The organism is Methylotenera sp. (genome assembly GCF_013141425.1).
In the GTDB taxonomy this organism is placed as follows: Bacteria; Pseudomonadota; Gammaproteobacteria; order Burkholderiales; family Methylophilaceae; genus Methylotenera.
In genome coordinates this window covers 1-57,671 of sequence record NZ_JABFRA010000019.1, presented here as the reverse complement: position 1 = coordinate 57,671, position 57,671 = coordinate 1, and the positions used below count along the sequence as shown (strand labels likewise).

The following is a 57,671-nucleotide window of genomic DNA, read 5'->3' as shown; positions in this document are numbered from 1 at the left end:
AACGATTGATAATCGATTATTTTAACTTAAAAGCTTGGTAAATATACAGTTTATCCAAGTAATCTTTCTGGTAATCTTCATATCAATCTGCATGAAAAAATTCATGCAACTATAAATTCATTGGTGAATATTAGGTATTCACTCTCGTTATATAGGTATAATTACATATACTTTGCCAAGGCTAAAACTTACCATTATATTAAGCGTCCTAGCTTGACTTAGTAAGCCTTTGATTGATTTAGCAAAGACGATGCGCGGTATAATCCAAGGCAATGCTTCAGACATTTACCATGACAATAGATTTCCATCATTACATTATGATTTTAATCGGCACAGTGCTTGTGAATAACATTGTATTGGTCAAAATTTTGGGGCTTTGCCCGTTCATGGGCGTTTCTAAAAAATTAGAAGCCTCTATCGGCATGGCTGGTGCTACTGCGTTCGTCCTAAGTATCGGTTCGATGACCAGTTGGGGTATCAATCAATATCTGCTAGAACCAAATGGTTTGCAATACCTACGCACACTCTCGTTCATAGTGATTATCGCAGGCGTGGTGCAACTAACCGAAATGGTCATGGAAAAAAACTTTCCACCACTCTATCAAGGGCTAGGTATATTTTTGCCGCTTATTACTACCAATTGCGCCGTATTAGGCATCCCCTTATTAAATGCGCAAGCAAGCCATAGCTTTGCTGAATCACTCTTCTTCGGATTAGGTGGGGCAATCGGCTTTTCGCTGGTATTGATTCTATTTGCCTCCATGCGTGAGCGTTTAGAAGCAGCTGATGTGCCTGTTACACTGAGAGGCTCGGCTATTGCCATGGTCACTGCAGCACTCATGAGTCTGGCCTTCATGGGTTTTGCCGGACTCGACAAATACTAGCCAAAACCCTTTAGCTAAATGATAAAAACATGTTAACTGCGCTTTATATCATGCTTGGCCTAGCACTTGTTCTTGGTGTGCTGCTAGGTATTGCTGCTTTACTTTTTAAAGTAGAAGGCGATCCATTAATCGCGCGCATCGACGCTATATTGCCACAAACTCAGTGCGGACAGTGCGGGTATCCGGGTTGCAAACCTTATGCTACCGCAATAGCGGCGGGGGAAGCCGATATCAATCAATGCCCACCTGGTGGCGATGCAGGCGCTCGCGCATTGGCAGATTTAATGGGGGTTGAATATAAACCACTGAACGCTGAACATGGCCTACCAAAACCAAAATCCGTTGCTTTTATCGATGAGCCCGTCTGCATCGGTTGCACATTATGCATACAAGCATGTCCAGTAGATGCCATTTTAGGCGCAGCAAAACACATGCATACCATTATTGCATCGGAGTGCACAGGCTGCGAGCTGTGCGTGGCACCTTGCCCAGTCGATTGTATTTCCATGATTCCCATTGCTGAAAACCCCGATAACTGGAAATGGAAATACCCAGTAATCCCCATCATGGCGGTACCTTTTGCAGCCAATAGTAGCAATTCAAACAAAACCAACTAGATGGTAGAAACAATAATAACGACTCAAACATGAAGGCAATTATCAATTTCGCAAGTAATTTAATTCGTGGCACCTCGCTTAAGGATGTCTACAAGTTCAATGGTGGCGTGCACCCGCACGACCACAAAGCGGAATCTACAGCGCGTCCAATCGCGAAACTTGCCATTCCAAAAAACCTTGTGCTGCCTTTACGTCAACATGTTGGCTACATCCCTAAAATTTTGGTAAAACCAGGTGACCACGTTTTAAAAGGTCAAATGCTTGCTGAGGCTGAGGGTTCCGTTTCCGCGGCGATTCATGCCCCCACTTCTGGCACTATTACGGCTATCAATGAGCAAGTAATTCCTCACCCTTCTGGCTTGCCTGACATGTGCATCACCTTGGTGCCAGACTGCAAAGACACTTGGGGTCAATTGCAGCCGATTGACTGGCGGCATACCGATAAAAAAACATTGGTAGAAAGTTTACGTGCATCGGGGATTGTGGGTCTGGGCGGCGCGACTTTTCCCACACACATTAAGTTAGGCGCTAGTGGCAAATCCAACGTCCACACACTAGTCATTAACGCGGCTGAGTGCGAACCTTATATCACCTGCGATGACATGCTCATGCGTGAACGCGCAGACGAAATCATCAAGGGCATTGAAATTGTAAATTATCTACTCGGTGCAGAAAAATGCGTCATTGGCATTGAAGATAACAAGCCGCAAGCGGCCAGTACAATGACTGCGGCATGCCAAAGCAAGGCCGTTTCAGTAAAAGTTGTCCCTACTCTTTACCCAAGTGGCGATGCCCGCCGTTTGATTCATTTGTTGCTAAATGTAGAAATCCCCAATGACAAGCGTTCGACGGACGTTGGCATACAGGTCTTCAATATCGCGACAGTATTAGCGATTTATCGTTATTTTGAGTTTGGTGAACCTTCTGTAGGCCGCGTGGTAACCATTACGGGCAACGTTGAAACACCGCAGAATTTTGAAGTGCTGTTCGGTACACCATTACAAACACTGATCACAGCCGCTGGCGGTGCGAAAGCGGACACCACGCATTTCATTATGGGCGGTCCGATGATGGGTTTTGATTTACCCAATGCACAAGTCCCCATTACCAAAGCGGCCAACTGCATTATCGCCGCAACGCCTAAATTGTTCCCTGCAGCTCCACCCGCCATGCCTTGCATACGCTGCGCACGCTGCGCAGAGGCTTGTCCTGTCAATTTGCAACCACAAGAACTCTATTGGTTTTCAAAGTCAGATAACTTTGAAAAAGCACGTGACTATAATTTATTTGATTGCATCGAATGCGGTTGTTGTAGCTATGTATGCCCAAGCGACATTCCATTGGTGCAATATTATCGTTATGCTAAAAGTGAGATTATTGCCGCGGATAAAGCCAAAGAAGCGGCTGACCTGGCCCGCGAACGCAACGACTTTAGAATCGCACGTATTGAGCGTGAAAAATTGGAGCGCGCTCAAAAACATGCAGAACGCGCGCAAGCTGGAAAAACAGAAGCTAAACTAGCTGATGGCGCCGCCACTGAAACTGGCGTAGAGATAACAAGCTCTAGGCAAGAAACTGAGTCTAAAGCTGAAACTAATACGGCTACCGCAACAGACAAGCAAGCAGCCATAGCGGCTGCTATTGCCCGCGCAAAAGCGCAAAAATTAGCTTCAGCCAATGCGACAGGCACGCCAGTAGAAAAAGCAACTTCTCCTGAAATTTCTAAAACACCCGAAACAGAAGCCGCAGAATTAAAAGCTAAAGCAGATAAACAGGCGCTCATCGCCGCTGCGATTGAACGCGCAAAAGCCCAGAAACTAGCGGCTACTCAGGCGGGATTAAGTCCAAAAAATGTAGACAATGCCAGCCCAGCCGTTCAAGAGGAAATCTCGAAAATTAACGCTATTCGAGAAGAAGTTGGCATTAAGGACAAATAAATATGTACTTGTTAATAGTAAAAAACTTTAAGCCCAACTTGTCGAATTCTTTTACTACTGGTATTTGGGCAAACATCTGGCCGATGTTGTCCAAAAAGCCAATGACTAAACATTAGGAATCGCCATTGAATCGCTCCCCCTACATTACTGACGCTCCTACCGTAAGCACAATCATGCTTAAAGTGTTGCTGGCGTTGATGCCTGGCATTATTGCTTACACTTGGATTTACGGTGGCGGGATTTTAGTGTCCCTGTCAATTGCCACCACGACGGCTTTAATTGCTGAAGCAGCCTTACTGAAAATTCGTCAACGCCCAATAAAACCATATTTAATGGACATGAGTGCTGTGGTAACTGCATGGTTATTGGCGTTGGCCTTACCGCCTTTAGCTCCTTGGTGGTTGGTTGTGGTTGGCACTTTCTTTGCTATCGTCATCGCCAAGCAACTTTATGGCGGACTAGGTTACAACCCGTTCAACCCCGCAATGGTCGGCTATGCGGTATTGCTGATTTCATTTCCGACTATTATGACCAAATGGCCCGCACCACTAATATTGGCTGAGCATCCGCTTGGCTTTGTTGATCAATTAAATTTCATTTTCAGTCACGCACTTCCGAATGGGATTAAAGTTGATGCCATCACCTCAGCCACGCCCCTAGATTATTTGAAAACACAATTAATGCTCAAACATGAAGTTTCGAGCATTACACAAGCACCCATATTCGGTGCCTATGGTGCAAAAGGCGGCGAAATTGTCACTGGCGCCTACTTACTAGGTGGCTTGTATTTACTGCAACAACGTATTATTAGTTGGCACCTGCCCACAGCCTTTCTAGTAGCGCTAGCAACCATCTCACTTCTGTTTTATGTGGGTGATCCTACACATTTTGCCAACCCACTTTTTCACCTGATGAGTGGAGCATCTTTATTGTGTGCCTTCTTTATCATCACCGACCCAATTAGCGGGCCCACAACGCCCAAAGGCAAGCTTTATTTTGCAACTGGCATTGGCGTACTCACGTATTTAATTCGCGTCTATGGAGGCTATCCAGACGGTGTTGCATTTGCAGTACTGCTGATGAATATGTGCGTACCGCTGATTGATGCCTACACTCAACCACGAGTGTTTGGGCACGAAAAATAAGCTAGACACAAGACTAATTTAAACACTAGACAAACATGCCTGAAACCATACTAAAACACACGGTAAAAACTGCTGTCACGATGATTGCTTTTGCCTTTATCGGTACGCTATTACTGGCTTTCATCTTTAAAATCACACGTGCGCCGATTGAAGCGAGTGAGAAAGAGGCCCGTTTGGCCTTGTTTAAACAAATTTTGCCTGAAAGCACCTACGATAATGATTTATTAAATGAAGCCATTGAAATTGCACCAAATGAATTATTAGGCAATTATTTACCAACAGTGGCTAATGTTGCCAAACTCAACCAAAAAACGGCTGGTGTGATTTTGGAAGCGATTGCTCATGATGGCTATAGCGGTGATATCAAGCTGTTAATTGCAATACGTGCAGATGGCTCAATTAGCGGCGTACGCGTTCTAACACACAAGGAAACCCCTGGCCTAGGTGATTATATTGACATTGCGCACGGCAATTGGATAAAACTATTTAATGATGAATCTGTCCATAAAACACCAACGCAACAATGGCAAGTTAAGAAAGATGGTGGCAAGTTTGACTACATGGTGGGCGCAACCATTACACCGCGCGCGGTAGTTAAGGCTGTGTTAAAAGCTTTGCAGTATTTTGAAACGAATAAACAAACGCTTTTTTCTGTTACTGGCGAAGCCGTTTAAGGAACATTCATGAGCAATTTATATAAGGAAATTACAGTTAATGGACTTTGGAAACAGAATCCAGGTGTAGTTCAGCTATTAGGGCTATGCCCGACACTGGCAGTAACCACAACAGCGGTAAATGGGTTGAGTCTGGGCTTGGCTACAGCATTAGTTATGGCCGCCTCCAATGGCGCGGTTTCGCCAGTGCGTAGATTTATCCCCAGTGAAATTCGCGTACCAGTGTTTATATTAGTGATTGCCGCTCTGGTGACCGTCATTGATTTATCCATTAACGCCTTTGCACATCCATTACATAAGGTCTTGGGGATTTTTATTCCGCTTATTGTAGTGAATTGCATTGTGTTAGCTAGAGTCGAATCATTTGCCGCCAAAAACTCACCCGTGCCATCCATACTGGACGGTTTTATGATGGGTATTGGCCTAACGCTGGTTTTAGGCTTACTCGGCGGCATGCGCGAAATCATAGGCAAAGGCACATTGTTTACTGGATTAGATCTTGCTTTTGGACCTGCCGCCAAACAGTTTGTACTGACGATTATTCCTGATTACCACGGATTTTTATTGGCCGTTTTACCGCCAGGTGCATTTTTAGGCTTAGGTACGTTGATTGCATTACGCAATTGGGTTGAAATTAGAAAGGCATCAAAAACTAATATTTCCACACCCCAATTGAAGCCCGCATTAGATCATTAGTCCTTTGACCTATATTGCACAAACCTTTGCAAGCCTTGGGCGCTTAGCATGAATGCAAAAAAACGCTTTGAAATTTTCAAACGCTTAAGCCTTGCAATTCCGAACCCCACCACCGAGCTCAAGCATCGCAATACCTTTGAACTGCTGATTGCGGTAATATTATCTGCGCAGGCAACGGACAAAAGTGTAAACCTTGCCACCGATCGACTCTTTACCGTCGCAAATACGCCAGAAAGTATATTGGCATTAGGATTAGATGAATTAGAAGAATACATACGTACAATTGGCCTCTACCACTCTAAAGCAAAAAACGTTCTGGCGACTTGTGAAATATTAATTTCCTTGCATCAATCGCAGGTGCCAAACAACCGCAAAGCACTAGAAGCTCTTCCAGGTGTAGGAAGAAAAACGGCCAATGTTATTTTAAATACGGCATTTGGGGAGGCCACCATTGCAGTAGATACCCATTTATTTCGCTTGGGAAATCGCATTAAGCTTGCGACCGGCAAAACTGTTCTAGAGGTGGAAATGAAATATCTAAAATCCATACCAGCAGAATTTCTACAGGACGCGCATCATTTACTGATTTTGCATGGACGCTACACCTGCACAGCACGTAAGCCTAAATGCGCAGAATGTTGCATTGCGGATTTATGTGAATACGGGGCAAAAGAATTTCATACGGTCACGGTTTAAATATAAGAAAAATATGAAAGTCGCCACCAGCATCGCCATTGGTAAGCAAGCAGATTCAGCACTTGCGTCACAAGCCGCCTTGCAAGCCATGGATAAGGCAGGAATCACGATTGCTAACAGCGTATTACTTCTACTCAGTTCAGAATTCGCTAGCGACCCACAGCCCGCCATCCTTGCTGCGGCAAAAGCCGCGAACTGCACGCAAGTATTTGGTTGCTCTGCTAGCGGAATTTTTACCGAAGATGACTGGGTATTGGATAGTCCAGCGGCAGCCGTCATGGTATTTGGAGGTGAGGTAAGCATTCAACAGGCTGATTTAAATCACGCCTCTCAGCCACTTTTAACGCTCACAGCACCAAATGCACTCAATAACGATTGGCTGCAAGATGGACAAGTACGCTATGGAGGCGTATCAGGCGACGCCGTGGGACATGGGCCATTTTCGGTATGGAAAAACGCTAAAGGCGAAAGTACCGGGCACATTGAAGCTTTTATTAAAGGTACTAAATTAGTCTCAAAAGCGTCGCATGGCTTAAAATTTCTGACTAAACCAAAAAAAATCCAGCAAGCCAACGGGTATGATGTTGAATTAGTCGGCAATCAAGCCGCTTATTTAGCCTTAAAAAAAGCTTGGAACACACATGGTAAAGCCTCCGCAAGCAGCAAGGGAAACCGCTCTGGAAAGAATGAAGTACCGCTACCTTCCCATCTGGTCATGGCGACTTATGCTGACAGTGCAGAAGCTATTCTAAACGGTGAATTCGAGCAAACCAGCGTGATAAGCTTTAATGAAGAAAATGACAGCATTACACTTGCACAGGCACTAAAAGCAAATCAGTACTTATGCTGGGGAGTGCGTGATAAAACTGCTGCAGAATCTGATTTACTGCTGACCTCCATACAATTGACCGAGCAATTAAAGGCACTTCCCGATTTTGGCTTGCTTTTTTCCTGCTTGGGCCGCGGACCTTTTTATGATGGTATTGATCATGATTTAAATGTTATTACAAAGCAGTTCCCAGAAATGCCGCTACTTGGATTTTATGGCAATGGCGAGATTGCCTCAGTAGCAGGTAAAAATCAATTATTGTCTTATTCTGCAGTACTTAGCTTATTTTCTAAACTTTCTTGATAATTTTACACTTTGCTAAAAATGCGTACTAAACTAATCCAATGAGTCTTTATAATCCTAGCCGCGACCAAGCCCGTCAATTCTTATTTGACGCATGGGCAAAGTTCAAACAACAACAAGCACTAACGGATTTAGAAAAAATCGCGGTAGAAGTCATTCAGATGCACCCTGAATATAAGGTGGTATTCGACTCGCCTGAACGCTATATGCATCAACAGTACTTTCCTGAGATGGGTGAAACTAATCCATTTTTGCATATCACTTTGCATTTATCGATCATCGAGCAAATCTCCATAAATCAACCCATCGGTATCAGCAAGATTTATGACAAATTACGCATCAAACATCATGATAACCACCTTGCCTATCATGATTTGATTGATTGCCTTGCGGAAACCATTTGGCAGGCACAACGTAATAATCAAGCTCTGGATTCCGAATACTATTTGAATTTACTTAACCAAAAAGCTGGATTTTCTTAATGAATGAAAATATCAATGTTTGGCTGAATGAGCATGGTGATTATCTGTATCGCTTTGCATTGGCAAGGTTACGCGACCCACAGTTGGCAGAAGATGCCGTGCAAGAAACCCTGCTGGCCAGCATTAATAACAACAGTTTTAGTGGTGAATCTTCAGCCAGAACTTGGCTCACAGCTATTCTCAAACATAAAATTATTGATATTCAGCGTAAGCGAATACGCGAACAACCCCTTTCCGATTTAATTGATTTGGATGCCTCGGACACCAGCATGGACGATTTTTTTGATAAAAGTGGTCATTGGCTTGAAAAGCCACAGGCATTGGATATGCCCGAAGATATCCTTAAACAAAAGCAATTTTTGACGATATTGAGCAGCTGCATCGACAAATTGCCAGCTAAGTTGGCTACAATTTTTGTCATGCGTGATGTGCATGAGAGTGATAATGAAAATATTTGTAAGGAACTGGGGATTACGGCGACCAATGCTTGGGTGATGTTGTATCGGGCCCGTATGGGATTAAGAAAATGTCTAGAAATGAATTGGATAGCTGGGTAACAACATGAAATTCATGCTCAATTGCAAACAAGCTAGCCAACTCATCTCACAGTCATTAGAGAATCCATTATCTAGTTCGAAGCGCATAAAATTAAAATTTCATTTACTTTTGTGTGCTGCGTGTACGCGTTTTAGGCAGCAGCTGCGTTTAATTAACAATGCAACTAAACGCATTAGACTTGAAACGGAAAATGACGATACCTTACAACTTCCATTAGAATCAAAAACTAGAATTTTTCAGCAAATTTCCAGTCATATTGAATCTAAAAACCATTAAAACTGTATTTACTTTTAACTTAATTTACCAAAAGGATCTATCATGAACAACACAAAAAAATCAATTGCCCTTGCTGTAAGTAGCGCATTTGCATTGTCAATGGCTACAGCTTCAGTGAGTGCGGCTGAAAACCCATTTGTAGTTAAATCGTTATCTTCCGGCTATCAAGTAGCCGATCATGACGAAAAAGCAAAAGATGGAAAATGTGGCACAGGAAAATGCGGTGCAGATAAGAAAAAAGCAGAAAAAGCCAAAGAAGGTTCTTGCAGTGCCGAAAAATCAAAAGAAGGTAGTTGTTCTGCTGAAAAGGCAGAGACCAGCAAAGCAAAAGAGGGCTCTTGCAGTGCTGAAAAAATGAAAGATGGTGCTTGCTCGGCCACCAAAAAAAAATAATGTCCACGTTGTAATTTTTTTAAATGGCATTATTAAGTAACATTCATGGTGTGGGTTTGGGGCTAAAACGCGAGTTGATACCCCAAATCCAAACGCTTTATGGGCAAGCTATCATCGAAAATATTGATTTTCTTGAAATCGCTCCCGAAAACTGGATTAGTGCAGGAGGTAAATACAAAGATCAATTAGCTTGGTTTGCCGCTCGCTATCCGATTGTTTGCCACGGACTTTGCTTATCACTTGGTGGGCCTGAGCCGCTCAATACGACGTTCATTCATCAGATCAAATCCTTTTTAAAGCAGAATGAAATTCCACTCTACACCGAACACTTAAGTTTTTGTAGCGATGGTGGTTATTTATATGACTTGCTGCCCATCCCCTTTACAGAAGACGCCGTGCATTACGTGGCTCAGCGAATTCAGCAAACGCAGGATATTCTGGGCCAGCGCATTGGCATCGAAAATGCTTCCAGCTACGTTGCCGCACCGATCTCTGAAATGGATGAGCTGACTTTTTTAAAAGCAGTAATTGAAGAATCTGATTGCTGGCTGCATTTAGACATCAATAATATTTATGTGAATAGCGTTAATTTTAACTATAACGCACATCAGCTCTTAAGCGGAATCCCCAGCGAGCGCATCATTTATGCGCACGTAGCAGGCCACTACCAAGAAGCACCCAATTTATTGGTAGATACCCATGGCGAGGCCGTTATTGACCCGGTATGGGAACTATTGCATGCCGCCTACCAGCAATTTGGTGTATTCCCAACCTTATTAGAGCGCGACCTCAATATTCCCCCACTCACCACGCTGATCACTGAAATCGACAAAATAACAGCCATTCAACAGCAATATGTGCAGATAAAAAATGTCGCATCAGCCACCTGTATCGCCTGATAAACTACCTGACTTTCAGGCATATCAGCTGCAATTCACACAGCATATTCGTGACCCGAAAAATCAGCCTCGGCCGGCCGAAGTATCAGCCAAACGTATGGCAATCTATACCGAAATTGTCTATAACAATATCGAAGGCACGCTAGCGAGTTGCTTTCCTGTCACAAAGAAAATTCTTAGCAAACATAAGTGGCAACTATTGGTGCGTGGCTTTTTGGCTGAGCATCAAGCAAGCACGCCTTTTTTTAGAGAAATTCCTGCGCAGTTTTTGCTGCACCTAGTTAACATAAACTTAAAGGAACGCAAATTACCCGCGTTTTTACCGGAATTCATGCACTACGAATGGGTAGAGCTTGCGCTTTCAGTGCAGGATACCTCAGTGAATTTTGAGACTATCGAGGCAAATGCTAACGACTTATTGGATTGGCCAATTGTATTTTCGCCTGCGCTATTTTTGTTGCAATATGACTACCCCGTGCACCTGATTTCGCCAAAATTTATGCCAAAACAAAAACCGAATGTACCTAGTCATTTACTAGTTTTTCGTAACCTTCACCACCAAATCAAGTTTATGGAACTCAACCCTATCACTTTTCATTTGCTGACTCTATTACGAGACGAATCTCTGACAGGCCAACTTGCCCTGGAAAAATTGGCCTCGGTATACCCACAAATTTCTAGTGAGATGATCATACAATTTGGCGCAACAACGCTAACAGAACTAAAAGCGAGCGGAGTAATTTTAGGCGTTAAAAAAGACGCTCTTTAAATAAAGAAAGCATCTTTTTTGTTGCACCAACTTTTTTCGATGCTCTGCGTGCCTTATAAATAAAGGCTCGCAGAGCAGGTGTGTTTTTTAACCCATTTTTAAGAAAGATCTAGCAATTTTTCTAAAAGTATCCAATTAAAAAGTAATCTAGTTCAATCAAAACTTTGCTCAACTCTTAATTCTAAGCTTTTTAGTAATTCGATTTTTTCTGCGTTTGTTTTATCCCACCAAGTTTTAATTTCATCGATGGTGCGATAGCAACCTTGGCATAAACCTGCAGTTTCGTCTACCGCACAGACACCGATACAGGGAGAGGCTACTTCAGACTCAGCTTCATTTGTCATTTAAAAAACTCGCTTAACTCAATTGACCATGGCACTGTTTAAATTTTTTACCTGATCCACAAGGGCATGGGTCATTTCGACCAACTTTCACACCTTCACGCACCACAGGTTGCCCACTAGCTAGCAAAGATGCTTCATCATCTGACTGCGGATTGGCAAGAGCCTCGTCATAATCAGCATGCTGATAATGAACGTTTTCCAATTCAACTGGTTTTTCCACTGCCTCGACATCTTCTTCTGTGCGCACTTGCACCAACATCGTGACCTTAGTAACTTCACTCTTCACGGTATTGAGTAAACGCTCGAACAATTCAAATGCTTCTCGCTTATATTCTTGTTTGGGATTTTTTTGCGCATACGAACGCAAATGTATCCCTTGGCGCAAATGATCTAAACCCGCCAAATGCTCACGCCAATGATTATCTAAACTTTGCAACATTACGGAACGTTCAAACTGGCGCATCACCTCTGCGCTTGCTTGCAGCTCTTTTGCGACATAAGCATTATTGGCTGCATCAATGATACGTTCTCGTAAAGTTTCTTCATGTAAATCTGGATTGTCTTCCAGCATTTGTTGCAATGGAATCTCAATGCCAGCTTCCGATTTTAGCTCGCGCTCTAAGCTAGGCACATCCCATTGTTCTTCCACACTGTTTGGTGGAATATGGGTAGCAATCAGGCTAACCAATACATCTTCGCGCATCGCCTTAATTGTTTCGCCCACATCGGCAGCATCCAGTAATTCATTGCGTTGCTCATAAATCACTTTACGCTGGTCATTGGCAACATCATCATATTCCAGCAATTGCTTACGAATATCAAAGTTACGACCTTCAACCTTACGCTGTGCATTTTCAATGGCGCGTGTCACCCAAGGATGCTCGATGGCTTCACCTTCTGGCATATTGAGTTTTTCCATAATCGCTGAAACACGGTCAGATGCGAAAATGCGTAGCAATTGATCTTCTAATGAAAGGTAAAAACGACTAGAACCAGCGTCACCCTGACGGCCAGAGCGGCCACGTAACTGGTTGTCGATACGACGTGATTCATGGCGCTCAGTCCCTGCAATATGCAAGCCACCAGCCGCCAACACCGCGTTATGGCGTTCTTGCCACTCGGCTTTAAGCGCGGCTATTTTTGCTTCTTTCTCAGCGTCACTTAATTTTTCGTTGTGTTTTACCGCTTCGATATCGGTCTCAGGATTACCACCCAATACAATGTCCGTACCACGGCCTGCCATATTGGTCGCAATGGTAATGACACCAGGACGTCCTGCCTGTGCGATGACATGCGCTTCACGCTCGTGTTGTTTGGCATTTAGAACTTGATGCTCCAACTTTTCTGCATCTAACAACTTAGAAATGAGCTCTGAATTCTCAATGGAAGTTGTACCTACCAATACTGGCTGACCACGGCGTTGACAGTCCTTAATATCCAGAATTACCGCAGTATATTTTTCTTTTGCGGTACGGTAAACCTTATCCATATTATCTTTACGCAACATTGGACGATGCGTTGGAATGACCACGGTTTCCAAGCCATAAATCTGATTAAACTCATAGGCCTCGGTATCGGCAGTACCTGTCATGCCAGAGAGTTTAGCGTACATACGAAAGTAATTTTGGAAGGTAATAGAAGCCAGTGTTTGATTTTCTTTTTGAATCTCTACGCCTTCTTTTGCCTCAACCGCTTGATGCAAGCCATCAGACCAACGACGACCTGGCATCATACGGCCGTTAATCTCATCGACGATCGTCACTTCACCATCACGTACCACATAGTGCTGATCTCGATGGTAAAGATTACGTGCACGTAGTGAGGCATAAAGGTGATGTACTAGGGTAATGTTAGAAGCTTCATATAGGCTTGATCCCACGGCGAGCAGACCAGCCTCAGTTAGTAACCCTTCAGCGTGTTCATGGCCTTGCTCTGATAACACAACATTTTGTGCTTTTTCATCTACCCAAAAATCGCCTTCGCCCTCTTCTTCAGTTTGCGCAACTAATTTAGCCGCTACCGCGTTAATTTGGTTATAAAGCGCAATACTGTCATCCGCCTGCCCTGAAATAATCAATGGCGTACGTGCTTCGTCAATTAAAATCGAATCGACCTCATCAACTAATGCATAGTTTAAGCCACGCTGCACACGACTTTCCTTATCGTGCACCATGTTGTCACGTAGATAATCAAAGCCATATTCATTATTCGTGCCATAAGTAATATCCGCGGCATATGCCAGACGCTTAGCGTCATTTTGCATTTGAGAAAGATTAATGCCTATGCTCAAACCTAAAAAGTTGTAGAGTTTACCCATCCACTCGGCATCACGCTTTGCAAGATAGTCATTCACGGTCACTACATGCACGCCTTTGCCAGTCAAGGCATTCAAATACACAGGTAAAGTCGCCACTAAGGTTTTACCTTCTCCTGTACGCATTTCACCAATCTTGCCTGCATTTAGCACCATGCCGCCGATCATTTGCACATCAAAATGACGCATACCAAGTGCACGCACACCACCTTCACGCACTACCGCAAAGGCTTCTGGTAAAAGTTGTTCTAAAGTTTCACCATTTTTATAGCGCTGTTTGAACTCTTCCGTTTTTGCCCTTAACTCATCGTCAGACAAAGCTTGTATAGCAGGCTCTAATGCATTTATTTGCTGCACTTTTTGCGCGTATTGCTTTACCAACCGCTCATTACGGCTACCAAATATTTTTTTAAACAACGTGGATATCATGAAATGACTGACTTTCGACTGAGTAGATTTTAATTAGTGGAATGGGGTTTAATCACTTGAATTTCAAAACGTGATGTTATTTTGACTATTGAACGTGTTCCGTTATTTTTCATGCAAGATACATGGGGCTTGCTTTCATTAATTCAATTACTGGCATGAAGATATTTTCTTGGGTCAAGCGCATTGCCATTTAGTCTGATTTCATAATGCAAATGCGCCCCTGTAGAGCGTCCTGTACTACCGACCAAAGCAACTACCTGTCCTTTTTCAACCCGATCTCCAGCTTTAACCATCAATTTTGATGCATGTGCATAGCGTGTTTCCAAGCCAGACCCATGGTCAATTTTGACAATATTACCATAATCTGGCGAATGTTCTGAGGCCGTCACAATACCACCTGCTGCGGCACGTATTGGCGTTCCGGTTGGTGCAGAGAAATCTAAGCCTTCGTGAAAGGCTTTATCTCCGTTAAATGGGTCAATGCGCCAGCCATAACTTGAACTATTAAATGCCGCCGTCACCGGGCTACTATTGGGTAGCATGTCTTTTAAAACACTTTGTTGTAACAACTTTGCTTCAATTTCACTTAAATATTCGGTATCAAATTCTATTTTTTCCATTGTTTCTGCGATCTTTTTCTGCAGCTCCAGTTCGGTTATCGGCGCATTTAGCACCAAAGGGCCTCCTCGATTAGCGACGGATGATTTTAATGTGACGAGACCATCACTCTCAGAGCTGATTTTGGTGCTTACTTCAGCATTAGGCTTTGTAGGTGCAGCATTCTCGCGCACGACTTTCTTCTCATCTGCAAGCTTGGCTAGGCGTTCACTTTGCGCATCGAGTCGCATGATGCGCGCTTGCAGTTCACCCAGCTGTAGGGCATAGGCATCTAAATGCTTCTGCGGATTATTCATGCTAAAAGCAAACTTAAGTTTTGAAGGAATTGATGAGCTATGACCTTGTTGTATTGAGGGCTCCTGTGGCACAATCAGCGTAAGTACTAACAGCAAGGGCAGCAAGATTAGTCCAAGTACAATTAAACACACTTGCAACATCGAGAGTGTTCTCGCTTTCGCCATATTATTTGAGACAAAGATGATATTCATAGCAGTCCTAATCACCACTCACATTTTTTTGGTTGGCCATTATGCGTCAGTTTAGTTCATTGCTAAAGCAATCAGAGTTTATTGCGCTAAACGTTCACGCAAATGAAACTCAATCGGCACAAAAAATTTGGGCTACTATTGCGCCTGATAATTTGGCACAATTTAGCCATGCAAGTCGTATTAAAAACAAACAATTTACGGTATTTGCTGACAATAATACCGTGGCAGCAAAACTTAAGCTTTTTATCCCTAGCTTGTTGATTAAGCTAGAAAAGCAAGGGTGTGAAGTTACTTCAATTCGGGTGAAAGTGCAAGTGAAATCTAGCACACTACCCAAACCAAAATCCTTCAAAAAACTCAGTACACATGCCGCAGATGAGATAAATCAACTTTCAAAAAAACTCGCAGGCACCGCACTTGGTGACGCGCTAGCCAGATTAGCTACAAAAGCCAAGTAAAAAAGTATCAATCATAATTGCGCTTTTCTTGCGCCTGTTTTCTGTGCCACGACGCGTTGCATGACGATTTAATCTAGCAGTTGTTCGCCACGCTTATTAGTGCAATAATGCCCTGTCGTTACAAATTATTTACATTCATTTATGTAGTAATGAGCTTCGATTTTGAATATTTTCACACTTGATTTTGATTCAGATTTGCGTGGTAGTTCGCACTAGTTTTATTTTTAAATTTGATTTAATTTTTAAATTCTAAAATTCTTTTTTAGTCACGGTTTATAAAAATTTAGATAGGGAGAAAGTATGCCAGTTGAATTGATAATAGCCATCGGCGCTGCATTTCTAGCGGTGTTATATGGCGTAGTAATGAGCAAGTGGATTAGCAACTTGCCCGCAGGTAATGCGCGTATGCAGGAAATCGCAGAAGCGATTCAACAAGGTGCAGCCGCTTACCTTGCACGACAATATAAGGCGATTACGCTTGTTGGGGTTGTTTTGGCGGTTCTCATCGGCATATTTCTCAACGTGACAACGGCTATTGGCTTTGTCATAGGCGCCGTATTATCTGGGGCTTGTGGTTTTATTGGTATGAATGTTTCAGTGAAAGCAAATGTACGTACAGCACAAGCAGCCACGGGTGGAATTGCACCAGCACTGGATGTGGCCTTCAAAGGTGGAGCAATCACAGGCATGCTGGTCGTTGGTCTAGGTTTATTAGGCGTTGCAGGCTTCTACTGGTTCTTAGGCGGCGTCAATGCCACCGACCTTAATCCGCTCATTGGCTTGGCATTTGGCTCATCACTTATTTCTATCTTTGCCCGTTTAGGTGGCGGTATTTTTACCAAAGGCGCCGACGTTGGTGCGGATTTGGTCGGCAAAGTTGAAGCAGGTATTCCTGAAGATGACCCACGTAACCCTGCGGTAATTGCTGATAACGTGGGCGATAATGTTGGCGACTGTGCTGGCATGGCGGCTGACTTATTTGAAACCTATGCCGTCACCTTGATTGCAACCATGGTACTCGGTGGATTATTAGTTTCAAACTCAAGCGCGATACTTTATCCACTCATGCTGGCAGCTGTTTCGATTGTAGCGTCAATCATTGGCTGTTTCTTCGTTAAGGCCTCGCCTGGCATGAAAAACGTCATGCCAGCGCTGTATAAAGGTTTGGCGGTAGCGGGCACTATTTCATTGGCGGCATTTTACTTTGTCACTACAAAAATGTTTCCGGAGGGTTTGGTAGCTGGCGACTTAACAGTATCAGCCAACCAGCTATTTGGAGCCTGTGCTGTAGGCTTGGTTTTAACAGCCGCTTTGGTATGGATTACGGAATACTACACAGGTACAGATTACGCGCCCGTTCGGCATGTTGCACAGGCCTCTACAACGGGTCATGCGACCAACATCATTGCCGGCATTGGCATTTCGATGAAATCCACAGCATGGCCGGTGCTTTCCGTATGCCTTGCTATTTACTTATCGCATTTCTTAGGCGGCTTATATGGCATCGCCATTGCTGCAACTTCAATGTTGAGTATGGCGGGTATCGTTGTAGCGCTGGATGCTTACGGCCCAATTACTGATAATGCAGGCGGTATTGCAGAAATGGCTGGTCTACCAGCGGAAGTTCGCGACGTGACTGACCCATTAGACGCCGTTGGAAACACCACCAAAGCCGTTACAAAAGGCTATGCGATTGGTTCTGCTGGTTTGGCTGCGTTGGTGTTGTTTGCTGATTACACACACAAACTACAAGGTGCTGGTATTGACGTTAAATTTGACTTAAGCGATCCCATGGTTATTATCGGCTTATTTATCGGCGGCTTAATTCCATTCTTATTCGCTGCCATGGCGATGGAAGCGGTTGGACGTGCAGCGGGCGCTGTGGTTGAAGAAGTGCGTCGTCAGTTCCGCGACATCAAAGGCATTATGGAAGGCACTGCTAAACCAGAATATGGCAAAGCGGTAGACATGCTTACTACAGCCGCAATTAAAGAAATGATGATTCCATCGCTATTGCCAGTTGCTGTGCCAGTTGCTGTTGGTCTGCTACTTGGCCCAGTAGCGTTAGGTGGTTTATTAATGGGGACAATTGTGACAGGGCTATTCGTTGCAATCTCCATGTGTACTGGTGGAGGCGCATGGGATAACGCCAAGAAATACATCGAAGATGGCAACCACGGTGGTAAAGGTTCAGAGGCGCATAAGGCAGCTGTCACTGGCGATACTGTGGGTGACCCCTACAAAGACACTGCAGGCCCAGCAGTGAACCCATTGATTAAAATCATCAATATTGTGGCTTTATTGATTGTGCCGCTATTATCATAAAACACTTTTAGTTGAATTCTGCACTTCGAAAGGGAGCCTAGGCTCCCTTTCGTTATTTTGTTTTTTAAAAATTTACCAAGGAAAGGTGCAAAATTATTTTGAATAAACTGTAGCGCTTTTGACCATTAAGTTCGCTTATAAAACAGGGTTTGGAATTTTACTAAGGTTATAATAGCGTTTGATTTCAATTTTTAAGTTCAACCAAAACTTGGTTCATTAGGATAAATATTTTGAGACACTCGGAATTTCACCGCTCACACCGCATTGGCTGGTTACGTGCGGCCGTCTTAGGCGCAAATGATGGCATCGTATCCACCGCCAGCTTAATTATTGGCGTTGCAGCAGCCCATGCTACGCAAGATACAATTCTGCTTACAGGTGTCGCAGGTTTGGTGTCTGGCGCGATGTCTATGGCGGCGGGCGAATATGTTTCCGTAAGCTCGCAAGCGGATACTGAAAATGCAGATTTAGCGCGTGAGCGCGAAGAGCTTGCCACACAGCCCGAACATGAATTGGACGAACTGACAGGCATCTATATCGGCCGTGGCTTAACCCCAGAACTAGCCAAACAAGTTGCAGTGCAACTGACCGTACATGACGCCCTTGCAGCACACGCTAGAGACGAATTAGGCATTATTGAAGCCATGAATGCACGGCCAGTGCAAGCAGCTCTTGCTTCAGCGGGCACATTTGCACTTGGTGCCGCGCTACCTTTATTGGTTGCATTTGTTGCTTCTTCTGCCAATACCGTGCCTTATGTTGCTGGCATGTCACTCGCTTTTTTAGCTTTATTGGGTGGGTTGGCAGCAAAAGCGGGTGGGGCAAACATTTGGCTGGGAACGGCAAGAGTTGCATTTTGGGGCGCGTTAGCCATGGCAGCAACGGCTGGTGTGGGCAGTTTATTTGGTGTGGTTGCCGCCTAATTTTTAAATGCTTTTCGTTAAAAATCCGTTTAACATTTGTGACCTTAACTCGCGACACAAAAAAGGCAGCTTGCGCTGCCTTTTTTCTAGCTAATTATTTAGAATGCAGGTTTTACCTTAGCATTGTTGTAGTTCGTAACGCCATCTAATATTTCTTTTTTGGCTTGGTCGATATCGCCCCAACCATTGATTTTCACCCATTTACCTTTGTCTAAATCTTTGTAATGCTCAAAAAAGTGAGAAATCATATTTAAGCGCCATTCAGATACATCTGTGTGCGCTTTTAAGTGACCGTATAAACCACATACTTTTTCTACAGGTACCGCGAGTACTTTAGCATCTAAACCCGCTTCGTCTTCCATCAACAATACGCCAAGTGGACGACAACGCACAACAACACCTGGAATCAATGCTACCGGAGTCATCACCAGCACATCCACCGGGTCGCCATCATCCGCTAGTGTATGTGGCACATAACCATAATTGGTTGGATATTGCATGGCAGTTCCCATGAAGCGATCAACAAAGATCGCACCACTGTCTTTGTCTACTTCATACTTAACTGGGTCACCTTGCATTGGGATTTCAATGATTACATTGAAATCATTTGGGACGTCTTTGCCGGTTGGCACTTGATTTAACGACATTGCTTATTCCTAAGATAATAAAAGTATTGATTAATTTTGAGCCGCAATTATAGCAAGCCTGCTGAGAAAGCCTACTATGGGCTTGTAACTAAATTGTTAATTTCACCTTTTCGCGGCAGCTTTGAATAATTTCTTGTGGAATAAACAGCAATGCAATATACACCAGCACTGGAATAATCACGACATCGTCAAGCTGACCAAGTACAGGAATAAAGTCTGGAATCAAATCGAAAGGTAGCAACAGATAGCCTACCGCCAACCCTAAAAATGCCTTGGCAATCCAAGGTGTTTGAGGATGCTTAAGGACTAAACGATAAACCGCAAACTCTTGCTTAAGCTGCTTGGTAATGGATTTTAATTTTGCGATTAGTCTCGACAATATTTTCTCTGCTTAAGACTCAATCAACACGTAAAGGATGGCCTGTTAAGCGCTCAAAGGCCTCCATATATTTTTCACTGGTTTTTTTAGCCACTTCCTCTGGCAGTGCTGGCGCTGGTGCTTTTTTATTCCAACCCGTACTTTCTAACCAGTCACGTACAAATTGCTTATCGTAACTCGGTGGGTTGCTGCCAACGGCGTAGCTATCCGCCGGCCAAAAGCGTGATGAATCGGGGGTTAATACCTCATCCATCACATGTAACACGCCATTTGCATCCAAACCAAATTCAAATTTGGTATCAGCAATAATAATGCCACGAGTCAGTGCATATTCTGCCGCCTGCTCATAAAGCGCAATGGCAACTTTAGCCACCTGCTCCGCCAAATCTTTGCCAATTAAATCCGCACATTGCTGTAAGCTGATGTTTTCATCATGCTCACCAACAGCTGCCTTACTTGAAGGTGTAAAAATTGGCCTAGGCAACTTAGAAGCCTCCTGCAAGTCGACAGGCAATGGAATGCCGCATACTGTACCTTTGGATTTGTATTCTTTCCAGCCGCTACCAACCAGATAGCCACGGACTATGGCCTCAATGGGCAATGCTTTTAATTTCTTTACCACAACCGCACGCGAGCCTAGCTGTGCCTGCTCTGCAGGGGCACTTACTACGGTTTTTGGATCGATGCCTGTCAAGTGATTGGGAACAACATTTTGAAGTTTATCAAACCAGAAATTTGCCATTTGCGTGAGCATGGCACCTTTATTGGCAATGCCTGTAGGTAATATCACATCAAACGCAGATAGCCGATCGGTGCTAACCAAAAGCATGGTGTGGGCATCAATATCATAGATATCACGTACTTTACCTTGATGAATGCGTTTTAGGCTTTGAATGTTGGTTTCTAATAAGGGCTTATTCATGTGTGCGGCTTTGGGTTTAATAATTGAAGGTTTAATCGAACTATTATAAAGGCCTAGTAAAAACCTAGCAAAACTTTATCGTTAGAATATGTGAGTACAAGCAATCTATACGGCTTGTTTGTTTTCACCAATTTTTACGATTTTCAATGTATTTGTCCCACCCGGACTACCGATAGGTTCGCCATAGGTGAGTAAAACTAAATCCCCTAAATTGACCGCTTTTTGCTGCAACAAAACCTGTTCCATCTCATGCAATATTTCATCTTTATTTTTATTCCCTTGCTCAATCGGGAATGGGTACACTCCACGATGTAAAGTCAATTTTCTGCGTGCATATTTATCAGGCGATAGTGCATAAATAGGCATCTCAGAGTCTGCACGTGAAAGCCATTGTGCGGCATTGCCAGACTGCGTCAGCGCTGCAATGGCTTTAACTTTTAAGTGCTGAGCGGTGTAAATCGCAGCTGCCGCTATCGCCTCATCCGTCCGAACAAACACTTGGTCTAGCTTTTGAACATGCGGGTGAATGTAGTATTCTTTTTCCGCCTCCATCACCACACGGTGCACCGCCTGCACCGTTTCAAGCGGATACTGGCCTGCCGCTGTTTCGGCAGACAACATGACGGCATCGGTACCATCCAGCACCGCATTCGCCACGTCTGAAACTTCAGCGCGGGTTGGAATGGGGCTGGTAATCATAGACTCCATCATTTGTGTGGCAGTAATCACTAACTTATTTTGCGCCCGCGCCATACGAATCATGCGTTTTTGCAACCCAGGCACCGCTGCATCACCCACTTCAACACCTAAATCACCACGCGCAACCATAATCGCATCAGAAGCTTCGATGATTGATTCCAAATTATCAATCGCTTCTGCACGCTCGATTTTTGCAATGATGCTTGCCGTGCCGCCAGCTTTTTTAACCAAAGTACGCGCTAGTTCCACATCCAGCGCCGTTTTGGGAAACGACATTGCGATATAGTCTGCTTCAAGCGCTACAGCCGTTTTAATGTCTTCACGGTCTTTCTTGGTGAGAGCTTCCGCCGATAAGCCACCGCCTTGGCGATTGATACCCTTATTATTACTCAGCACGCCGCCATTCAACACCAAACAATGAATCTGATTGCCCTTTACTCGATCAACCTGCATGGTAATGCGGCCATCGTCCAAGAGTAGGGTCGTGCCTTCCGCTACTTCTTGCGGCAGGGTTTTATAGTCTAAGCCAACGTGATCTTGAGTCCCCAATTGGCAATCTGCATCTAAAATAAATAAATCGCCTGTTTTTAAGGTAATTTTGCCTAATTCAAATTTACCAATACGAATTTTGGGCCCTTGCAAATCGCACAACACGCCAATCGGGCGATTCAATTTAGCGGCGATGGCACGCACGATTTCAGCACGATTAATATGTTCTTCTGCGCTACCGTGCGAAAAATTAAGCCGCACAACATTTACCCCCGCCATAATCATGCGCGCCAGCATTTCCTCGCTGTTTGAAGATGGGCCTAACGTTGCGACTATTTTTGTTTTGCGTAATGTCAATCGAATACCTTTTTAACTTTAACTAAACTCTAAATTTCAAATAAAAATGGGGCTAGCAGCCCCATTGTAGGTCAAACTAGCCGAAAATTCTTATGCACTTGCACGTTGCTCAAGTATCTCTACCGCAGGTAATTTTTTACCTTCTAAGAACTCCAAAAACGCACCGCCTGCAGTAGAAATATAATCAACTTTATCTTCGATACCATATTTCTGAATCGCGGCAATCGTATCACCACCACCTGCCAAGGTAAACGCTTTGGTATTGGCAATGGCATATGCAATGGTTTTTGTGCCTTCACCAAACTGGTCAAACTCAAACACACCTACCGGCCCGTTCCATACCACAGTACCTGCATTTTTTATGATCTCTGCTATTTCAGTAGCAGATTTCGCGCCAATATCAAAAATCATATCATCTGCTGTTACCAAAGCCACGTCTTTACTTATGGCCGGTTCATTAGCATCGAATTTTTTACCACAAACCACATCCACCGCAATCGGTATGGTTGCGCCTCTTTGGGTCATTTTGTCCATTAAGGTGCGCGCGACTGGCACTAAATCATCTTCACAAAGTGACTTACCAACTTCATTTCCAGCAGCCTTCAAAAAAGTGTTGGCAATACCACCACCCACCACTAACTGGTCGACTTTCTGCGACAAACTTTCTAATACGGTTAACTTCGTTGAAACTTTACTGCCGCCCACAATCGCCACCATCGGGCGTGCAGGGCTTAGCAAAGCTTTCGTTAGTGCTTCCAATTCATTCACTAACAATATACCTGCTGCAGCCACAGGTGCAAATTTAGCCACGCCGTGTGTTGAAGCTTCTGCACGGTGCGCGGTACCAAAAGCGTCCATGACAAATATATCGCACAACTTGGCATATTTTTGTGCCAGTTCATCAACGCTTTTTTTCTCACCTTTGTTAAATCGACAGTTTTCTAATACCACCAACTCGCCGGCAGCGACATCAAAGCCACCATTTACCCAGTCTTTAACCAAACGTACTGGCTTGCCTAATTTGGCTGAAATCACATCAACCACTGGTTTTAAAGAATTTTCCTCAGAATAAACACCTTCTTCGGGTCTGCCTAAATGCGATGTCACCATCACCTTAGCACCTGCTTTTAAGGCGTACTCAATGGTTGCCATAGAGGCTGTAATGCGGGCATCTGAAGTAACTTTTCCGTCAGCGACGGGCACATTCAAATCTGCACGAATCAATACCCGTTTACCATTTAAATCTAAATCCGTCATTTTAATTACATTCATCGCTTGATCCTCCCGAAAAGTGATGTTTTTTCAAACACCTATTTTTATGATTTTATCCAGTAAAACGCTATTTCCTCTTTATCGCCCATGGCTTTATCTAAAATTGCCGCGAGATGCAGATCAGCACCGCGAGCTTTTAAAGTGTCCAAAGCGTCGCGATCAATTTTATAGTCCTGATCATCCTTATGTTCTGCGAGTAACTCGTCATTTAAAAACTTTAACTGGGCATAACTGATCTGGCCTAACCAACGATTAGTGCTTTTATCTTTCAGCGTAATCATTCATTTCCTCGACTTAATTGTTATAAAGCCATTAGAAGCAGGCTGGTATCAGCACACCTCCAAGACATTTAATTGCATAGATTACTTGGCGATATGTTGCACTAAACGCATCAGATTACAGGTATAACCATATTCATTGTCATACCAAGCCACCACTTTTACAAAGGTTGGGTCTAGCAATATGCCAGCATCCGCATCAAATACAGATGGGCAAGTTTCACCTCGAAAATCAGTAGAAACCACTTTGTCATTTGTGTAGCCAAGCACTCCTTTTAATTCGCCCTCAGATGCAGTTTTCATAGCTTGGCAAATCGCCTCGTAAGTGGCTTCTTTGTTCAGTTCACAAGTCAAATCAACCACGGAAACATCAGAAGTTGGGACGCGAAATGCCATACCAGTGAGTTTTTTATTTAACGATGGAATCACTTTTCCCACCGCTTTAGCCGCGCCAGTGCTTGATGGAATAATGTTCTCTAAAATACCACGGCCACCGCGCCAGTCTTTGTTTGAAGGGCCATCTACAGTTTTTTGTGTGGCTGTTGCTGCGTGAATCGTCGTCATCAAACCACGCTTAATACCAAACGCATCGTTTAACACTTTGACTACTGGCGCTAGGCCGTTTGTTGTACATGAAGCCGCCGAAACAATAGCCTCGCCTTTGTATTCGTTATGATTTACGCCGTAAACAAACATAGGCGTATCGTCTTTACCTGGGGCGGATTGCACGACTTTTTTAGCGCCTGCATCAATGTGTTTTTGACAAGTTTCTTTGGTTAAGAAAAAACCTGTACATTCAATAATGATGTCGGCTTTAACTTCATTCCATTTTAAGTTAACGGGGTCTTTTTCGGCAGTCAGGCGAATCGTCTTGCCATTTACCACCAAATTATTGCCGCTCACAGCTACATCGCCGTTAAAACGACCATGCACTGAGTCATACTTAAGCATATAAGCCAAGTAATCTGGCTCTAATAAGTCATTAATTGCGACCACTTCAATATCAGTAAAATCTTTCACTGCCGCGCGAAACACCATGCGACCGATACGACCAAAACCATTAATTGCTACGCGAATTGCCATGATAATTCCCAATGTTTTAATTAAAAGATTTTATTTATAAAGTAATAAATTTAAATCTATTACTATAAAAAAATAGGGCACCTCACACGTGAGGCGCCCTATTAAACTAAGCTGCTAGTTAAATTACAGCGCCTAAAATTACAGCACCGATTTAACTGTTGCTACAACGTTTTCAACTGTAAAGCCGAAGTGTTTCATTAATACGCCACCTGGTGCAGATTCACCGAATGTGTCGATACCAACTACAGCACCTTCTAGACCAACATATTTACGCCAGAAATCTGGGTGCGCCGCTTCAACAGCAACGCGTTTAATGCCTGCAGTCAACACGCTGTCTTTGTATGCTTTATCTTGACGGTCAAATACATTTGTTGATGGCATTGAAACCACACGTACTTTTGTACCTGCTGCGTTCAACTCTGCCGCTGCCTTAACAGCTAATTCCATCTCAGAACCGTTAGCGATAATGATGACATCTGCCTTACCAGCACAGTCAGAGAATACATAACCCCCCTTACGGATTAAATCAAAGTCTTTAGCATCATGTTTAACACCTGGCAAGTTTTGACGTGAAAGTACCAAGCTACTTGGACCATCTTTACGCTCAACAGCTGCAACCCATGCTACTGTTGTTTCAGTTGCATCAGCTGGACGCCATACATCCATACGAGGAATGTAACGTAAGCCTGAAGTGTTTTCTACTGGTTGGTGAGTTGGACCATCTTCACCTTGACCGATAGAGTCATGCGTTAATACATAAATTACACGTTGATGCATCAACGCAGACATACGCATACCGCTCTTCATGTAGTCTGAGAACATATGGAAAGTACCGCCGAATGGCAATACGCCACCGTGCAATGCCATACCGTTCATAATTGCTGCCATACCAAATTCACGTACACCGTAAGAGATGTAGTTACCTGGGTTTTTAGCATCTACGTGTTTGAAGCTACCACAAGATGTTAAGTTAGAACCAGTTAAGTCTGCTGAACCGCCTAAGAATTCTGGCAACAACGGCGCTAATGCACCAATTGCGTTTTGTGAGGCTTTACGTGAAGCAACACCTTCTGCTTTTTCGTTGATTGCAGCGATAATTTTGTTTGTTTCTGCTTTCCAGTTAGCTGGCAATTCGTTAGACATGCGGCGTTTGTATTCAGCAGCTTCCGCTGGGAATGCTTTTGAATATGCTGCAAATTTATCATTCCAAGCCGCTTCAGCAGCAGCACCTTTAGCCGTTGCATCCCAACCAGCGTATACATCTGCTGGGATTACAAATGGCTCATGTGGCCAGCCGATGTTTGCACGAGTCGCTGCAACTTCTTCTAAACCCAATGCAGAACCGTGGCAATCATGTGAACCAGATTTGTTTGGTGAACCCATACCAATCACTGTTTTGCAGCAAATCAATGATGGTTTGTCTGTTACTTTTTTAGCTGCATCAATTGCTTTACCGATAGCAGCAACGTCATGACCATCTACTGATTGAACGTGCCAGCCATATGATTCAAATCGTTTAGCTGTATCGTCTGTGTACCAACCTTCAATATGACCATCGATAGAAATACCGTTGTCATCCCAGAATGCTGTCAATTTGCCCAAGCCCCAAGTACCAGCTAAAGCACAAGCTTCGTGAGAAACGCCTTCCATCATACAGCCGTCACCTAAGAACACGTATGTTCTGTGGTCAACGATTTCGTTACCTGGTTTGTTGAATTGGTCAGCCATTAATTTTTCAGCCATTGCGAAACCAACACCGTTTGCAATACCTTGACCTAATGGACCTGTTGTTGTTTCAACACCTGGTGCATAGCCGTATTCTGGGTGACCAGCACATTTAGAATGCAATTGGCGAAATGTCTTTAACTCATCCATTGGCAATGCATAACCTGTTAGGTGTAGCAATGAGTAAATCAACATTGAACCGTGGCCATTAGAAAGCACGAAACGATCGCGATTTGACCAATTTGGATTTTTTGGGTTATGGCTTAGATGGTGGTTCCAAAGCTCTTCAGCGATTTCAGCCATGCCCATAGGCGCACCTGGGTGGCCTGAGTTAGCTTTTTGTACAGCATCCATAGATAACGCACGAATAGCGTTGGCTAGGTCTTTACGTGTTGCCATAGTTTTCTCCCTAATAAATAACTTGTAGTTTTACGATTCGAATCCGATTTCACTATTTAAACACTGCGTTGGCTTGAACATCACTGCAAGTCTTATAGAAAATCGGATAAAACCTTGATTGAATTCTTCAAAAAGCCAGATGAATGACCTGCTTTTTGGCAAAGATTAAATTATTGCTTAATTAGCCTTTTTCAGCAAGGGTTTAGGCGGTGTTTGGCATAGAGAAAGTTGTATTTATTATAATTTGTTTGATGTGCTAACAACATATTCACCAGTGTTTTGCATAATGTTTTAAACTATTGCGATGAAACTTACTCGTCTAATATTTTTATTCACTATCGCAGGCTTGATGATAACTGCACTATTCACCACGCAAAGCCTAGCCAAGCAAAGCGACAACAATGTGCTACTAGCGCAGGTTTATCAGCGCGGCATCGATGTAAAACAATATTTAGTGAGTGAAAAATACGATGGCGTGCGTGCTGTGTGGGATGGAAGCATTTTCCACACGCGAACAGGACGCGTCATTGCAGCGCCAACATGGTTCACAAAAGGTTTACCAAAAATGCCACTTGATGGCGAACTGTGGCTTGGCCATGGCAAGTTTGATGCGCTTTCTGGCGCGGTGAGAAAAGACGTGCCGATGGACGAAGAGTGGCGCAGCATCTCTTACATGGTATTTGAACTACCAAACGCAACAGGTACGTTTGCCGAGCGAGCGAAACGCATTACAGAAATCGTTAAACAAGCCAATGTTCCGCACCTAAAAGCAGTAAAGCAATACCAAGTAAACGACGAAGCCACGCTTAACAAGCAACTTAAACAAGTGGTCGCGCAGGGCGGCGAAGGTTTAATGCTACATCGTGCAGATGCAGAATACATCACGGGCCGCAGTGACGTTCTACTTAAGGTAAAGCCGCTATTAGATGCTGAAGCCAAGGTGATTGCTCACACGCCAGGACGAGGTAAATATAAAGGCAAACTAGGCGCACTTGTCGTTGAAACCTTAGAAGGCATTCGCTTTAAACTTGGCACAGGCTTTACCGATGCACAACGCGAAAATCCACCAAAAATTGGTAGTACAGTGACTTATACGTATCGCGACATCACCAAAACTGGCAAACCAAAGTTCGCAAGTTTCTTACGTGTTAGAAATGAGCCTTAATATATTTTATAATAGATGATGATTAAAGAGTTACTTTTAAGCCGCCAGAAGCCGCATCAATACTGGCTTGGAGGGCAGCGCAATTCGCTTTAGCATCGGCAAAAGTCAAGAACGTTGGTTTATTACTTAAGACACAATCACTAAAGTGCTCAATTTCCAGCACAAAATGGTTGCTAGGCGCAAAACGCTCTTCGGCGTATTTACCATCTTCTAAAGCCCATGAAATCACTGGTACATCGTTTTGAAACACCCAAGCCGCATGGCACTTTACCCAACCTTTGGTGCCGATGATTTCATATTCTGATTTGCGGCTACGCTCAAAGCTAATGTCAAAATGACCAAAACGTGCGCGACCTTCCGCGTCGTTGCCAAAATCTAATACACCGCTAGTGACAATATCGGCGCCATGTTCATTCAATTTAGCATGCGCAATAGTAGAAATAGGTTCTAAGCCAAAACACCACCGGAGTGAATGTATCGCATAGGGGCCAATGTCCCACAGCGCGCCACCACCCTGTGCTATGTTTCGGTTGATGCGGTACATGCGTGGCTGCTTCATTAAGAACGAATAACTGGCGCGCGCTGAAAGCACATCGCCAATCAAACCTGATTGCACAATCTCTTGCACACGCGCATGTTGCGGATGAAAGCGATACATGAAGCCCTCCATCACTTTGACTTTGCTTTTAATGGCGGCCGCTTCAATTTCTTGAATATCGTTTACCGTCAACGCCATAGGCTTTTCAATTAATACATGCTTGCCAGCGTTAATGGCTTTCAAAGCCCACTCTCTATGCTCCTCATTTGCCATTGGGCAGTAAATAGCCTCCACATTTTTATCTGCGATTAAGGCATCCATGTCGTCGTAGCAAGCCAGGCTTTCGCTATAGCAAGGCGCATATTTTTGCAGTGTCGCTTTTGCTGCACCTGCTCGACGACTAGCGATGGCAACCAACCGCGAATTAGAGGCTTCAATAATTGCGGGAAGCAATCGCTCATTAACACGCGCTGCCCCAAGGATGCCCCATTTAAGTTTACTCATACTTCACTCCACTTTATACTACATCCGATACTTGAAATTTGCTCCTTTGGCCCCGTGCCAGTTTCAGCCACAAGTTTCATTGCATGAAATAAATCTCTTGTACTATTCGGGGCTGTATCTTTACGAGACTCATCAAAGCGGCCTCGATATTGCAATTCACCATTATTATTCAAGCCAAAAAAGTCTGGAGTACAAACCGCATCATAAGCTTTAGCGACCGCTTGTGTTTCATCTAACAAGTATGGAAACGGGAAATTCATTTCGCTAGCGATTCTTTGCATACTTTCAAAGCTATCTTCTTGGTAGTCTGTGGGGTCGTTGGACATAATCGCTACTGTATTAATTCCTAGCGCTTTAAGCTCACGTACGTCATTAATCAGTCTTGGCAATATTGCTTTTACATAGGGGCAGTGATTACAAATAAACATGACTAACAAGCCGTTTTTACCCATGCTTGTATCAAGCGAAACCATACTGCCATCAATGTTCGGTAAATTAAAATCGGGCGCTTGCCAGCCAAAATCACAAACAGGTGGGTTGATGCTTGCCATGCGTTTCCTTAAGTTTTATTAATTCTTAATGGTTTATATTACCACTTTATGATTTTTTATTTAAACTGTCACCATGAGCAACCTTAGATTCCACAGCCCCGAAAAACTTCGCGAGGGTAGCACCGTTAAACTTTCTGATAACGCCGCTATTCACGCCGCAAAAGTGATGCGTTTAAGCGTGGGCGATAAGTTCGTGCTGTTTGATGGCAGCGGTTTTGATTTTGAATGTGAACTGACTTCTGTACAAAAGAATGCCACTTTAGCACAGGTGCTGAGTGCGTTTGAGGTGAACACCGAATCACCACTTAACATCACATTATTACAAGGCATTTCGAGCGGCGACCGCATGGATTACTCCATACAAAAAGCAGTGGAACTAGGCGTTAAAGCCATTCAACCCATTGCTACTGAGCGTAGCTTGGTAAAACTTTCTGCGGAACGAGCCGAAAAACGTTTAGAGCATTGGCAAAACATTGTGATTTCAGCTTGTGAGCAATGCGGTCGAGCTTTTATTCCACAAGTATTAGCCCCCAAAACGCTTGCAAACTGGCTAAGTATTAATGCCCAATCTAAAGCTACTCGTATTCTACTTAACCCAGTCGGCGCAAAACGTATCGCCGAACTTACACAACCCAGTGGCGAAATTCAGCTGCTTATTGGCGCTGAAGGTGGTTTATCGCAATCAGAAATTAATTTAGCACTTTCACTAGGTTTTCAATCGGTGATTTTAGGTCCTAGAATTTTACGTACAGAAACCGCAGGGCCAACCTCTATTGCCTCATTTCAAGCGCTTTGGGGTGACTTTTAGTGGGCTTAGATACTGTTGAATTTCTAATGTACGCCGAAAAAGAATTTGACATAAAAATCACTAACGAAAAAGCTGGAAGTATTTACACCGTTGGCGTATTCTCTGCACGTTGCCTCCAAAAACTAGCACTAAAGGCAAACAATCGCATGGACAAAGAACAAGTATTTCTAAAGCTCAAAGAGATACTTCATCAACACTTTATCAATCCCAAAACTGTAATTACCTGAAATCATTTAATCGTCAAAGAGTTAGGTCTCGAGTAAAAACAACTCTTTTCAATCATATAATTTGCATTTTTTACATAAAAATATTATATTATTGTAAATATTACAAATTATATGACTATTTTATCGAATATGACCATTGGGCTCACCATACGCCATCAGCGCAAAGCGCTAAACATGACTCTGCAAGCACTTGCAAATAAAGTAGGTGCAGACGCGGGTAATTTATCACGAATTGAACGCGGCGAATTGGGCATTAGCGAAACGATACTACGCAAGATAGCTGAAGCGCTTAATTGCACTCCAGCCTATTTATACTTGCAAAGCGATATGCCAAAAGCTGCATTATCAGCGCAAGAACAGCGCCAGCCCAACTTAACCACGTTGTCACACGCCGCTGGAAAAGTACACGCCTCAAATGTTAAAGAATTCGTAAATTGGTTTAGGTCAGCTGCACCTTATATTCACGCGTTTGGTGGCAGTACATTTGTTATTGCGTTTGGTGGTGAGGTGGTAAGTGAGCAACAATTTGTGGCACTTTCGCACGATTTAAACTTACTAGCCAGTTTAGAGGTGCGCTTGGTATTAGTGCATGGCGCAAGACCGCAAATTGAACAGCGCCTCAAGCGCGACAAACTCACTCCAGCGTTTCATAATGGTTTACGTGTAACCGATGATGCGGCAATGGAGGCGGTTAAAGAAGCCAACGGCGCGGTGCGGGTGGAAATTGAAGCCTTGCTATCAATGGGCATTGCCAACTCACCCATGGCGGGTGCTGACATCCGCGTGGCGAGTGGTAACTTTGTGACGGCAAAGCCAATGGGCGTGCGTGAAGGCGTGGATTTACAGCACACAGGCGAAGTGCGCCGTGTAGATGCTGTTGGCATACAAAAACGTCTTGATGACAACGAATTGGTTTTGCTCTCTCCGCTCGGTTATTCCCCTACTGGCGAGGCATTCAATTTAAGTTTAGAAGATGTCGCCGTTAGCGCCGCAGTGGCACTTGATGCAGACAAGCTTATTTTTTTAATGGATTCTGAAGGCGTACATAACTTACGTGGTGAATTGTTACGTGAGATGACTGCTGAAAAAGCTAAAAACTTATTGCGTAATGTAAAAGATAATGAACAGGCAATTAATATTTCTGAAGACATTAACTATTATTTACCAGCCGCTGTCAGGGCTTGTGAACACGGCGTGGCCCGCACACATTTGATTTCTCGCCACATTGATGGCGCGATTATTCAAGAGTTGTTCACGCTAGATGGTATTGGCACCATGGTGACCGAGTTGAGCTTAGAAAGTATGCGTCAAGCCAATATTGACGACGTTGGTGGCATATTAAAACTGATTGAACCTCTTGAGGCGGAAGGTTTTTTGGTCAGACGTGGACGCGAACATATTGAAATGGAAATTGAACATTTTTATGTGATGGAGCATGATAATCGCATCATTGGTTGCGCGGCTTTGTATCCATTTAAGTCTGAACGTATGGCTGAGTTTGCTTGCCTAGCGATTGATCCCGCTTACAGGGGTGGGGGACGCGGCGATAAATTGTTTTATTTTTGTGCCAATCAAGCGAAGGAAATTGGTTTTAAAAGCTTATTCTGCCTCACTACCCGCACCGAACACTGGTTCTTAGAGCGTGGTTTTACGGAACAAAGTGTGGATAAACTGCCCGCCGAAAAACAAAAACTTTATAACTTTCAGCGAAATTCAAAGGTTTTTAGCAAAACCTTGTAGGCAAATTTTGGTTACAATTACACAAAGTACAATCTACCAAATATCGACTCACGGAAATCTTATGTTAAGTCAAACCACTGCCGCAAAAAAAGCCCGCACACTTGCTGAGGCTTTACCTTACATCAAACGCTTTTTTGATAAGACTATTGTCATTAAATACGGCGGAAACGCCATGACAGACGAGCACCTGAAACAATGTTTTGCACAAGACGTGGTGCTACTCAAACTGGTTGGCATGAACCCTGTCGTAGTACATGGTGGCGGACCACAAATCAATGAAATGTTAGATAAACTCGGTAAAAAAGGCGAGTTTATTCAAGGCATGCGCGTGACCGATGCTGAAACCATGGACGTGGTTGAAATGGTGCTTGGCGGCCAAGTAAACAAAGAAATCGTAAATTTGATTAACCGTCACGGCGGCAAGGCTGTTGGGCTAACTGGGCAAGATGGCAATTTCATTCATGCCCATAAATTGTTGATGGAAGACATGAATGACCCCACTAAATTTATTGATGTCGGCCAAGTGGGCGAGATTAGTGCAATTGACCCAAGCATTATTAATTTTTTAGATTCTGGTGACTTTATTCCAGTAGTAGCGCCCATTGGTGTGGGCAAAGATGGCGAAACTTATAACATCAATGCCGATGTCGTTGCAGGTAAATTGGCTGAAATTTTAAATGCTGAAAAATTAATTTTACTGACCAATACACCTGGCGTACTGAATAAAAGTGGCGAGTTGTTGACAGGCCTTACGCCTAAGCAAATAGATGAATTAGTGGCAGACGGTACATTGTCTGGTGGTATGTTGCCTAAAATTAGCTCGGCATTGGATGCTGCAAGAAGTGGTGTAAAAGCTGTTCACATTATTGATGGTCGTGTAGAGCATGCGCTGTTACTAGAAGTATTAACTGATGAAGGTGTAGGTACGCTGATTAAGGCCAAATAAATTGGCACTAAGCAACAAATCAAAAGTCTGGATTTTTGATCTAGACGACACATTACATAATGCTTCGGCACATATCTTTCCCGTAATGAACCGCACCATGACGGAATATATTATGGACCATTTAAGCCTAGATGAATCAGCTGCACATCATTTACGCCAGCATTACTGGCGCATTTATGGTGCAACGCTTAAAGGCTTAATGAGGCATCATGGTACTAGCCCACATCATTTTCTTGAAGATACCCACAAGCTACATAACTTGCCTGAGATGGTGCTAGAAGTTAAACGCTTACGACATCTATTGCAAAGCCTTCCAGGACGTAAGTTAGTATTCACAAACGCACCTCGCAACTACGCCTTGCGAGTACTCGACATATTGGGCATTAGCGACTGTTTTGAGCTGATATTTAGTGTGGAATCCACTAAATATCATGGAAAACCATCTGTTCGTGGCTTTCAAATGTTACTCAAAACCATACACGCAAAGGCCAGCGATTGCGTCATGCTTGAAGACAGCTTACCGGCGCTCATGACCGCCAAACGATTAGGTATGACAACGATTTGGGTGACAAAAAAGCAGCAAAAACCAAATTTTGTGGATTATCGCATCGACAAAGTGTTAGCACTTACTCACCTTCGGTTATAATTTATTTTAAATTGAAATTTTTAACCGTTAATTAAAACCATTTTTGTAAGGGGATATCAATGGCAGGTGAACGTAAACAACAAATTTTAGAAACTTTAGCCAAAATGCTCGAATCACCCAAACGTGAAAAAATTACCACCGCTTCGCTCGCGGCAAAGTTAGAAGTAAGTGAGGCCGCACTATACAGGCACTTTGCCAATAAAGCGCAGATGTTTGAAGGCTTAATTTCATTTATCGAAGAAACGATCTTTGGTCTAATCAACAAAATTGGCACTGAAGAGACCGAGGGTTTAAGACAAGTTCAACGCACCATCACGATGTTGCTCGCTTTTTCAGAAAAAAACCCCGGCATGACACGGGTACTGATTGGTGATGCCTTAGTCAACGAAGATGAAAAGCTACAACTACGCATCAATCAGCTGTACGATAGAATTGAAGTAACGCTGAAACAAAGCTTACGCATTGCTGAAACCCAAACAGGCCATAAATCCGATGCTGAAGCACAGGCAAATTTAATTGTATGCTACGTAGTTGGCCGCTGGCATCAATTCGCAAAAAGCGGTTTTAAACGAAAACCAACTGAGTTTGTCCAACAACAGATCACCACGCTTATTAATGCCTAAGTATAGTATGTTCGAACTTATCGATGCATTAGCTACTTTAATAGGAACATCTTTAGGTATCATTGTTGGATGCTTAATAGGCTTGATTTTATCCTATGCTATTTATAGTTCGTTAGATGGTCATGGGGCTCGGGTAGAATTGTCTATTTTGGCATTTTTTTCCAGTGCTATTATTAGCGCTATCATAGAGGCTTCTTGGGGAAAAAATAAATGAGCCTTTTCAAACATTCAACACAATAAATAACATTGGAGAAATAAATTGCAAGGTACAATATTTGGCTTCACTGAAGCACAAATTACCGAGTTCGGCATGACTTACGGTGTGGGCGGCCTGATGTTACTAATGATATTTATCGTCGGCCATCTCGCTTGGGAATCAAAAGTCGGCAAGTTTGGAACATTTGTATTATTTCTGGGCTTAACCTTTGGCATGGTTGGGTATATTGCCAAATATTTCATCCAACATTATATGAAAATTTAAGCGATATTTTTTAACGCATGCTTGACGGCCTCTAATCTTGCTTCAAACACAGCGACTTTAATTTTCTCTGTTTCTAAATACCCACTTGCCACTAAGCCAGCATCAATGCTGGATGCGGCTTCCAGCACTTTTAACATTAAGTCTGCTGCCGGTGTTGGGCAGTTTTCAAAGCCTGTTCTACCGCGTGAATCTGCCTCACATGCTTTTAAAAAATCCTTAAAACGAGCTGGTTGTCGAATAGCATCCAACTCTATTAAAAATTCCAGCAAGGTACTTGGTCTCATCTGCAGTGTTTGATATAACTTTCCATGAAATTTAGCGACTAATTGAGCAAGTTCTTTGCAATCATTTGGTACGCGTAAGCGCTTACTCACCTCCTTGAGTAAGCGCACACTCCGTTCTTCATGGCCAATGTGGCGAGGCAATAACTCAATTGGTGTAGTACCCTTGCCTAAATCGTGCATCAAGGCAGCAAAACGAATTGGCAAGCTAAAGTTCTGCCTAGCGGTATAATCGATTACCAGCATAATATGTAGCCCCGTATCGACTTCAGGATGATACTGTGGGGGCTGCGGCACGCCCCATAGTTTATCTAGCTCTGGCAATATTTTCCGCAAAGCTCCACAGGCACGTAACACATCAAACATTCGACTTGGTTTATCCTCCATCAGGCCTTTTGCCAACTCTTGCCAAACACGTTCCGCAACCAAGGCATCCACTTCCCCTTCATCCACCATGTGTTGCATGAGTTGTTGTGTTTCTGCTGCCACTATAAAGTCACCAAATCTGGCTGATAGTCTAGCGGCGCGAAGTATACGTACTGGATCTTCAGCAAAGGCTTCACTGACGTGGCGCAAGGTTTTAGAGTGTATATCTGCTAAGCCGTTATAAGGGTCGATAAGCTTGCCATCGCAATCTTTTGCAATCGCATTAATGGTTAAATCACGGCGCGCCAAGTCTTCTTCTAAAGTCACGTCTACAGAAGCACTTACAGCAAAACCCTTATAGCCTTTAGCAGTTTTTCGTTCTGTACGAGCTAAGGCATATTCGTCATGGGTTTGGGGGTGAAGAAAAACAGGAAAGTCTTTGCCTACTGGCTTAAAACCATTAGCTTGCATTTCTTCAGGAGTGCTGCCAACAACGACATAATCTTTGTCTTTAACGGATAGTCCTAATAATTCATCGCGAACTGCACCGCCAACCAGATAGATTTGCATGGCAGCTTACCTATGTTATCTAGCTGCGAAGCGACGAAATCGATCATACGCACCACGTGGTGTTTGGTCGACGAGATACTGTGGAATGATGGATTCTAAAGAGGTAGGCACGAGGTTGAAAGCATTTGGAAAAGGTTGATCACTAACACTATCGACTTCCATTGAACGAATATTATCGCGTGACATTAACTTCACAGGCAGGAATTCCATCACCAGCGCCTGAAAGTATGAAAAACTATCATTCAGACCAATAATTAGTCGCTTAATTTGCAGTGTCGCCATGACAGTTTTTACCAACTCATGGAAACGGTAAACGCTAGGGCCAGCCAACTCGTAAGTATGACCATAGGTATCTGTATTTTCTATGCTAGACACAAAACAACTCGCCACATCTTCCACCCAAACTGGCTGGAACTTAGCATTGGGCTTAGCCAACACTACAATAGGTAAGTTTTTAACAAGGCTAGCAAACAAATTGATAAAACTGTCACCTCGACCAAAAATAATCGAGGGCCTAAATATTGTGATGTTCAACTGATGCTGGTACTCCAATAGCGCCGCCTCTCCTGCGCCTTTTGAGCGTAAATATTGACTGGGCGCATTTTTACCTGCCCGCAAACTACTCATGTGCAGCAAACGTTTAATATTTAAATCCACACAGATTTTGGCTAACTGCGCTGGCAACTGATGGTGCATGGCATTAAAACTATGCTGGCGACTTTGATGCAATACACCAATCAAATTGATTACTGCATCTACTCCTCTTAAAGCACTATTCAGCGCTTGATAATCTTGAACATTGCACTCGACAACTTGTACATTAGGCAATAAGAACAGATGTTTAGCTGCATCTCTACGGCGCGTTAGCACTTTAACCGCATAGCCCGCTGCATCTAGCTTTGCTACGATGGCACTGCCTACAAAACCTGAGCCGCCTAAAACACATATTTCTTTCATCTGATTTATACCTTTAACATTCAATTTTTAAAAACTATTCGGTTTCTGGATTATCTTCACTGATGATTTCTGGCTTGCCACTGCCAGGTATCGTACCTAAGCGCGATTTTAGCGTTTGTATTTTAGCGTCCACGCGCGGAGCATAAAGCTGCGCATTCGCCATGACTTTTTGTACGTATAGTCGAGTTTCGGTAAACGGGATGCTCTCAATGTAAATGGCGGCCTCAAGCGGCTCACTTGCCTGCCAACGCTTTGCGCGGCTCGGCCCAGCGTTATAGCCCGCAGTTGCCATCACTGCCTGACCACCCATCAAGTCTAAGGTGTAGCGCATGTAATAGGTACCGAACTCCACATTAGTGCTTAAATCATGAATCATCGTATTATTATAGCCATTCACGCCCTTGCGCTTTGCCACCCACTTAGCCGTGGCTGGCATCAACTGCATTAAGCCCGACGCGCCTACGCCCGATTTAGCATAGTGCATAAAGCGGCTTTCTTGACGCGTAATGCCATAAACCCAAGCTTCGTCGAGATCAACATTAGCCGCATATTTTTTGAAAAAATCACGGTACGGTGTCGGATAGCGCAAATTGAAATTATGCACGTATTTGGTGTTATCTGCGGTACTGATAGCAATGTCGTACCACTTTTGACGCAACGCATATTCGGCAGCCGCCAATAATTGCTTATCATCATAGTGGCGTGTTGCCCAAGCCCACTCCGCCTTTGCTTCCCAGCGCATGTCTAAACGCTGCAACTCAAGCGCGCGCTTGATTTCAGGCTGACTGGCGATTGCCGTCACTTCAACATCCGTCAACTTGTAATCGATGGCCGAACTACTCATTATACTTTCAAGTTCTTCGGCTGCCAGCCAGCCATAAAAATGCCGCTCAGTAGAAAGTTTGCCAAATATCGAATTGGCAATTCCAACTTCGCCCGCCTCTCTATATGATCGTGCTAGCCAATAACGCCAAACAGCCTCTTCTTGTTGCTTGCTCGGCATCTGCAAAATTGCTGCCTGAACAGTCACCCAGTCTTGAGCGCGCAGTGCCGCGCGCACTTGCCAAGCCAATTGTTCTTTATCCAAGTTTGCACCGTCTGCCAGTGCATAAAAATCAAGCGCCTGCGGATAATGTTTGCGTGCGGCGTGATAGGCTACACGACCCCAAGCAAAACTTCTATTTTCAGGATCAATCTGACTCTGTAGCTTTTTTAGGGTGCTAATAGCGGATTCAATATTATTGCGCGCTAGCCGGTCAATAGCATATAGATTAAGCTCCGTGCCATATTTCGTTTTGAATGAAACTAATTTTTTATCTAAAACCAACTGTGGTGACTGATAAGCACGGTCAAGCAATTTGAGGTTAGCATCATCCGAATGCGGCAATCGTGCAAACACACTTTTAGCTAAACTCAACTTTCCATCGTGTAGCGCCAATCTGAATCTAGCCCAAATATCCTCATTACTTAATTCACCTGTTTTTTGTAATTCATCAAATAATTGATTACAGTTACTCGGCAGGTCAACGCTCGTAAGCCATAGTTCTTTAACTTGGCTAGTCACCTCTAAATCATTAAGCAGTCGATGCCCATACAGTGCATAACATTGCACAGCAGCATCTTCACGCTGAAAAAGCGCGTGTTCTGCAAAAAACGAATCCCAGTTTTGCTGTTTTGCCAGTTTTTTTAGCCATTCACCACGAACGCGGTCTGCAAAAGGCATGTCGACATATTGTGCTATAAAGTTCTGTACTTCTTCATCTCTCGCTTGGTCGAGCTTTAGTAGCATCAGCCAATAATCGGCATACGGCGCGAGAATATATTGCTGGGTATTTAGTTGACTGACATCTTCAGATAAGGCGATTTCATTTTTTGCCGCATAAGCTTGCCGCGCATGCTGAAACAAAGTTTGATCAGATAAGGCATACGCCTGTGTGGATAACGCGATGGCTACAAACGCGAATAGAAGGCGAGTAAAATTCATAGAACGCCCCTTTTTAATAAATTACTTACCATTATAGTTTTATACAACAACTCTAAATCCACTCAATTCAGGAATCTAAAGCAAGCTGTTAATAAACTGGCTCTGGGAACAATGAGTTTTCTTGTGCCAAGAATACATCTGGCGCATCTTCTTGTTTTTCAAAAGTTGCATATTCCCAAGCTGATTCATCTTGCAGTAGAGCTCGAATCAACTGGTTATTCAACGCATGACCAGATTTGTAAGCAAAAAAAGCGCCTAAAATCGGGTGTCCCAGCATGTACAAATCACCAATCGCATCAAGTACCTTATGTTTTGCAAACTCATCGTCATAGCGCAAACCATCTGCGTTAATGACACGATATTCGTCTAAAACAATGGCGTTATCTAAACTACCGCCACGCGCTAAGCCATTTGAGCGCAAGTACTCTACTTCGTGCATAAAGCCAAAGGTACGCGCACGACTTATTTCTTTAATATAGGAATCTCTAGCGAAGTCAATTTTCACATTGCAACCAGAATGCTCGAACACGGGATGATTAAAATGAATAGTGAAATCAATCTTAAATCCTTGATATGGCTCAAACCGCACCCATTTATCACCTTCAATCACTTCAACCGTCTTTAAAACACGTATGAATTTTTTAGCGGCAGTCTGCTCCACAACGCCCGCTTCTTGCAATAAGAAAACAAAGGGGCCCGAGCTACCATCCATAATCGGAATTTCTGAGGCATCAACATCAATATAAACATTGTCCACACCTAAGCCAGCCAATGCTGACATGATATGTTCAACAGTAGCAACACGTGCGCCATTGGCCTCTAACGCCGAGCACATGCGGGTGTCATGTACTGCGTCAGGAGTCGCTAAGATTTCATTGGGTTGAGGCAGATCAACCCGTCTGAAAACAATGCCAGTATCGGCCGCAGCTGGTCGAAGGGTAAGAGTAACCTTTTCGCCGTTGTGCAAGCCAACGCCAGTGGCGCTAGTCGCTTTTTTTAATGTACGTTGCTTTAACATCAATGGTTAACATTCCTAAATTGCAAATCAATATTTACCTTACTAATCAAGCAAATAGTAGCATATTTATGCATTTACTTACTACCGCCAGCTTGACGACATCCTCAACAAAGTAAGCATTAAATTGGTTTATTAATGCCATTACCAAGCGATTAATCCGCTTGATTGCGTAAAAATGCAGGAATATCGTATTCTTCCATCCCTGACATTTTCATAGCTTCCACCTGCGCACGGCGGCTATTTGAGCCAAACACTTGTGGTGCATCATCTTCATCCATATTTCCACCGACAAACATTGGCTGATTCGTTGTTCCGTTACGCACAATCTCTTGTGTCATTACGCGCAACTCTGGTTTTTGCTGACGGCGTTGCGCACCTGTTAATCCAGTGGCTACCATTGTCACGCGCAGGCCATCGCCCATTGCTTCATCAAACACGTTACCTACAATCACTGTTGCATCATCGGCTGTAAATGCTTTAATAGTATTCATCACGTCATAATATTCTTTCATTTTGAAAGAAGCTGAAGTGGTGATATTCACCAAAACGCCACGAGCATTTGCAAGGTTGACATCTTCTAGCAATGGACTCGCCACCGCTTGTTCTGCGGCGATACGCGCACGATCTGGCCCACTTGCGATCGCTGAACCCATCATCGCCATGCCCATTTCAGACATCACAGTGCGTACATCAGCAAAGTCAACGTTCACTAGCCCAGGGCAATTAATAATTTCAGCAATGCCAGAAACCGCATTATGCAACACATCATTAGCCGCTCTGAACGCTTCTAAAAAGGGTACATCTTCGCCCAATACTTCCATTAACTTTTCGTTAGGAATCACAATCAGAGAATCCACGTATTTTGACAACTCTTCCAAGCCATCCGTTGCAACTTTAGTGCGCTTACCTTCAAAAGCGAATGGTTTGGTGACTACAGCCACTGTCAAAATACCCATTTCTTTAGCGATTTGTGCAATCACAGGCGCCGCACCTGTACCGGTTCCACCGCCCATACCTGCAGTGATAAACAACATATCGGCGCCATCAATCAACTCGGCAATTGCATCGCGATCTTCAAATGCTGCCTCGCGACCGATTTCAGGTCTAGCACCCGCACCCAAACCTTTAGTCATCGCCACACCCATTTGCAAGACTGTTTTTGCCTGGCTTTTTTTCAATGCCTGCATATCTGTATTTGCGCAAATAAACTCAACACCTCCCACATTTTTTTCTATCATGTGTGCAACGGCGTTACCACCGCAACCGCCTACCCCAATCACCTTAATCACGGCTTCTTGAGAGTTTTTTTCCATAATTTCAAACATTTAATTTCTCCTCTTTTTTAATTGATACTACTGCCTATTTACTTCTGCCTAAACTGCCTACTTAATACTTACTAATCCTTTAAAGCCGCTGTTTTAAAAGCAACATAGCTAAAAATTTCCTTGAAACCAACTCTTCATTCTTTCTAAAATCCTGCCGAGTGAGCCTGATTCCAATTGCCCACTAATATGGCGTTCTAACTGCTGTTTACCCATCAATACCAAACCCACCCCTGTTGCATATCGTGGATTGCTGACTACCTCGGACAATCCGCCAACATAACGCGGCAGGCCCATGCGTACTGGCATGTGGAATATCTCCTCACCCAATTCCACCATGCCACGCATCATGGCAGACCCGCCAGTAATGACGATACCTGAAGCAATCATTTCTTCCATGCCACTGCGACGCAGTTCGTTAAGCACTAATTCATATAACTCCACAACACGCGGCTCTAGTACTTCCGCTAAAGTCTGCACGGATAATTGACGTGGCTCGCGTCCATCGACGCCTGGCACTTCTACTATCTCTCGGGCATCGGCTAATTGGCGTAATGCGCAGCCATGCTTGATCTTGATATCCTCTGCAGATTGTGTTGGCGTGCGAAATGCCACCGCCACGTCATTGGTCATTTGATCGCCCGCAATCGGCACCACGGCGGTGTGACGAATTGCGCCTTGTTTGAATACGGCGATATCCGTTGTTCCACCGCCTATATCGACCAAACAAACCCCTAACTCTTTTTCATCTTCAGTAAGTACGGCCAAACTTGAAGCTAAAGGCTGCAATATCAAATCGCTCACTTCAATGCCACAACGCTTGATGCATTTCACGATATTTTGTGCTGCCGCCACTGCGCCAGTCACAATATGTACTTTCACTTCCAACTTCATCCCGCTCATACCAAGCGGCTCGCGTACATCCTCCTGTCCGTCGATGATAAATTCTTGTGTAAGAATATGTAGAATCTGCTGATCTGCTGGCAATGCAATGGCACGCGCGGTTTCGATTACACGGTCCACATCCATTTGCGAAACTTCTGCATCTTTAATTTTTACCATGCCGTGCGAATTTAGACTCTTGATATGACTGCCCGCAATGCCCGTATAAACATTGTTGATTTTGCAATCCGCCATCAGCTCTGCTTCTTCCAGCGCACGCTGTATCGATTGCATAGTTGATTCAATATTTATCACTACACCTTTTTTCAAACCACGCGATACGTGCTGACCAAGGCCAATGACCTTAACTGTGCCTTCAGGCTGTAGTTCAGCCACAATTGCCACAATTTTTGAGGTCCCTATATCCAGACCGACAATCAAATTTTTATCTTCTTTAACTCTACTCATGGCTTACTCCCTCCGCGTTTATCACACGGTTATGTCTATACTAATAATGTTTTTAAGTAATACGCTTTATACATGCTCAGATTATGTTCTCACTGGTTTTAATGTACCCAAGGTTTTAGTGCTGTTTAATTTAACTTCGCCTGTAGTGGTGTTTTTCACTTCAGCAGCGGGCTTCGCTTCCACTGGTTTACGTACTGCAAATCCATTGGGATAACGCAAATCGGCGTACATCACTTTCATATTCAATGCCGCAATTGTATTGCGGTAGACACTGACAAATTTTACTAATCGGCGTTGCATTTCTACTCGCCCAAGCTCTACCACCATGCCGCCAGTGGTGGTAATTTGCCAGGCACGTCTCGGCGTTAAAGCCAAGCTAGCGATTTCTAAATCTGCATTCTTTAATGTCTTACTAAACTCAGTAAATTGTGATGCCACTTCAATTACGCCGTCGCCAGGTCCGTAAAACATAGGCAATTCACTGCCCGATGCCGCATGAAACAACTCGCCGTGGGTATTCACTAAAGCAATAGTGCCCCAGCGTGCCAAAGCTTGGTGCTCTTCAATCACAACTTCTAACTTATCAGGCCAACGACGGCGCACACTTACACTGCGTGCCCAAGGTAATTTTTCAAACGCATCGCGCGCCTTAATCAAATCCAAAGTAAAGAAATTTCCTTTTAAATGTCTGGCCACAATCAATTTCACCTGTTCACGATTTACATGGCTTAACTGACCTTCCACTTTAACTTCACGCAAAGGGAATATTGGCAAATGCACCACCACATACAAGGCCGAATACAACATCACTACTACGCTCAAAGCAAATAGTAGGTTCGCCGTCCAATTTAGCAATGTAGGTTTATCCCACATCGGCAGACTCCAAAATTCGCACAACTAGCTGTTCAAAACTAATGCCTGCAGCTTTTGCTGCCATTGGCACAAGGCTATGATCGGTCATACCTGGACTTGTGTTGAGCTCTAAAAAATAATGATTGCCCGCTTCGTCCATTAAAAAATCCACACGTCCCCAGCCTCTGCAACCCACCGCTTTAAAGGCCAACAAGGCTTCCTTCTGAATTTGCTGTTCTTTTTCGGCGCCCAGTCCGCATGGGCACAAATACTCGGTATCATCACGCAGGTATTTGGCTTCGTAATCATAGAATTCATTTTTTGGCACAATGCGAATTATCGGCAAGGCCTTAAAGTCGCCTTTACCATCCGCAATAATGCCTACGGTATATTCGCCCCCGCCGACAAATTTTTCAGCAATCACCAATGGATCAGCCTCGGCAGCAATCTTGTAAGCAGCCTCTAATCCACCCGCTGCTTTTACTTTACTAATACCAATGCTCGAACCTTCATTGGCAGGCTTGACAAATAAAGGCAGCCCCAAGCGCTTTTCTATTTCGGCAAAGTCACTCGTTGCAGTCACTAACTCAAAATCAGGCGTGACTACATTCATGGCGCGCCACAATAATTTGGTGCGCCATTTATCCATGCCAATAGCCGATGCCATGACGCCGCTGCCTGTGTAAGGAAGATGTAGCATTTCGAGCGCGCCCTGCATGCAACCATCTTCACCAAAACGACCATGTAAGTTAATGAATACGCGGTCAAATGCTTCCAAATCATGTACAGGCTTATCGCGCGGGTCAAAGCCATGCGCATCAATACCCTGCGCTTGTAAAGCCTTCAATACGGCTGCACCGCTCTTCAGCGAGACTTCACGCTCACCCGATTTTCCACCTAGCAAGACTGCCACTTTCCCAAATTTTTTATTGAGCGTTATACTCACGATAAATATTCCCCAATCACTTTCACTTCTTGCTGCAAGGCAACGCCTTGTTTTTCCAATACGGTGTCACGCATATGTTTAATCAGTTGTTCAATATTCTGCGCAGTGGCATTCCCAGTATTCACAATAAAATTGGCATGTTTTTCTGAAACTTGCGCACCACCAATCTTGTAGCCTTTTAGCCCACTCACCTCAATCAGTCTTGCGGCAAAATCACCTGCTGGGTTTCTAAAGGTCGAACCCGCGCTTGGCAGATTTAGTGGCTGCGAAGCTAGTCTGGTGGCTAATAAATCTTTAATTCTTTGTGTCGACTCTTCGGCGTCGCCAATTTGCAAATCCAACCAAGCTGCCACAAACCATTCATCCACCACTGGCATATCCACATGGCGATAACTGGCTAGGAATTCATTGGCCGCACGTTTGTGCAGTTCACCTTGTTTGTTAATGGTTGTGACGCTATTCACCACATTCCATGTCTCAGTGCCATAGCAGCCTGCATTCATCGCCAACGCCCCACCTAAGGTGCCAGGGATGCCTGCAAAAAACTCTGCCCCTTGTTTGCTTTGCTTAGCGCAGAATTTTGCTAACTTTCCGCAAGTTACGCCAGCTTCAGCATAGATCAGGGCGCCTTCTATTTTTAGTGTTGTCAACACGTTATGCATAATAATGACGGTGCCGCGTATGCCGCCATCACGCACTAATAAATTGGACCCCAAACCCACAAAATAAACTGGCGCACCTGTATCTAGATTCTTTAAAAACGTACGTAAATCTTCTAGCCCAGCGGGTATGTAAAGTTGATCTGCTTTACCACCCACGCGCCAACTTGTGTAGCGAGCCATCGGCTCATCTACAAGCAAGTTTCCTTGTACTTCTCCAGCCAAATTTTGCCTAGTTTTACTCATTACTTTGCTACTGCTCCATTTGCCAGCGCTCTAGTATTTTCTGCTACATGTCCAATCGAACCTGCACCCATGACAATGACCACATCGTCGGCTTGTGCTACATTTAGAATTGCCTCTGGTAAACAGTCAGTCGTTTCTACAAACAGCGGCTCTATTTTGCCTGCCACTCGAATGGATCTAATGAGTGAACGCGTATCGGCCGCCACAATGGGCGCTTCGCCCGCTGAATAAACTTCTGTCAGCAATAGCACATCTGCGCTTGATAGCACGCGAACGAAATCTTCAAAACAATCTCGCGTACGCGTGTAGCGATGCGGCTGAAAGGCCATGACTAATCGTCGGGCTGGGAATGCGGCCCGTGCGGCCGCTATCACTGCCTGCATTTCCACCGGATGATGGCCATAGTCATCAATTAAGGTGAATTTTCCACCTGTCTTGGCGGCAATCTCTCCGTAACGCTCAAAACGTCTTCCTACTCCTTTAAATTCTTTCAACGCTTTAATAATCGCCGCATCTGGTACATCTAGTTCACTGGCAATCGCGATAGCAGCAAGAGCATTTAACACATAATGGTTGCCTGGCAAGTTCAGTGTCACATCAAATTCTGTGGTCACCCCGTTGATTCGCTGTACGGTGAAATGCATCTTTCCATCATCTGCGCGAACTTTTGTTGCACGCACACGCGCATCTTCACTGAAGCCGTAGGTCATCACGGGTTTTGTAATGCGCGGTAAAATTTCACGAATATTGGCATCATCCAAACAAACGACTGCCATGCCCCAGAACGGCAATTGTTGTAGAAACTCAACAAATGCACTTTTAAGTTTTTCAAAGCTATGTTCGTAAGTGTCCATGTGATCTTGATCGATATTCGTCACCACGGCCATTACTGGGGTCAAATGCAAGAATGACGCATCGGATTCATCCGCTTCTGCCACGATGTATTCGCCCGTACCAAGCTTGGCATTGGCATTTGCCGCCTCCAACTTGCCACCAATGACAAAGGTCGGATCCATGCCCGCCTCGGCTAATATACTGGCGATCAGACTGGTCGTCGTGGTTTTTCCATGCGTACCAGCCACTGCAATCCCCTGCCTAAAACGCATCAATTCTGCCAACATCAGTGCCCGTGGTACCACCGGGATATTTCTGGCTCGTGCGGCCTTAACTTCAGGATTCGCTTCATTTACGGCTGAAGAAACGACCACCACATCCGCATCCTTAACATTTTCTGCCCCGTGTCCCTGATACACGGTTGCCCCGAACGCAACTAAACGTTGTGTAGTGGCATTCGATGCTAAATCTGAACCCGTTACTGTAAAGTTTAAATTAATAAGCACCTCTGCTATGCCGCTCATGCCTGAGCCACCAATGCCAACAAAATGTATGTTTTTGACTTTATGCTTCATGGTATTTAATCTCTAAAGTGCAACTTCTATACAATTATTTGCCACGTTTTCTGTGGCCTCGGGCTTACCTAATACACGCGCTTTTATTGCCATTTCTAAACATGTTTCGCGAGTTAATTCACTCAGAATATTCACCAACTTATCAACACTTAGCGCTTGTTGCTGCACTAAAAATGCTGCACCACTATCAACCAAATACAAGGCGTTGGTGGTTTGGTGGTCATCCACCGCAAATGGAAATGGCACCATGAGCGAACCCAAACCTACGGCTGAAACTTCGGCCACCGTGAGTGCCCCTGAGCGGCAAATAATAAAATCAGCCCATGCATACAGGCTTGCCATATCATCAATAAAGGCTTTTGATTCCGCCGCAACGGCAGCACTTTCATAATTTTGTTTTAAAGCCTCAATGTGTTTTACTCCCGCCTGATGCACCACTTGCGGACGTTGCCCGACAGGAAGCTTTGCTAAGGCTTGCGGAATCACCTCGTTCAAAGCTTGTGCGCCTAAACTTCCCCCTACAACCAACAAGCGTAGTGCGCCTGTACGGGTAGAAAAACGTACTTCTGGCGCGACTACATTCGCAATATCTGCCCTTACTGGATTACCAACCAACTGCGCTTTGCCAGCAAACGCCGCCGGGAATGCCGCCAATACGCGTGTTGCGAATTTTGCCAATACTTTATTGGTTAAGCCTGCAATAGAATTTTGCTCATGAATCACTAATGGCTTGCCAAGCAACTTTGCCATCAAACCACCTGGGAAAGCGGCAAAGCCACCCATACCTAACACCACGTTTGGCTGATGTAGCCGAATAGCTGCAGCGCTCTGTGCACAGGCTTTTACTAATTTTACTGGCAACAAGACCCAGTCTAGCCAACCCTTACCGCGCACACCTTGCATGGTAATCATGGCTTTTTCATAGCCACTATTCTCAATCAAGCGGTTTTCCATGCCTCCTTCTGTACACAGCCAGACGATTTTCCAACCCTTCGCTTTTAAGTTATCTGCCACCGCCATGGCTGGATAGACGTGGCCACCCGTGCCGCCAGCCATGACCATTAAGGTTTTACTTGATTTTATTAGGGCAAGATTCATGCTGGCAGGCCCTTTTGTAGTCGTCTATTCTCAAAATCAATTCTGAGGATGATGGCCATAGCAACGCAATTCGCTAATATGCCGCTACCGCCAAATGACAGTAGTGGCAAAGTCAGCCCTTTGGTAGGCAACAGACCCATATTCACCCCCATATTAATAATGCCTTGCACACCCATCCAAACGCCCAAACCCTGTGAAAGCAAAGCAGCAAAGTAGCGCTCATTAGCAATTGCTTCTTTTGCAATGCCAAACGCACGAATCACGATCCAAACAAACAAGCCAATCACAGTTAACACCCCAACAAATCCTAGCTCCTCAGCCACTACTGCCAACAAAAAGTCAGTATGCGCTTCTGGCAAATACAGCAGCTTCTCAACACTGGCACCCAAGCCTACACCAAACCATTCGCCACGACCAAACGCGATTAGCGCATGCGAGAGCTGATAACCTTTGCCGTAAGGGTCTGCCCATGGATCCATAAAGCCAATCACTCGCTCCAACCGGTAAGGCGAACTCCAAATTAGGAACACAAAACCCACCACCAGTAAAATCAATAAACCCGCAAAAATTCGACCATTAATGCCGCCCAACCATAAAATGGAAATGGAAATCGCGGCAATCACTGCAAATGCACCAAAATCTGGTTCGCGAAGTAGCAAGCCGCCAACCAGCAGCATCACAATTAACATTGGCAAGAAGCCGTGCCTAAAGCTTTGCATCACAGCCGCCTTACGTACGGTGTAATCTGCCACGTAGATGGCAGCAAATAATTTCATAAATTCCGAAGGCTGCGGATTTACTACAAATAGCTTTAACCAACGGCGACTGCCACCCGCTTTAAGGCCAATACCAGGAATGAGCACCAGCACCAACAGCACTAAGCCGAATAAAAATAAATAAGGTGCCATTTTTTGCCACCAAGCAATCGGCACATTAAAGGCTACAAACGCTGCAGTGAGCCCAACAAGCATAAAAACAACCTGATGCGTCAAATAATAACTACTGTTATGACCTACGCCTTTATCAGCCTCTGCAATGGCGATGGATGCGGAATACACCATGACCAAACCAATGCCGAGCAAGCACAACACCACCCACAACAAACCTTGGTCATAATTTGGCGAATTGATGCGTTCGCGATTAAGCATGGTGGTTATCATGCGCTTGCCTTTTCTAAAGCCTCTAAGGCCTTGACGGCTTGCACAAAAACTTCTGCACGGTGCACATAATTTTTAAACATATCAAAGCTTGCACAAGCGGGTGACAGTAATACCGCATCGCCTGTATGAGCAATTTTTTTGGCAATATTCACGGCTTCTGGCAGGTCAATTGCCTGATACATGGGAATGCCTGTTTGCAACAATACAGCTTCAATCAAAGGCGCATCGCGGCCAATTAACACCACCGCCCGCGCATTCTCAGCAACCACCTCTTGCAAGGGTGAAAAATCCTGGCCTTTGCCATCTCCACCAGCAATAAGCACTACTTTTTGCGCCAAGCCTGAGAGTGCCGCACAAGTCGCACCAACGTTAGTGCCTTTTGAGTCATCGTAATAATCAACCTCATCGATAGTAGCAACCCATTCGACACGGTGGGGTAAGCCTTTAAAGTTATATAAGGTTTGAATGATGTGCGGGTAATCAATCCCAATGCCACGACACAAGGCGACTGCCGCGAGTGCATTCGCGGCATTGTGCAATCCGACAATTTTTAAATCTTGGATGTTAATCAGCTCTTTGTTACCTTCGCACAACCATGTTTCACCGTCCACTTGCTTCAGACCATATGAGTTTTCATCAGCTTCATTAGATAGCCCAAATGTCACTTGTGCCAACTTAGGACGCGCCATTAACATGCTCCAGGCGTCATCGCGATTCAACACTTGCAACTTGGCGTTGTAAAAAATACGTGCTTTCGCGATTGCGTAATCTTGAAAGCTTGTATATCTATCCATGTGATCTTCAGAAAGATTGAGCATGCTAGCCGCATCCACTTGCAAACTGCTGGTGGTTTCCAGTTGAAAACTGGATAGCTCCAGCACGTAAACATCTGGTGTTTGCAGGCCAAGTGCATCTAGGACTGGTAACCCGATATTGCCAGCTACAATGGTTTTTAAACCGGCAGCTTTGCAGATTTCGCCGACCAATGTTGTTACTGTGGTTTTGCCATTCGCCCCAGTAATAGCAATCACCTTAGAACTGCTGGAGCGATATTGCGCAAATAATTCAACGTCGCCCACCACAGGGGTTCCACGTGCAATTGCCGCTTGAATTTCATGCTCGCTCAGCGGCACACCAGGACTAGCTACTACTAAATCTACACCTGCAAAAGTACTCGCTTGAAATGCGCCAGTGTAAATTTGCACTTGTGGCAATTCTGCTTTCAATGCATCCAAGCCTGGCGGATTTTCACGCGTATCTGCCACAGACAAACGTGCTCCCTGCACTGCAAGCCAGCGCAAAGCTGATAAGCCTGTATCACCAAGGCCTAGCACGAGTACTTTTTTGTCTTTTAAGACAGTTTTCATGGTTATTTAATCGTCATCTCAATTTCAAACTGGCTAACCCAACCAACACCAACATCATGCTGATAATCCAAAAGCGCACCACGACTTGCGTTTCTTTCCAGCCTTTTTCTTCGTAGTGATGGTGTAAGGGCGCCATTAAGAAAATGCGTCGACCAACTCCATACTTCTTCTTGGTATATTTGAAGTACAGGACTTGCGCGGCCACTGAAAACGTCTCAACTACAAATACACCGCCCATAATGAACAATATAATCTCTTGCCTTACAATCACCGCCACAATACCCAAGGCAGCGCCCAACGCTAATGCGCCGACATCTCCCATAAACACTTCGGCTGGATAAGCGTTAAACCATAGAAAGCCTAAACCAGCACCTGCCATCGCTGCGCAAAAGACCATGAGTTCACCTGCTCCCGCCACATAGGGCACACCGAGGTATTTTGAGAAATACAAATGCCCGGCGACGTAAGCAAAAATGCCCAAAGCACTGGCTACCATCACCGTTGGTAGAATGGCCAAACCATCTAAGCCATCCGTTAAATTCACCGCATTACTGCTTCCCACCACTACTAAATAAGTCAACACAATGAAGCCTATTGCACTAAGCGGCAGTACCAGCGTCTTGAAGAAGGGGACAATTAACGTGGTTTCCACAACGGTGACTGAAGTTTTGTACAAAAATACAGCGACCGCCAAACCAATCAGGCTTTGCCAGAAAAACTTAGCTTTTGCGGACAGGCCTTTAGGATTGCGATGCACTACTTTACGATAATCATCTACCCAGCCAACTGCACCAAAGCCAAGCGTAGTCACTAACACGACCCACACAAACCGATTACTTAAATCTGCCCAAAGTAAGGTTGATATGGCAATTGCTACCAGTATCAATGCGCCCCCCATGGTTGGAGTGCCGGTTTTAATGAGATGCGTTTGTGGGCCATCATCACGCACGGCTTGTCCGACTTTGTACTCGGTGAGTTTACGAATCATGCTCGGACCAGCGATGAATGAGATCGCCAAGGCCGTTAACGTAGCTAAGACCGCGCGCAAAGTAATGTAATTAAACACATGAAAACCACGAACATCGTGTGCTAACCAACGAGCCAGCTCGAGTAACATTATTGATCCTCCCTTTGTATTTTTTGTAGGTCAGATGCAATTATGGATGCTACAGCACCTGATTTCGCCTCTAACAAGTCAATAACACGCTCCATTTTCATAAAGCGTGAGCCTTTCACCAATACGGTTGTATTTTCAATCATTAATGGCTCTACCACCGCCACAAGATCCTCCGGCGTGGCGTAGTGAGAAGCACCAGCACCAAATGCACGCGCCATTTCTGTACTTAATTCGCCCAAACAAAACAAGTGTTTTAAACCTGCGGCCTTTGCATATTTGCCAATTTCTGCATGCATATTTTTTGCATTCGCCCCTAACTCACCCATGTCGCCAAGCACGAGTAGTTTCTCACCCGCTTGCTGAGCCAATACATCAATCGCGGCGCGCATTGAATCTGGATTCGCGTTATAAGTATCATCAATAAGTTTGGCGCCATTTAATCCTGCTTTGCGTTGCAATCGACCTTTTACGCCGCCAAAACTACTAAGACCGCTCGCTATATCGGCGTTAGATACCCCCAATGCAACTGCAACCGCGCTGGCAGCGACTGCATTACTTATGTTGTGCGCGCCTAATACAGCCAAACTAAAACTCACCGTGCCTTGTCTGGTGGTTAAATTAATTTGACTTAAATTCTCATGTTCAACATATGTCGCCGTCACGTCAGCTGCATTTTTTAGGCTAAATGTCAGCACGTTTCTTGCTGAATTCAGCCCAATCCAATAATCAGCATAGGCATCATCCGCATTAATAACCGCTACGCCTAACGCATCCAACCCTGCAAATATCTCACCTTTCGCTTTGGCAATATTCTCACGCGAACCCACTTCGCCAATATGCGCTGTACCTGCGTTGTTAATTACGGCCACTGTCGGCTTGGCGATACGGCTTAAATATTCGATTTCACCTAAATGACTCATGCCCATTTCAAGCACTGAGAATTGATGATCTGTATGCAACTTAAGTAAGGTTAGCGGCAGGCCAATGTGGTTATTTAGATTTCCAACGGTAGCATGCACCGCATTTTCACGGCCAGCCTTGGCTACTAAAATTGCCAAAATCATCTCTTTAACCGTGGTCTTGCCGTTACTTCCAGTAATCGCAATTACGGGAATAGCGAACTTTGCACGCCAATAACTAGCTAATGCACCCAAAGCTAGATAAGTATCTTCAACCACTAGCGCAGGTTCAATCCCTAGATTTGGATTTGATACCAACACTGCCGCCGCCCCTTGTGCTAAGGCTTGTGCTGCATAGTCGTGACCATCAAAATTTTCACCTTTTAGCGCAACAAACAACTGACCCTTGCTTACGTTGCGGCTATCGGTACCGACACTGCTAAACACGGCATCGTTACCTTGAAGTTTGGCTTGCATGGCGCTTGCGGCTTCAGAAAATTTCATCATGCGGAAGCCCTCGCGCTAAAATTTGGGTGATTTTTCAACGCCGCCTGTGCAATTAGCGCATCATCAAACGGGTATTTCACACCAGCGATTTCTTGATAGTTCTCATGGCCCTTGCCTGCCAACAATACAATATCGCCTGACTTAGCCAACTGCACAGCTCGATGAATGGCCTTTGTGCGATCTGCTTCAAGTAAATAGCCAGCCGGCAACGTGCTGACAATGTCATTAATAATGGTCTCAGGGTCCTCATGGCGCGGATTATCACTGGTCACGATCACTGAATCAGCAAGTTGTGAGGCAATCTCACCCATCAAGGGACGCTTGCCTGCATCACGATCTCCGCCGCAACCAAACACGCAAATCAGGCGACCTTTGGCTTGCTCTTTCAAGGTACTTAATACCTTTTCTAACGCGTCTGGCGTGTGGGCATAATCAATCACTACTAGCGGCAAAGCGCCGCCGCCAAACTGTTGCATACGTCCATGCACGGGCTTAATGTTGGCAATGACTTCTACCGCATCGGCCAAAGTCACGTTGAGGGCTAATAAAGTGGCTAAAACGGCCAGTACGTTATACGCATTAAACCGGCCTAATACTGGCGCGGTCAGTAGGGCAGTCCCTTGCGCAGTAACTACCTGCATCGTTAAGCCTGCATCGTGCAATTTCAAGCGACTACCTTGCACATCGGCCACTTGGTTGGCTAGCGTATCTAGTCCATAGCTTGTATATTTTTTGCCCTGTGCTTTTAGTGAATCCGCTAAGGCAATACCGAACGCATCATCCACATTCACAATGGCCGCACTTAAGTCATCCCAAGTGAATAATTTTTGCTTAGATTCACCATAAGCCTCCATGGTGCCGTGATAATCGAGATGGTCACGGCTCAAATTGGTCAGTACGGCAATATCAAATGCCACACCATTCACCCGCCCTTGATCCAAGCCGTGCGAAGACACTTCCATCACGACAGCTTTGGCCTGCTGGGCAACATAGTCAGCCAACATGCCTTGTAATAAAATTGCATCTGGCGTGGTGTTTACCGCCTCTGTTTGCGCGCCGATAAAACCATTGCCTATCGTGCCTAACACCGCGGTTTTTGTACTGAGTAAGGTCAGGCATTGTGCAACCCACTGGCTTACAGAAGTTTTACCATTAGTACCAGTCACACCTACCATGGTTAATTGCTTAGATGGATTTTGGTAATATTCCGCAGCAATCAGACCCGCCTGCTGTTTTAAGTCATTTACTGCAATATTGTCTAACTGCCAAGCATCATGCCAAGCAAAGTTCTTCTGCTCCCATATTACTGCCGTTGCACCGGCCTGTATGGCCTGTGCGATATAATCACGGCCATCGCTATGCGCGCCTGGATACGCCAAAAATAGCGAACCCACCTGCACTTTTCGGCTATCGGCCGTAATGGATGTGAATATTTGATTTAAAGAGGCGAGAATACTCATATTCCCTCCTTAACATCTTCATCATTGCCTTCGAGTACTACATTGTTATTCGGCGCATCTTGTGGCACCGCAAACAAACGTAAGGTATCAGCCATGATAGTGCTAAACACTGGAGCCGCTACTGTACCGCCGTAATAAGCACCATTACTTGGCTCATCAATCATCACCGCAATAATAAATCGTGGGTCAGACGCTGGCGCTAATCCGACAAACGAGGCCACGTATTTGTCATCCAAATAACCATGGTCACCCAACTTATGTGCCGTTCCAGTTTTACCGCCCACGCGATAGCCCAACACCTGCGCTTTCACAGCGGTACCGCCAGGTTGCACTACAAGCTCCAACATATCTTTTACATGGTTTGCGGTGACAGCAGAAAACACTTGCTGGCCGACAGGTATCTCGGCCAACTTCAATAAGGAAACAGGGCGCAATTCGCCCTCATTGGCAAAGACGGTGTATAACCTCGCCAACTGTAGCAGCGTGACACTAATACCGTGACCAAACGACATGGTCGCCTGCTCAATTGGGCGCCAGGTTTTATAAGGGCGCAATCTACCCGAGGCCTCACCTGGAAAACCTATACCCTCAACGTGGCCCAGCCCCAGTTCATTGTAAATATTCCACATAAACTGTCGATCCAAGGCCAGTGCAATTTTTGAGGCACCAACGTTTGAAGATTTCTGAATCACCTCAGCAACCGTCAATATTCCCTGCGGATGTGAATCATGAATGGTGGCAGGACCAATACTAAAGTGCCCAGGGGCGGTTTGAATTTTAGTTTCTGGCGTGAATTTACCGGATTCCAATCCAGCGGCCGCGATTACTGATTTTAATGTTGATCCTGGCTCAAACGTATCAACAATGGCGCGGTTACGTGTTTTACCTTTGATATTCACTGGATTATTAGGGTTGTATGTCGGCACATTGGCCATCGCAAGCACTTCACCAGTTTTTGCATCCAGCACAACCACTGCCCCTGCCTGCGCCTTGTGTGCCGCAACCGCTCTGGCTAATTCGCGGTGTGCGATATACTGGATTCTCAGATCGATTGACAAAGCCACGTCACGACCATCTTGCGGAACTTTGACAGCTTGCAAATCTTCAATAATATGGCCAGAACGATCTTTAATCACCCGGCGGCTTCCATCTACACCTGAGAGTGAAGTGTTTTTTTCCAATTCAAAACCCTCAAGGCCACGATCACCCGCACCCTTATCCCCCGGCCCAGTAAAACCAACCAGATGTGCTGTTACTTCACCAGCTGGGTAATAACGCTTGTATTCGCGTTGCAAATCGACACCCGATACGCCAAGTTTCATTACTTTTGCTGCCAGCTCAGGTGAAATACGGCGCTTTAAATAAACGAATTCGCGTTCACTATTGGCTAATTTTTTCTTTACTGCATCAAGTTTTAGATTTAACAATTCTGCCACTTGCTTGGTTTGTGCTGCATCTATCTGCACATCTGGCGGACTTGCCCAAACAGACTCCACAGGCGTGCTAATTGCCAACAATTCGCCATTCCTATCAGTAATTTTACCGCGCTGCGAAGTTAAGACTAGATTTCGACTATATCGCGCATCGCCTTTATCTTGCAAAAACTTTTTATGTATCCCTTGCAAGTAAATACTGCGCCCCAACAAAGCAGCGAACCCTAGCAATACGGCAATCAACAGTAAACGGCGGCGCCAAGCTGGCAACTTAACAATTACCTGCGTATTCACTGATGAGCGCATAAAAGGATGAAATGCCATTATTGCGCATCTCCATGTTGCGGCTTTTCTTGTTTAGTAATAGTTACTATCGCCTGATTAGATTGCTCGCCAATGGCCTGCGCTGATTCGGTCTGGTTAGGCGATACCACTTGCACTCGCTTAGCATCTGGCACCTGCATCTGCATTTGCGTTGCCGCAATCTTCTCAATGCGTGAATGCATCGCCCAAGTACTTTGCTCAAGCTGCAACTGCCCGTATTCCAATTCAATCTGCTTCGCGGCTTGGTTGCTACGCTCAAGCTCAATGTAGAGGTTGCGTGCCTTATGCTGAGAATTCACCAACCCCAGGGCAGATAACATCAAGGCAAAAAACAAAATGAGGTTTAAGCGTGTCATGCTACGCTCGTTCTTTCCGCCACGCGCAACACCGCACTTCTTGAACGCGGATTGACTTTAATTTCTTTAGCGCTTGACTTAACCACCTTGCCAACGTTGACCATTTTTGGCTGTGGCAAATCTGCCGCACGCACAGGAAAGTTAGCAGGCAAGTCATCGCGATTCGCTTGATCACGAATAAACTGCTTCACAATACGATCTTCTAGCGAGTGAAAACTAATCACAGCTAATCGACCCTGTGGCGCCAACAAAGCCAAGCACTGCGGCATGGTTAGCGATAACTCCTCAAGCTCTTGATTGACGAAAATCCGTAAAGCTTGAAATGTACGCGTTGCGGGGTTCTGCCCTGGCTCAAACCGCGTGACTGCCCCTGCCACGACCTTGGCAAGTTGCCCTGTAGTGGTGATGGCGCGCCCGTCATTGCGCTCCGTAATAATCGCCCTTGCAATCTGCT

General features: G+C 44.6%; 57 protein-coding genes. 25 read left to right on the top strand and 32 right to left on the bottom strand.

Annotation, left to right across the window (positions count from 1 at the left end; all coding sequences use genetic code 11):
- Positions 1 to 290 precede the first annotated feature (290 nt).
- From rsxA to HOO90_RS01890, 14 genes are all read left to right on the top strand, one after another.
- Positions 291 to 884, top strand: a complete 594-nt coding sequence (gene rsxA, locus HOO90_RS01955) for an electron transport complex subunit RsxA (protein ID WP_292838926.1) — start codon at positions 291 to 293, stop codon at positions 882 to 884.
- A 29-nt stretch (positions 885 to 913) separates the two neighbouring features.
- Complete coding sequence (rsxB, locus tag HOO90_RS01950) at positions 914 to 1,501, top strand: electron transport complex subunit RsxB (RefSeq protein ID WP_292838924.1); 588 nt, start codon at positions 914 to 916, stop codon at positions 1,499 to 1,501.
- A 29-nt stretch (positions 1,502 to 1,530) separates the two neighbouring features.
- Positions 1,531 to 3,438, top strand: coding sequence for an electron transport complex subunit RsxC (rsxC, locus tag HOO90_RS01945; protein WP_292838922.1), 1,908 nt, complete (start codon positions 1,531 to 1,533; stop codon positions 3,436 to 3,438).
- A 125-nt stretch (positions 3,439 to 3,563) separates the two neighbouring features.
- Positions 3,564 to 4,583 (top strand): electron transport complex subunit RsxD, encoded by a 1,020-nt coding sequence (gene rsxD, locus HOO90_RS01940; protein ID WP_292838920.1) that lies wholly within the window; start codon positions 3,564 to 3,566, stop codon positions 4,581 to 4,583.
- A 35-nt stretch (positions 4,584 to 4,618) separates the two neighbouring features.
- Positions 4,619 to 5,257: an electron transport complex subunit RsxG gene (gene rsxG / locus HOO90_RS01935; RefSeq protein WP_292838918.1), complete on the top strand. Its 639-nt coding sequence runs from the start codon at positions 4,619 to 4,621 to the stop codon at positions 5,255 to 5,257.
- A 9-nt stretch (positions 5,258 to 5,266) separates the two neighbouring features.
- A complete protein-coding gene (locus HOO90_RS01930) occupies positions 5,267 to 5,953 on the top strand; it encodes an electron transport complex subunit E (RefSeq protein ID WP_292838916.1) in 687 nt (228 codons plus the stop codon).
- Between the two features lie 48 nt (positions 5,954 to 6,001).
- Positions 6,002 to 6,649 carry an endonuclease III gene (gene nth / locus HOO90_RS01925; protein ID WP_292838914.1) on the top strand — a complete coding sequence of 216 codons (648 nt, stop codon included), beginning with the start codon at positions 6,002 to 6,004 and terminating at the stop codon, positions 6,647 to 6,649.
- A gap of 13 nt (positions 6,650 to 6,662) precedes the next feature.
- Positions 6,663 to 7,781 carry an FIST C-terminal domain-containing protein gene (locus HOO90_RS01920; protein ID WP_292838912.1) on the top strand — a complete coding sequence of 373 codons (1,119 nt, stop codon included), beginning with the start codon at positions 6,663 to 6,665 and terminating at the stop codon, positions 7,779 to 7,781.
- 41 nt (positions 7,782 to 7,822) lie between these two features.
- Positions 7,823 to 8,263: a DUF1841 family protein gene (locus tag HOO90_RS01915; RefSeq protein ID WP_292838910.1), complete on the top strand. Its 441-nt coding sequence runs from the start codon at positions 7,823 to 7,825 to the stop codon at positions 8,261 to 8,263.
- Positions 8,263 to 8,820, top strand: coding sequence for a sigma-70 family RNA polymerase sigma factor (locus HOO90_RS01910; RefSeq protein ID WP_292838908.1), 558 nt, complete (start codon positions 8,263 to 8,265; stop codon positions 8,818 to 8,820). Before HOO90_RS01915 ends, HOO90_RS01910 begins: the two co-directional genes overlap by 1 nt.
- Positions 8,821 to 8,824: 4 nt before the next feature.
- Positions 8,825 to 9,097, top strand: coding sequence for a zf-HC2 domain-containing protein (locus HOO90_RS01905; RefSeq protein ID WP_292838906.1), 273 nt, complete (start codon positions 8,825 to 8,827; stop codon positions 9,095 to 9,097).
- A 42-nt stretch (positions 9,098 to 9,139) separates the two neighbouring features.
- Positions 9,140 to 9,490: a hypothetical protein gene (locus HOO90_RS01900; protein WP_292838904.1), complete on the top strand. Its 351-nt coding sequence runs from the start codon at positions 9,140 to 9,142 to the stop codon at positions 9,488 to 9,490.
- 23 nt (positions 9,491 to 9,513) lie between these two features.
- Positions 9,514 to 10,389 carry a DUF692 domain-containing protein gene (locus HOO90_RS01895; protein WP_292838902.1) on the top strand — a complete coding sequence of 292 codons (876 nt, stop codon included), beginning with the start codon at positions 9,514 to 9,516 and terminating at the stop codon, positions 10,387 to 10,389.
- The gene (locus HOO90_RS01890) at positions 10,361 to 11,158 is read left to right on the top strand and encodes a putative DNA-binding domain-containing protein (RefSeq protein ID WP_292838900.1); all 798 of its coding nucleotides are present in this window, start codon (positions 10,361 to 10,363) and stop codon (positions 11,156 to 11,158) included. Before HOO90_RS01895 ends, HOO90_RS01890 begins: the two co-directional genes overlap by 29 nt.
- A 152-nt stretch (positions 11,159 to 11,310) precedes the next feature.
- Here HOO90_RS01890 and HOO90_RS01885 read toward each other — a convergent pair whose 3' ends face one another.
- The 3 genes from HOO90_RS01885 to HOO90_RS01875 form a co-directional block, all read right to left on the bottom strand.
- Positions 11,311 to 11,502: a DUF1289 domain-containing protein gene (locus tag HOO90_RS01885; protein ID WP_292838898.1), complete on the bottom strand. Its 192-nt coding sequence runs from the start codon at positions 11,500 to 11,502 to the stop codon at positions 11,311 to 11,313.
- 13 nt (positions 11,503 to 11,515) lie between these two features.
- A complete protein-coding gene (gene secA / locus HOO90_RS01880; RefSeq protein WP_292838896.1) occupies positions 11,516 to 14,245 on the bottom strand; it encodes a preprotein translocase subunit SecA in 2,730 nt (909 codons plus the stop codon).
- A 143-nt stretch (positions 14,246 to 14,388) separates the two neighbouring features.
- A complete protein-coding gene (locus HOO90_RS01875) occupies positions 14,389 to 15,351 on the bottom strand; it encodes a M23 family metallopeptidase (RefSeq protein ID WP_292838894.1) in 963 nt (320 codons plus the stop codon).
- A gap of 41 nt (positions 15,352 to 15,392) precedes the next feature.
- On the opposite strand from HOO90_RS01875, the gene HOO90_RS01870 reads away from it, so the two are divergent.
- From HOO90_RS01870 to HOO90_RS01860, 3 genes are all read left to right on the top strand, one after another.
- Positions 15,393 to 15,809 (top strand): DciA family protein, encoded by a 417-nt coding sequence (locus tag HOO90_RS01870; protein ID WP_292838892.1) that lies wholly within the window; start codon positions 15,393 to 15,395, stop codon positions 15,807 to 15,809.
- A 300-nt stretch (positions 15,810 to 16,109) separates the two neighbouring features.
- A complete protein-coding gene (locus HOO90_RS01865; protein WP_292838890.1) occupies positions 16,110 to 18,134 on the top strand; it encodes a sodium-translocating pyrophosphatase in 2,025 nt (674 codons plus the stop codon).
- A gap of 230 nt (positions 18,135 to 18,364) precedes the next feature.
- Complete coding sequence (locus tag HOO90_RS01860) at positions 18,365 to 19,057, top strand: VIT family protein (protein ID WP_292838888.1); 693 nt, start codon at positions 18,365 to 18,367, stop codon at positions 19,055 to 19,057.
- 98 nt (positions 19,058 to 19,155) lie between these two features.
- On the opposite strand, the gene ppa is transcribed toward HOO90_RS01860, so the two are convergent.
- The 8 genes from ppa to tkt all read right to left on the bottom strand — a co-directional run bounded on the left by ppa (position 19,156) and on the right by tkt (position 27,307).
- Positions 19,156 to 19,704, bottom strand: coding sequence for an inorganic diphosphatase (gene ppa, locus HOO90_RS01855; RefSeq protein ID WP_292838886.1), 549 nt, complete (start codon positions 19,702 to 19,704; stop codon positions 19,156 to 19,158).
- An 88-nt stretch (positions 19,705 to 19,792) separates the two neighbouring features.
- On the bottom strand, positions 19,793 to 20,083 hold the full coding sequence (locus tag HOO90_RS01850) for a DUF1232 domain-containing protein (RefSeq protein ID WP_292838884.1): 291 nt from the start codon (positions 20,081 to 20,083) through the stop codon (positions 19,793 to 19,795).
- A 19-nt stretch (positions 20,084 to 20,102) separates the two neighbouring features.
- Positions 20,103 to 21,005, bottom strand: a complete 903-nt coding sequence (locus HOO90_RS01845) for a phosphoribosylaminoimidazolesuccinocarboxamide synthase (protein ID WP_292838882.1) — start codon at positions 21,003 to 21,005, stop codon at positions 20,103 to 20,105.
- A gap of 105 nt (positions 21,006 to 21,110) precedes the next feature.
- Positions 21,111 to 22,550, bottom strand: coding sequence for a pyruvate kinase (gene pyk / locus HOO90_RS01840; RefSeq protein WP_292838880.1), 1,440 nt, complete (start codon positions 22,548 to 22,550; stop codon positions 21,111 to 21,113).
- Between the two features lie 90 nt (positions 22,551 to 22,640).
- Positions 22,641 to 23,822 carry a phosphoglycerate kinase gene (locus tag HOO90_RS01835; RefSeq protein ID WP_292838878.1) on the bottom strand — a complete coding sequence of 394 codons (1,182 nt, stop codon included), beginning with the start codon at positions 23,820 to 23,822 and terminating at the stop codon, positions 22,641 to 22,643.
- Positions 23,823 to 23,866: 44 nt separating this feature from the next.
- Complete coding sequence (locus tag HOO90_RS01830; RefSeq protein WP_292838876.1) at positions 23,867 to 24,103, bottom strand: hypothetical protein; 237 nt, start codon at positions 24,101 to 24,103, stop codon at positions 23,867 to 23,869.
- 81 nt (positions 24,104 to 24,184) lie between these two features.
- Positions 24,185 to 25,183, bottom strand: a complete 999-nt coding sequence (gap, locus tag HOO90_RS01825; protein ID WP_292838874.1) for a type I glyceraldehyde-3-phosphate dehydrogenase — start codon at positions 25,181 to 25,183, stop codon at positions 24,185 to 24,187.
- A 138-nt stretch (positions 25,184 to 25,321) separates the two neighbouring features.
- Positions 25,322 to 27,307 (bottom strand): transketolase, encoded by a 1,986-nt coding sequence (gene tkt, locus HOO90_RS01820; protein ID WP_292838872.1) that lies wholly within the window; start codon positions 27,305 to 27,307, stop codon positions 25,322 to 25,324.
- 304 nt (positions 27,308 to 27,611) lie between these two features.
- Here tkt and HOO90_RS01815 point away from each other — a divergent pair, with 304 nt between their 5' ends.
- Positions 27,612 to 28,472: a DNA ligase gene (locus HOO90_RS01815; protein WP_292838870.1), complete on the top strand. Its 861-nt coding sequence runs from the start codon at positions 27,612 to 27,614 to the stop codon at positions 28,470 to 28,472.
- Between the two features lie 22 nt (positions 28,473 to 28,494).
- On the opposite strand, the gene HOO90_RS01810 is transcribed toward HOO90_RS01815, so the two are convergent.
- Positions 28,495 to 29,514 carry a Gfo/Idh/MocA family oxidoreductase gene (locus tag HOO90_RS01810; protein ID WP_292838868.1) on the bottom strand — a complete coding sequence of 340 codons (1,020 nt, stop codon included), beginning with the start codon at positions 29,512 to 29,514 and terminating at the stop codon, positions 28,495 to 28,497.
- Complete coding sequence (locus HOO90_RS01805; protein WP_292838866.1) at positions 29,511 to 30,065, bottom strand: thioredoxin family protein; 555 nt, start codon at positions 30,063 to 30,065, stop codon at positions 29,511 to 29,513. Before HOO90_RS01805 ends, HOO90_RS01810 begins: the two co-directional genes overlap by 4 nt.
- A gap of 73 nt (positions 30,066 to 30,138) precedes the next feature.
- Between HOO90_RS01805 and HOO90_RS01800 the strand changes: the two genes are divergently transcribed.
- From HOO90_RS01800 to HOO90_RS01770, 7 genes are all read left to right on the top strand, one after another.
- On the top strand, positions 30,139 to 30,873 hold the full coding sequence (locus tag HOO90_RS01800; protein ID WP_292838865.1) for a 16S rRNA (uracil(1498)-N(3))-methyltransferase: 735 nt from the start codon (positions 30,139 to 30,141) through the stop codon (positions 30,871 to 30,873).
- Between the two features lie 356 nt (positions 30,874 to 31,229).
- Complete coding sequence (argA, locus tag HOO90_RS01795) at positions 31,230 to 32,840, top strand: amino-acid N-acetyltransferase (protein WP_292838946.1); 1,611 nt, start codon at positions 31,230 to 31,232, stop codon at positions 32,838 to 32,840.
- Between the two features lie 61 nt (positions 32,841 to 32,901).
- Complete coding sequence (gene argB / locus HOO90_RS01790) at positions 32,902 to 33,786, top strand: acetylglutamate kinase (protein ID WP_292838863.1); 885 nt, start codon at positions 32,902 to 32,904, stop codon at positions 33,784 to 33,786.
- A 1-nt stretch (position 33,787) separates the two neighbouring features.
- Positions 33,788 to 34,432, top strand: a complete 645-nt coding sequence (locus HOO90_RS01785) for a pyrimidine 5'-nucleotidase (protein ID WP_292838861.1) — start codon at positions 33,788 to 33,790, stop codon at positions 34,430 to 34,432.
- Between the two features lie 59 nt (positions 34,433 to 34,491).
- Complete coding sequence (slmA, locus tag HOO90_RS01780; protein ID WP_292838859.1) at positions 34,492 to 35,055, top strand: nucleoid occlusion factor SlmA; 564 nt, start codon at positions 34,492 to 34,494, stop codon at positions 35,053 to 35,055.
- A 7-nt stretch (positions 35,056 to 35,062) separates the two neighbouring features.
- Positions 35,063 to 35,269 carry a hypothetical protein gene (locus tag HOO90_RS01775; protein ID WP_292838857.1) on the top strand — a complete coding sequence of 69 codons (207 nt, stop codon included), beginning with the start codon at positions 35,063 to 35,065 and terminating at the stop codon, positions 35,267 to 35,269.
- A gap of 45 nt (positions 35,270 to 35,314) precedes the next feature.
- Entirely contained in the window at positions 35,315 to 35,536 is a 222-nt protein-coding gene (locus HOO90_RS01770; RefSeq protein WP_292838855.1) for a DUF2788 domain-containing protein, read from the top strand.
- Here HOO90_RS01770 and HOO90_RS01765 read toward each other — a convergent pair.
- From HOO90_RS01765 to rsmH, 19 genes are all read right to left on the bottom strand, one after another.
- Positions 35,533 to 36,753, bottom strand: coding sequence for a multifunctional CCA addition/repair protein (locus tag HOO90_RS01765; protein ID WP_292838853.1), 1,221 nt, complete (start codon positions 36,751 to 36,753; stop codon positions 35,533 to 35,535). The genes HOO90_RS01770 and HOO90_RS01765 overlap by 4 nt on opposite strands.
- A gap of 15 nt (positions 36,754 to 36,768) precedes the next feature.
- Entirely contained in the window at positions 36,769 to 37,710 is a 942-nt protein-coding gene (locus HOO90_RS01760) for a complex I NDUFA9 subunit family protein (protein WP_292838851.1), read from the bottom strand.
- Positions 37,711 to 37,744: 34 nt separating this feature from the next.
- Positions 37,745 to 39,694 carry a transglycosylase SLT domain-containing protein gene (locus HOO90_RS01755; protein WP_292838849.1) on the bottom strand — a complete coding sequence of 650 codons (1,950 nt, stop codon included), beginning with the start codon at positions 39,692 to 39,694 and terminating at the stop codon, positions 37,745 to 37,747.
- Positions 39,695 to 39,782: 88 nt separating this feature from the next.
- Complete coding sequence (gene lpxC, locus HOO90_RS01750) at positions 39,783 to 40,712, bottom strand: UDP-3-O-acyl-N-acetylglucosamine deacetylase (protein WP_292838847.1); 930 nt, start codon at positions 40,710 to 40,712, stop codon at positions 39,783 to 39,785.
- A 152-nt stretch (positions 40,713 to 40,864) separates the two neighbouring features.
- Complete coding sequence (gene ftsZ, locus HOO90_RS01745) at positions 40,865 to 42,037, bottom strand: cell division protein FtsZ (RefSeq protein ID WP_292838845.1); 1,173 nt, start codon at positions 42,035 to 42,037, stop codon at positions 40,865 to 40,867.
- 108 nt (positions 42,038 to 42,145) lie between these two features.
- Positions 42,146 to 43,384 (bottom strand): cell division protein FtsA, encoded by a 1,239-nt coding sequence (gene ftsA / locus HOO90_RS01740; RefSeq protein WP_292838843.1) that lies wholly within the window; start codon positions 43,382 to 43,384, stop codon positions 42,146 to 42,148.
- An 81-nt stretch (positions 43,385 to 43,465) separates the two neighbouring features.
- Positions 43,466 to 44,257: a cell division protein FtsQ/DivIB gene (locus HOO90_RS01735; protein ID WP_292838841.1), complete on the bottom strand. Its 792-nt coding sequence runs from the start codon at positions 44,255 to 44,257 to the stop codon at positions 43,466 to 43,468.
- Entirely contained in the window at positions 44,247 to 45,182 is a 936-nt protein-coding gene (locus HOO90_RS01730; protein WP_292838839.1) for a D-alanine--D-alanine ligase, read from the bottom strand. Before HOO90_RS01730 ends, HOO90_RS01735 begins: the two co-directional genes overlap by 11 nt.
- On the bottom strand, positions 45,179 to 46,087 hold the full coding sequence (gene murB, locus HOO90_RS01725) for a UDP-N-acetylmuramate dehydrogenase (protein ID WP_292838837.1): 909 nt from the start codon (positions 46,085 to 46,087) through the stop codon (positions 45,179 to 45,181). The genes HOO90_RS01730 and murB overlap by 4 nt, the downstream gene beginning before the upstream one ends.
- Complete coding sequence (gene murC / locus HOO90_RS01720; protein WP_292838835.1) at positions 46,087 to 47,496, bottom strand: UDP-N-acetylmuramate--L-alanine ligase; 1,410 nt, start codon at positions 47,494 to 47,496, stop codon at positions 46,087 to 46,089. Before murC ends, murB begins: the two co-directional genes overlap by 1 nt.
- Before the next feature lie 12 nt (positions 47,497 to 47,508).
- Positions 47,509 to 48,594, bottom strand: a complete 1,086-nt coding sequence (murG, locus tag HOO90_RS01715) for an undecaprenyldiphospho-muramoylpentapeptide beta-N-acetylglucosaminyltransferase (RefSeq protein WP_292838833.1) — start codon at positions 48,592 to 48,594, stop codon at positions 47,509 to 47,511.
- Entirely contained in the window at positions 48,591 to 49,754 is a 1,164-nt protein-coding gene (ftsW, locus tag HOO90_RS01710) for a putative lipid II flippase FtsW (protein WP_292838831.1), read from the bottom strand. Before ftsW ends, murG begins: the two co-directional genes overlap by 4 nt.
- Positions 49,751 to 51,121 (bottom strand): UDP-N-acetylmuramoyl-L-alanine--D-glutamate ligase, encoded by a 1,371-nt coding sequence (murD, locus tag HOO90_RS01705; RefSeq protein ID WP_292838829.1) that lies wholly within the window; start codon positions 51,119 to 51,121, stop codon positions 49,751 to 49,753. The genes ftsW and murD overlap by 4 nt, the downstream gene beginning before the upstream one ends.
- A 13-nt stretch (positions 51,122 to 51,134) precedes the next feature.
- A complete protein-coding gene (gene mraY, locus HOO90_RS01700) occupies positions 51,135 to 52,238 on the bottom strand; it encodes a phospho-N-acetylmuramoyl-pentapeptide-transferase (RefSeq protein WP_292838827.1) in 1,104 nt (367 codons plus the stop codon).
- Entirely contained in the window at positions 52,238 to 53,644 is a 1,407-nt protein-coding gene (murF, locus tag HOO90_RS01695; RefSeq protein WP_292838825.1) for a UDP-N-acetylmuramoyl-tripeptide--D-alanyl-D-alanine ligase, read from the bottom strand. The genes mraY and murF overlap by 1 nt, the downstream gene beginning before the upstream one ends.
- Complete coding sequence (locus tag HOO90_RS01690) at positions 53,641 to 55,104, bottom strand: UDP-N-acetylmuramoyl-L-alanyl-D-glutamate--2,6-diaminopimelate ligase (protein WP_292838823.1); 1,464 nt, start codon at positions 55,102 to 55,104, stop codon at positions 53,641 to 53,643. The genes murF and HOO90_RS01690 overlap by 4 nt, the downstream gene beginning before the upstream one ends.
- A complete protein-coding gene (locus HOO90_RS01685; protein WP_292838821.1) occupies positions 55,101 to 56,861 on the bottom strand; it encodes a penicillin-binding protein 2 in 1,761 nt (586 codons plus the stop codon). The genes HOO90_RS01690 and HOO90_RS01685 overlap by 4 nt, the downstream gene beginning before the upstream one ends.
- Positions 56,861 to 57,217: a cell division protein FtsL gene (gene ftsL / locus HOO90_RS01680; protein WP_292838819.1), complete on the bottom strand. Its 357-nt coding sequence runs from the start codon at positions 57,215 to 57,217 to the stop codon at positions 56,861 to 56,863. The genes HOO90_RS01685 and ftsL overlap by 1 nt, the downstream gene beginning before the upstream one ends.
- Positions 57,214 to 57,671: 16S rRNA (cytosine(1402)-N(4))-methyltransferase RsmH (gene rsmH, locus HOO90_RS01675; RefSeq protein WP_292838817.1), on the bottom strand; the 458-nt coding region annotated here is incomplete at its 5' end. The genes rsmH and ftsL, both read right to left, overlap by 4 nt.

Excerpts from the sequence above, each read along its gene's own strand:
- rsxA (WP_292838926.1), top strand. The coding sequence starts at position 291 with ATGACAATAGATTTCCATCATTACATTATGATTTTAATCGGCACAGTG.
- HOO90_RS01760 (WP_292838851.1), bottom strand. The coding sequence starts at position 37,710 with ATGAAAGAAATATGTGTTTTAGGCGGCTCAGGTTTTGTAGGCAGTGCC.
- argA (WP_292838946.1), top strand. The coding sequence starts at position 31,230 with ATGACCATTGGGCTCACCATACGCCATCAGCGCAAAGCGCTAAACATG.
- HOO90_RS01830 (WP_292838876.1), bottom strand. The coding sequence starts at position 24,103 with ATGATTACGCTGAAAGATAAAAGCACTAATCGTTGGTTAGGCCAGATC.
- rsxG (WP_292838918.1), top strand. The coding sequence starts at position 4,619 with ATGCCTGAAACCATACTAAAACACACGGTAAAAACTGCTGTCACGATG.
- HOO90_RS01735 (WP_292838841.1), bottom strand. The coding sequence starts at position 44,257 with ATGTGGGATAAACCTACATTGCTAAATTGGACGGCGAACCTACTATTT.
- ftsW (WP_292838831.1), bottom strand. The coding sequence starts at position 49,754 with ATGATAACCACCATGCTTAATCGCGAACGCATCAATTCGCCAAATTAT.
- ppa (WP_292838886.1), bottom strand. The coding sequence starts at position 19,704 with ATGTCGTTAAATCAAGTGCCAACCGGCAAAGACGTCCCAAATGATTTC.
- tkt (WP_292838872.1), bottom strand. The coding sequence starts at position 27,307 with ATGGCAACACGTAAAGACCTAGCCAACGCTATTCGTGCGTTATCTATG.
- HOO90_RS01920 (WP_292838912.1), top strand. The coding sequence starts at position 6,663 with ATGAAAGTCGCCACCAGCATCGCCATTGGTAAGCAAGCAGATTCAGCA.
- HOO90_RS01835 (WP_292838878.1), bottom strand. The coding sequence starts at position 23,822 with ATGAATGTAATTAAAATGACGGATTTAGATTTAAATGGTAAACGGGTA.
- murC (WP_292838835.1), bottom strand. The coding sequence starts at position 47,496 with ATGAAGCATAAAGTCAAAAACATACATTTTGTTGGCATTGGTGGCTCA.
- HOO90_RS01690 (WP_292838823.1), bottom strand. The coding sequence starts at position 55,104 with ATGAGTATTCTCGCCTCTTTAAATCAAATATTCACATCCATTACGGCC.
- HOO90_RS01870 (WP_292838892.1), top strand. The coding sequence starts at position 15,393 with ATGCGTCAGTTTAGTTCATTGCTAAAGCAATCAGAGTTTATTGCGCTA.
- murB (WP_292838837.1), bottom strand. The coding sequence starts at position 46,087 with ATGAGTAAAACTAGGCAAAATTTGGCTGGAGAAGTACAAGGAAACTTG.
- rsxB (WP_292838924.1), top strand. The coding sequence starts at position 914 with ATGTTAACTGCGCTTTATATCATGCTTGGCCTAGCACTTGTTCTTGGT.
- HOO90_RS01875 (WP_292838894.1), bottom strand. The coding sequence starts at position 15,351 with ATGAATATCATCTTTGTCTCAAATAATATGGCGAAAGCGAGAACACTC.
- HOO90_RS01890 (WP_292838900.1), top strand. The coding sequence starts at position 10,361 with ATGTCGCATCAGCCACCTGTATCGCCTGATAAACTACCTGACTTTCAG.
- HOO90_RS01800 (WP_292838865.1), top strand. The coding sequence starts at position 30,139 with ATGAGCAACCTTAGATTCCACAGCCCCGAAAAACTTCGCGAGGGTAGC.
- HOO90_RS01865 (WP_292838890.1), top strand. The coding sequence starts at position 16,110 with ATGCCAGTTGAATTGATAATAGCCATCGGCGCTGCATTTCTAGCGGTG.
- HOO90_RS01895 (WP_292838902.1), top strand. The coding sequence starts at position 9,514 with ATGGCATTATTAAGTAACATTCATGGTGTGGGTTTGGGGCTAAAACGC.
- gap (WP_292838874.1), bottom strand. The coding sequence starts at position 25,183 with ATGGCAATTCGCGTAGCAATTAATGGTTTTGGTCGTATCGGTCGCATG.
- argB (WP_292838863.1), top strand. The coding sequence starts at position 32,902 with ATGTTAAGTCAAACCACTGCCGCAAAAAAAGCCCGCACACTTGCTGAG.
- HOO90_RS01845 (WP_292838882.1), bottom strand. The coding sequence starts at position 21,005 with ATGAATAAGCCCTTATTAGAAACCAACATTCAAAGCCTAAAACGCATT.
- nth (WP_292838914.1), top strand. The coding sequence starts at position 6,002 with ATGAATGCAAAAAAACGCTTTGAAATTTTCAAACGCTTAAGCCTTGCA.
- murF (WP_292838825.1), bottom strand. The coding sequence starts at position 53,644 with ATGATGAAATTTTCTGAAGCCGCAAGCGCCATGCAAGCCAAACTTCAA.
- secA (WP_292838896.1), bottom strand. The coding sequence starts at position 14,245 with ATGATATCCACGTTGTTTAAAAAAATATTTGGTAGCCGTAATGAGCGG.
- HOO90_RS01775 (WP_292838857.1), top strand. The coding sequence starts at position 35,063 with ATGTTCGAACTTATCGATGCATTAGCTACTTTAATAGGAACATCTTTA.
- murG (WP_292838833.1), bottom strand. The coding sequence starts at position 48,594 with ATGAATCTTGCCCTAATAAAATCAAGTAAAACCTTAATGGTCATGGCT.
- lpxC (WP_292838847.1), bottom strand. The coding sequence starts at position 40,712 with ATGTTAAAGCAACGTACATTAAAAAAAGCGACTAGCGCCACTGGCGTT.
- HOO90_RS01810 (WP_292838868.1), bottom strand. The coding sequence starts at position 29,514 with ATGAGTAAACTTAAATGGGGCATCCTTGGGGCAGCGCGTGTTAATGAG.
- HOO90_RS01685 (WP_292838821.1), bottom strand. The coding sequence starts at position 56,861 with ATGGCATTTCATCCTTTTATGCGCTCATCAGTGAATACGCAGGTAATT.
- murD (WP_292838829.1), bottom strand. The coding sequence starts at position 51,121 with ATGAAAACTGTCTTAAAAGACAAAAAAGTACTCGTGCTAGGCCTTGGT.
- HOO90_RS01900 (WP_292838904.1), top strand. The coding sequence starts at position 9,140 with ATGAACAACACAAAAAAATCAATTGCCCTTGCTGTAAGTAGCGCATTT.
- HOO90_RS01905 (WP_292838906.1), top strand. The coding sequence starts at position 8,825 with ATGAAATTCATGCTCAATTGCAAACAAGCTAGCCAACTCATCTCACAG.
- HOO90_RS01805 (WP_292838866.1), bottom strand. The coding sequence starts at position 30,065 with ATGGCAAGCATCAACCCACCTGTTTGTGATTTTGGCTGGCAAGCGCCC.
- HOO90_RS01755 (WP_292838849.1), bottom strand. The coding sequence starts at position 39,694 with ATGAATTTTACTCGCCTTCTATTCGCGTTTGTAGCCATCGCGTTATCC.
- ftsA (WP_292838843.1), bottom strand. The coding sequence starts at position 43,384 with ATGAGTAGAGTTAAAGAAGATAAAAATTTGATTGTCGGTCTGGATATA.
- HOO90_RS01915 (WP_292838910.1), top strand. The coding sequence starts at position 7,823 with ATGAGTCTTTATAATCCTAGCCGCGACCAAGCCCGTCAATTCTTATTT.
- mraY (WP_292838827.1), bottom strand. The coding sequence starts at position 52,238 with ATGTTACTCGAGCTGGCTCGTTGGTTAGCACACGATGTTCGTGGTTTT.
- HOO90_RS01765 (WP_292838853.1), bottom strand. The coding sequence starts at position 36,753 with ATGCAAATCTATCTGGTTGGCGGTGCAGTTCGCGATGAATTATTAGGA.
- ftsL (WP_292838819.1), bottom strand. The coding sequence starts at position 57,217 with ATGACACGCTTAAACCTCATTTTGTTTTTTGCCTTGATGTTATCTGCC.
- HOO90_RS01885 (WP_292838898.1), bottom strand. The coding sequence starts at position 11,502 with ATGACAAATGAAGCTGAGTCTGAAGTAGCCTCTCCCTGTATCGGTGTC.
- HOO90_RS01910 (WP_292838908.1), top strand. The coding sequence starts at position 8,263 with ATGAATGAAAATATCAATGTTTGGCTGAATGAGCATGGTGATTATCTG.
- rsxC (WP_292838922.1), top strand. The coding sequence starts at position 1,531 with ATGAAGGCAATTATCAATTTCGCAAGTAATTTAATTCGTGGCACCTCG.
- HOO90_RS01815 (WP_292838870.1), top strand. The coding sequence starts at position 27,612 with ATGAAACTTACTCGTCTAATATTTTTATTCACTATCGCAGGCTTGATG.
- slmA (WP_292838859.1), top strand. The coding sequence starts at position 34,492 with ATGGCAGGTGAACGTAAACAACAAATTTTAGAAACTTTAGCCAAAATG.
- ftsZ (WP_292838845.1), bottom strand. The coding sequence starts at position 42,037 with ATGTTTGAAATTATGGAAAAAAACTCTCAAGAAGCCGTGATTAAGGTG.
- HOO90_RS01930 (WP_292838916.1), top strand. The coding sequence starts at position 5,267 with ATGAGCAATTTATATAAGGAAATTACAGTTAATGGACTTTGGAAACAG.